Consider the following 55,829-nt stretch of genomic DNA (forward strand, 5'->3'; position numbering starts at 1 on the left):
GGCGATCAGCGCAAAGGTCGGAAACAACGGCACCAGCCCCGCGATGTAGTAGTTGCGGGTCTTGGAAAGGATCGCCAGGAGCACCACGACGGCGGCGCCCAGGCTGGCTTTGAGTATGAGGTCCACGGGCTTCCCTTGGCCTCAGCTGAGGCCGTACTTCTTCACTTTGTCGAACAGCGTGGTCTTGGCCATGCCCAGCTCCTGGCTGGCCTGGCTAAGGTTGCCACCGGTGCGCTGTAGAGCGTCGCTGAGCAGGTTGCGCTCGAAGGCTTCCACGGCCTCGGCAAAGCCCAGGCCTTGACTGGCGCCGCTGGCGTTCTTCTTGAAGGCTGGCAGGCCAAGGGCATAGCGCTCGGCCACGTTGCGCAACTCACGCACATTGCCTGGCCAATCGTGGGCCATCAGCCGTGACAGGGTCTGGCTGTCCAGCTCCGGCACCTCACGGTCGAAGCGCAGCGCCGATTGCTCGAGAAAGTGCTCGAACAATTGCAGGATGTCCTCGCGGCGTTCGCGCAGAGGCGGCAGCTCCAGGGTGACGACGTTCAGGCGGTAGTACAAATCGCTGCGAAACTGCCCGTTCTGGCCCATGGCGTCCAGGTCCGACTTGGTCGCGGCGATCACCCGGCAGTCCACCGGAATGCTCTGGTTCGAGCCCAGGCGCTCCAGCGTGCGCTCCTGCAACACGCGCAGCAGCTTGATCTGCAGATTGATCGGCATGCTCTCGACTTCATCGAGGAACAACGTCCCGCCATTGGCATGTTCGATCTTGCCGATGCGCCGTTTGCCGGCGCCCGTGAAGGCATTGGCCTCGTGACCGAAGATCTCGCTCTCGAACAGGTTCTCCGGCAGGCCGCCGCAGTTGAGCGCCACGAAGGGCTGCCCCAGGCGACGACTGAAATCGTGCAGGCAACGGGCGACCAGTTCCTTGCCGGTGCCGGTCTCGCCTTCGATGAGCACGTTGGCTGAGGTGTCGGCCACGTTGGCGATCAGTTCGCGCAGGTTCTGCATCGCTGGCGAGCGGCCGATGATGCGGCCTTCCAGCGTGCTGTGGCCGGCCAGCTGGCGACGCAGCGCATGGACCTCGCGGGACAGGCCGCGTTGCTCCAGGGCGCGGCGGACCACATCCACCAAGCGCTCGGGGGAGAAGGGTTTCTCCATGAAGTCATAGGCGCCGTTGCGCATGGCGCCGACCGCCATGTCGATGTCGCCGTGGCCGGTGATCAGCACCACCGGCAGGCTACGGTCGCGGGCCTTGAGCCGGCCGAGCAGCTCCAGGCCATCCATGCCGGGCAGGCGGATATCGCTGACGACGATACCGGCGAAATCATCGCCGATGCGTTCCAGCGCTTGCTCGGCGCTGCCCACGCCTTCGCAGGCGATGTCTTCCAGGGCCAGAGCCTGCTGGCAGCCCAGCAGCACATGGGGGTCGTCTTCGACGATCAGGACAGTCAAGGGCACTTGGTTCATACGGTCCCTGCGTTCATAGAGGTTCTACCGAATTGCCGGTGGGCGTGACCAAGGGCAGGGCGAGCACGAAGGCGGTCCCGCCACTGGCAGGATGCTCGACGCTCAGCGAGCCCTTGGCAGCGGCGGCGAGGCTCGCCGAAAGGGTCAGGCCCAGGCCCAGGCCATGCTCGCCCGGTTTGGTGGTGAAGAAAGGTTCGAACAGGTGCTTGCGCGCCTCGGCATCGATGCCGTGACCATTATCGCGCACCCGCAGGCGGTATTTGTCGCCCTGCAGCTCGCCCTCGAGCCAAAGCTGCGGTGTGGGCTGGTGGGTCATGGCGTCCAGGGCGTTGCCGACCAGGTTGACCAGGATCTGCTCCAGGCGTGTCTGGTCGATGGCCAGTTGCTGGTCCTCGAATTGGCTGTGCAGCTGTAGCTTGCAGCCGGCGATGCGGTTGGCCAGCACCTGCAAGGAGGCATCGACGGCCTTGCTCAACGAGGCCTGGCCACTGTCATCGCCACGCCTTGCGAAGGAGCGCAGGCTAGCGGTGATACGGCCCATGCGGTCGATCAAGTCGTTCATGGTGCGCAGATTGGTGCTGGCCGTTTCCAGGGCCCCGCGTTCCAGGAAGCGCACAGTATTGCCAGACAACGTGCGCAGCGCCGCCAGAGGCTGGTTCAACTCGTGGGCGATGCTGGTGGACATTTGCCCGATGGCCGCCAGTTTGCCGGCCTGGACCAGTTCGTCCTGGGCGTGGCGCAGGGTCTGCTCGGCGTGCCGACGTTCGCGGATCTGCCCCTTGAGCCGCTCGTTGCTGGCGCGCAGATCAGCGGTACGCTCGGTGATGCGTCGCTCCAGTTGGCTGTTGGCCTCTTCGAGGGCTTCGCGGGCGGCCAGGCGGGTGGCGATCACCTTGCGGCGCTCGTTCCAGGCGATCGCCAGGATGGTCAGCAGGGCGAAGGCCACACCCACCAGGATGCCCTGGACCATGGACTCACGGTGCAGGTCCTGCAGGGGCGTGAGCAAGGTGAAGTGCCAGGGGGTGTCCACCAGGCGCCGGGTCTGGGCCAGGTAGGCCATTTCACGGGGCTTGCCCTGGCCGATTTCGCTGTTGGCAGGGAAGGTGAGTTTTTCCACGCCCTCGGACAGGGTTTCCCGGGCCAGTGGTTGCAATTCGTTGAGCGGCCACCAGTAGTACTGCAGGCTGCGCGCCAGGCGTTCCTTGATCTGCGGGGTCAGCGGGCGCACCGACTTGAGCCGGCGGGCCGGGTCGCTGGAAAGAATGATGATGCCATTCTCATCGCTGACGAAGGCTTCCAGGCGGGCGCGTTGCCAGCGTTCTTCTAGGGTGTCCAGGCGCACCTTGATCACCGCCACGCCGATGATCTTGCCGTGCTCTTCCAGCCCATGGGCCAGGTAGTAGCCTGCTTCGCCAGTGGTGCTGCCGATGCCGTAGAAGCGGCCAGGCTCGCCGCGCACGGCATCCTGGAAGTAGGCGCGGAACGACAAGTCCTCGCCAAGGAAGGAGTCGGCGTCGCGCCAGTTGCTGGTGGCCTGGACGCGACCGGTGGTGTCCAGGACGAAGATGGCCCGGCTACGGCTGCGCCGGTTCAGGCCTTCGAGGTATTCGTTGACGGTCTGGCGGTAGCCGCCGTCGGGGTCGGTGAGCAGTTTCGAGACGCTGTCTTCGAGTTCCAGCAGGCTCGGCAGGTAGGTGTATTTGCTGATCTCGCTCTCGACGGTGCGTGCGTGGAGCTCGAGCTGGCGTTCGCCGTTCTCGCTCAAGGCGCGGATGCCGTTGCTCTCGCTGATCAGGTAGCCGGCCATCCCCAGGCCGACCATCAGCAAAATGATCAGGGGTGGTAGCAGCAATTGACGGATCAGGCGGGATTTCACGGCAGGCTGGGCAGGGCAAAGGAGCGAGGGGTCGCATTTCATCACAGTGGCCTTGTCACGACCAGCGTCCGCTGCCCGGATCGCCGGGCAGCGGCATGGCCGACTCAGTGCTGCAGGATCTTGCTGAGGAAGTGCTGGGTGCGCTCGTGGCGGCCTTCGGGGTTGCCGAAGAAGTCTTCCTTCTGGCAGTCCTCGATGATGCTGCCCTTGTCCATGAAGATCACCCGGTTGGCCACCTTGCGAGCGAAGCCCATCTCGTGGGTCACGCACATCATGGTCATGCCTTCATGGGCCAGTTCGACCATCACGTCCAGCACCTCGTTGACCATTTCCGGATCCAGCGCCGAGGTCGGTTCGTCGAACAGCATGACGATCGGGTCCATCGACAGCGCACGGGCGATCGCCACACGCTGCTGCTGGCCGCCGGAGAGCTGGCCAGGATGCTTCTTGGCGTGCGCGCCCAGGCCTACGCGGTCGAGCAGGGCCAGACCTTTCTTGGTGGCTTCGGCCTCGCTGCGGCCCAGAACCTTGCGCTGGGCGATGGTCAGGTTCTCGGTGATCGACAGGTGCGGGAACAGCTCGAAGTGCTGGAACACCATGCCGACGCGCGAACGCAGCTTGGGCAGGTTGGTCTTCGGGTCGGCGATGGAGGTGCCGTCGACCACGATGTCACCCTTCTGGAAGGGCTCCAGGGCATTGACGCACTTGATCAGCGTGGACTTGCCCGAGCCGGATGGCCCGCAGACCACCACCACTTCACCTTTCTTGACCTCGGTGCTGCAGTCGGTCAGCACCTGGAAGTCCCCGTACCACTTGTTGACGTTCTTGATGGAAATCATACGGTGATCCTTTTTTGCAGGCGCTTGACCAGCCACGAAGCGGAGAAGCTGATGAGGAAGTACACGACCCCGGCGAAGATCAGGAACTCATGGGAGCGCCCGATGATGTCGCCGTTGGAGCGTGCCGAGTTGAGGAAATCCACCAGGCCCACGGTGTAGACCAGCGAGGTGTCCTGGAACAGGATGATGCTCTGCTGCAGCAGCAGGGGGGTCATCTTGCGAAACGCCTGGGGCAGGATGATCAGGCGCATGGTCTGGCCGTAGGTCATGCCCAGTGCCTGCGCGGCGCCCATCTGGCCCTTGGAGATCGACTGCACGCCGGCCCGCACGATCTCGCAGAAGTAGGCGGCCTCGAACATCATGAACGCCACCACACAGGAGGTGAAGGCGCCGACCGGGGTGTCCTCGCCGGTGATCCAGCGCAGCACGAACGGGACTGCCAGGTAGAACCAGGTGATCACCAGCAGCAGCGGGATGGAGCGGAAGTAGTTGACGTAGGCGCCGGCCAGATTCGACAGCAGCTTGCTCGATGACAGGCGCATCAGCGCCAGGATCGTACCCAGTACGATACCGCCGACCACGCCCATGACCATCAGTTGCAGGGTCATCACCATGCCTTCCCAGAGGGCCGGCAGGGCGGGGATGATTTCGCTGAAATCCATGTCCATTTACTTGCCCCCCACGGAGATCAGGCCAGGTACCGAGACTTTCTTCTCGATGAAACGCATGAACAGCATCAGCCCCATGTTCAGGGTGAAGTAGATCAAGGTGGCCAGCGTGAATGCTTCGAACAGGTTCGCGGAGAACTCGGCGGTCTGCTTGGTCTGGGCCAGCAGTTCCATCAGGCCGATCAGCGACGCCACGGAGGAGTTCTTGAACACGTTCAAAAATTCCGAGGTGAGCGGCGGGATGATGATCCGGTAGGCCTGGGGCAGCAGCACGTTCATGTAGATCTGCGGCAGGCTGAAGCCCAGCGCCCGGCCAGCCGATTCCTGACCGCGAGGCAGGGCCTGGATGCCGGTGCGTACCTGCTCGCAGACCCGCGCGGCGGTGAACAGGCCCAGGCAGATGACCACGCTGATGAGGGCGGAGGTGGTCGGGTTGAGGTCTTGCTTGAACCACTCCTGCAGCCCTTCAGGCAGCAGGTCCGGTACCAGGAAGTACCAGATGAACAGTTGCACCAACAGCGGCACGTTGCGGAACAGTTCCACATAGGCGGTGGCGATCCCCGATACCACACGGTTCGGCACGGTGCGCATCACGCCGAGCAGCGAGCCCAGCAGCAAGGCGATGATCCAGGCGGTCACGGCAATGGCGATGGTCCAGCCCAGACCGGTGATATACCAGTCCAGGTAGGTTTCGCTGCCCACGCCGGTGGACTTGAAGAATACGCCCCAGTCCCAGTTGTAATTCATCGGGATTTCCCCTCAGACGGTTGTTTCACGGGCACCTTCGAGCAACCGAGGGCGGCGAGCGCCCTCGGTTGAAAGGTTAGACACTAATGAGTGGCCTGTCGGGTTGATGCTGCTCGGGTCGAGCAGTAGGCCACTGGCTGGGGATCAGGACTTCTTCTCGTCCGCCGCCTTGTCGGTCGGCTCGGCGATCAGCTTTTTCAGCTCTTCGCTCATCGGGAAGTTCAGGTTAAGGCCTTTTGGCGGAATCGGCTGCTGGAACCACTTCTCGTAGCTCTTGTTGACCGCGCCAGACTTGAAGTACGCCACGATGGCGTCATCGACCGCTTTCTTGAAGGCGTCGTCACCCTTGCGCACCATGCAGCCGTAGATCTCGTAGGACTGCGGGGTGCCGGTGATGACCCAGTCGGCAGGCTTGCGCGCCTTGGCCATTTCGCCGGCGAGCAGGGCGTCGTCCATCATGAAGGCCACGGCGCGGCCGCTTTCGAGCATGTTGAAGGCTTCGCCGTGGTCTTTTGCGGAGATCACGTTCATCTTCATCTGCTTGTCGGCGTTCATCGCCTTGAGGATGCGTTCGGAGGTGGTACCGGCGGTGGTCACCACGTTCTTGCCGGCCAGGTCCGGGAAGTCCTTGTAGGCTGGCTGACCGTCCTTGACCTTGGTCAGCAGGCGGGTGCCGACTTCGAAGATGCCGACCGAGAAGCCGACCTGCTGCTGGCGCTCGACGTTGTTGGTGGTGGAGCCGCACTCAAGGTCCACGGTGCCGTTCTGCACCAGCGGGATGCGGGTCTGGGAGGTGACCAGGTTGTAGCGGACCTTGATGTCCGTACCCAGTTGCTTTTTCAGCGCGTCGACGACGGCCAGCTGGATGTCGTGGGAATAGCCCACAGGCTCTGGCTTGCCGGCCAGGTAGGAAAATGGAATGGAGGAGTCGCGGTGGCCCAGGGTGATGGTGCCCGAATCCTTGATCTTCTTCAGGGTGCCGGTCAGTTCTTCGGCCATGACAGGCGATGCGATGACAGCGGCCGCGATGGCGGCGCCCAGCAATTGACGAACGATGCGCATCAAATTTTCCTCGACGTGTTTGTTTTTTTTATGGAGCCGTTGGCGGACTCTTCGTTCCACGAATACAGCAGCAAACGTGGTGCATTCGGCTACCAAGTGTAGAGCATGAGTCGTGCCAAGCCCTGCTGTCGATCATATCGCCGCGAAATTACTGGTTTTGAGGCTTTTTTTTACCGTTTTTTGCCAGAGCAGATGTGCGGATTTCCGAATGAATACCCTCTGCGTGTTCGGAAACCCGAATGAGGGGCCTGGGTAGTACCCCGGTACTGCGCCACCGGGGCAAGCAATTGATGAGATCGAGCTTTTCAACTGCTCGAGATTGCACATGCCTGATTCCGCTCCATCTGACGACTCCATCGACACCTTGTTCGCGCAACAGATGCCAAGCTGGTTGCGCCGTGAGGACGGCCACCTGCACTGTATCGATCGCCTGCGTGCGTTTCACAAGGCATTGCTCAGGCAAGAGCGTGCGGTAGCCGCCTTGCGCCCGGTGCTGGCGCAGATTCCTTCGATCGAGGCGTTCGCCGAGCCGCTTTTACGTGAAAAGCTGGTGCAACTGGGTGAAGCGGCTCCTGACGTCAGGCACAGCCAGGTGTGTATCTGGCGGCGTCCGGTCATGCCGTCCTTTGCTTTAATACTTTCGACGCGCCAGTTCGTTCCATCATCGACACAAAGCCTATTGGCCGCTGCGCTGCACAACTTTCATCTGGTCGAGACCCGGCCTTCCGACACTCGCAAAGGGTATCTGCGCACGCGTTCGGGTAAGCGGATGGCCTTGGGGTTTCATGCCTTTGCCGGGCGCTGCCGAGAGCTGGACATCGGCGCGAAGTACCAGGAAAAACTCAAGGCGGTTCTCAAACCCAAAGACGGCGCTGAGGCCGTGTATCGCCTGTTCCAGGAGAACCAGCAGGCGCACCTTGAGGTCGCCGTGCGCTCGGCGCAGCTCAAGGGCGAGCTGGATGAGGACAGCTTCCAGTGCATGCTGGCCTTGATGGCGTTTCCGTCAATCGTGCCGGCAACCTCGTCCAACGTGGAGCTTCGGCACCTGTATTTATTGGGCGTACCCGTTCATGGCGTGGTCTGCGCAGCGGCCAGTGCGGCTGATGGTGGGGCGTTGCAAGGTGTGATCGTCTGGGTGCCCAATGATCCGGATTGTCCGGTGAAGCGTTTTGATTCCTGGCAGGCGGTCTACGACGGGCTGGCCAGGCGTTTGGTCAGCCGTCGTTATCGGCAGTTTTTTGCCCGATTCGTGAGCGAGGCCGACCGCGTCAAGTTCTTCACCCGTCTGGCCGAGCAGTCCAAGGGCTGGACGCACGAACGGTTGGCGACATTGACCGGCGGACATAAGCCGATCATTGCAAAAAAGGACAAATCGATAGGAGAGCGGTTGAGAGTCTTTCTGGCTGACTCGCAGATAGACAAGATTTTCGACGATGCACGTGTGCTCGCTGTGCCGACAGGTCAGGAAGACGAAAACGATCGTAACGAACGGCTAAGCGGTTACGAGTCCTTGGGCCTGAATGTACTCAATATCGCTTCGCTGTTCGTTCCGGTATTGGGGGAGGCATTGCTGCCTGTGGCCCTGGTGCAGATCGCCAGCGAGTTCTATGAAGGTTACGAGGATTGGAACCTGGGCGATCGTCAGGGAGCTATCGCCCATGTGTTTGGGGTGGCCGAGAGCATGGTCGCTGGAGCGCTGCTGGCTAAAGGGGTATCGGTGGCGGTAAAGGCGCTCAAGCCAGTGGCATTCATCGATAAGCTCAGCCTGGTTCGCACCCGTCAGGGCAAGGTGAAGCTGTTCGACGGCTCGCTCGAGGGTTACCGGCTAGACCCCGCCAGCCACAATGCTCAAACCCCGCAAGAACAATGGTTGCTGCATGACGACAATCAGCTCTACCGGCTGCAGACCGAGCGTGGCGGGCGCCTGCGTCATCCCACGCGTGCTGATATGTACACGCCGCGTATAGAAGACAACGGAGCAGGGGGCTGGCGCCACGAATTCGAGCAGCCGCGGACCTGGAGCGGTGCCGGTACCTTGGTTCGGCGGCTGAGCGGGCGCTTGTCTGACCTTTCCGATGAAACGGCAAAGCATTTGTTGCAGGCGACCGGTTACAGCGAGGCGCAGATACGCCGATTGCACCTCGAAAACCAGGGGGCGCCTGCGCGATTGCTCGATGCGCTGGAGCGTCATCAACTGCATCAGCAGCATGCTCATCTGGGGGGCGCTGAGCTCGAGGCGCTGTTCAAGGAGCGCGAACCCATGGCCGGTCCAGCGCAAAGCAAATTGCTGCGGGATTTTCCGGGGTTGTCGCTTCGTTGTGCGCGGGAAATCTGTGCCCAGGCCACTGGCGCCGAAATCACCCGCCTGGAGAGCAGCGAGCGAGTGCCGTTGGCATTGGCCGAACGTGCTCGATGGTATCTGCGCGAGAGCCGTCTCGACCGCGCCTGCGCCGGGCTGCGCCTGTTCAGGGCGACCAATGCCGACACCCAGCGTCTGGCGCTTGAGTTGATCGAGTTGCTGGCGCCCTGGCCTGCGGATTTGCGGATCGAGATTCGCGAAGGCTCGATCGAGGGACCGCTGCTGGCCAAACAGGGCAAGGCGCAGGCTGCCAGGCGGAGGTCGATCATCCGTTCAGGTAATCGATACGCGCTCCAGGGGCACAAAGGCGAGCAGGATTTGATGTCGTTGTTGTTCGGCCTGTTGAGCGACGGGCAAAAACGTACGTTGGGTATTGCGGGAAAGCAGGTCGACGCCCTGGAAAATCGCTTGGCAGCGTATGCCAGCGAGTCGCGTGATCGGGTTGCCAAGTGCCTTGGTATGGGCGATGCGAAGGCCCTACGTGCCCCGCTGCGCTTCGGCGATGGGCAGGCGGGGTATGCACTCAGCGGAAGAGGGGCTGTCGATGGATCGGCCATCGTGCGAGGCATCCATCGGATTTTCCCGACGTTGAGCGCCCTGCAGCTCGATGCCTACATTCGTGAGCTGCGCACCCGTCATTTGGGGTTGTACGAGCACTTTTCGATGTTGTCGCTGCATCTGGAGCAGTTGCGCACGGGGCTGGAGGCTTGGCGCAACGAGGCCAGCGGGCTGTTCACTCGTCTGCGTCGTCGTCGGGTCGCCGACCAGATCAGGCGTAGCTGGCGACGCAAGATCGTCAATGAAAGTGGCTCCTACGTCCTGGTGATCGACGGAGAGCGGGTTGGCGGGCTACCGACCTTGCCTGAAGGGGTGAGGTTCGATCACGTCGAGCGGCTGGTTCTGCGCAACATGGAACTGTCCGACATCGAGGCGGATTTTCTGCACCGCTTCGCCAATGTGCGTGAGCTCGATCTGAGGGGCAACCGCCTTGGCCGCGTGCCTCAGGGCCTGGAATACCTTGGGCAGCTCAGGTGGCTCGATCTGTCGCGTAATCACATCGTCATGGATGAAGCCGGGGAACACTGTCTGCGCGGCCTGGTGCGCCTTCAGCATCTCAACCTCAGCCATAATGGCGAACTCGGCCGCGCGCCGGACCTGAGCCACCTGCGCCACCTGCGCGAGATGCGCTTGCGGGCGACGGGGTTGATGGCGTTGCCGGAGCGACTCCCACTGGCTGCACTGGTGGATTTGCGCAGCAATCGTATTCAGTTGCTGCAGCGTGACAACCACAGGCTTCGCCACCGACTCGAGCGGGTGCTGCTGCACGATAATCCGCCCTCGCACAGCGGCAGCGAAGGGTCCTCCAGCTCGGGCGATGTGTCGTTGGCGCCGGTGAGGGCGATCGCGGGCGAGGATGTCCAGGAGAATCCCGGTTACCAGCATGCTGTCGTCGACGCTTCGCTGCGCGCGCGGTGGCTGGATGAGGGAGCGGATGAACAGAGCCTGCGCAGGCAGGCACTCTGGGAGACGTTGCAGGAGGAGCCTGGTTCGGCATCGTTGTTCCAGTTTCTGGCTGACTTTGCCAGCTCGCGGGATTTCACGAGGAATCCGCAGCGCTTTCGCGCCCGCATCTGGTCATTGCTGCAAGCGTGTGCCGAGCGTGAGCCCTTGCGCCAGCGGCTGTTCATGATGATGGATGGCCCCCGCGGCTGTGATGACAGATTGTTGCTGACGCTGCGTCACGCCGAAGAGGCCGTGCTTGCCGAACAGGCCATTCTCGGCGTTGCGAAGGATCAGGTGGAAAGCACCTTGCTTGGCCTGGCACGTCCATTGTTCCGACTGGATGAGATCGACCGGATCGCCAAGGAGCACGTCGCCCGGCTGGAGTCTGAACGGGAAATGCAACTTGCCCTGGGGCAAGAGACGGGGGTGGTGGATCCGGTTGAGACGGAGCTGGCTTACCGGGTCGCGCTCTATGAATGGATCGGTCTGCCGCTGCAGAAGGACTGGATGCATTTCGGGCGTTTTTCCAGGCTTACCAAGCACGACGTGGAAATCGCTCAAGCGCGGGTGCTCTCGCTGGAAAATGATGACGCCTTAATCGACTCGCTCGCTCAACGCCCGTTCTGGGCGCACTACGTCAGGGAACACTACGCGCAGCGCTTCGAGGCGGTGCATCAGGCGTCTTGGGGAGAGCTGGATTCGCTCGACGATAAGCTGGCTGCGGACCAGATCACAGAAGGGGAATACGCAAGACGGCTGAAGGAGATGGCTGATGAGTTCAACCGGGCCGAACGTGAGCTGGTGAAGGCGCTGGCCCGGGAGGTCTACATGCGCGCCAAGCCATAGGCTGGCTGTCAGCCCCCTGGCTGCGCGGGCGCCATGCCAGGGGGCTTGATTGAGGGTCAGGCTGCCTGCTCGGCGGCTCGGTTGGAGTGGGCGCGGTGCAGGTAATCGGCCAGTGCCTGCTTTTCAGCCGGGCTGGTGAACAGCCCCAGCTTGGTCCGGCGCCAGAGGATGTCACCGGCTTGCACCGCCCATTCCTGGGCGATCAAATAGTCCACTTCACGGCTGAACAAGCCGCCACCGATTGGTTGGCCCAGGTCCTCGGGCCCACTCACGCCTTCGATCAGGCGCCATACCCGGCTGCCATAGGTCACTGCCCAACGCTTGGCGATATCCACCGGCAGCCAGCCGTGGCGGGCCAATACCGCATCGACCAGCGCCTGAACCGTCGTCATGTTTTCACCGCCTGGGAGTGGGGCGGTGGCCGTCCAGCTATCACGCATCTGGGTGAAGAATGGCTTGAGTTCGCCCATGGCCGATTCGGCCAGCTTACGGTACGTGGTGAGCTTGCCGCCAAAGACCGACAGCAGAGGTGCCTGGCCGTCGCTGGCCGACAGCGCCAAGGTGTAGTCGCGGGTGACGGCCGACGGATTGTCGGATTCGTCGTTGCACAGCGGGCGTACCCCGGAATAGGTGTGCAGGATATCGGCGCGGCTGAGCTGATGGTTGAAGTGCTCGTTGACGATCTTGAGCAAGTAGTCGGTTTCCATCTCGGTGATGGCTACCTTGGCTGGGTCGGCGCTGTACTCACGGTCGGTGGTGCCGATCAGGGTGAAGCGCTCCAAGTACGGGATGGCGAAGACGATGCGTTGGTCTTCGTTCTGCAGGATGTAGGCGTGTTCGCCTTCGTACAGACGCGGAACGATGATGTGGCTGCCCTGGATCAGGCGGATGCCGTAAGGCGCGTCGAGCTTGAGATCGTCCTTGATGAAGCTGGCTACCCAAGGCCCGGCGGCGTTGACCAAGGCGCGGGCGCGGATGGTGCGCTGGCTGCCGTCGGCCTGTTGCAGTGCCACCTCCCACACCCCATCGACGCGCTCTGCGCGCAGGCAGCGGGTATGGGTATGAATGTGCGCGCCTTTTTCACGGGCAGCCATGGCATTGAGCACCACCAGACGGGCGTCGTCCACGGCGCAATCGGCGTACTCGAAACCTCGGGTAATGACGGGCTTGAGCGGATTGCCAGCGCCGAAGCGCAGGCTGCGAGAGGCCCCCAGGCGCTTGCGCTTGCCCAGGTGATCGTAGAGGAACAGGCCCGCGCGGATCATCCAGGCTGGGCGCAGGTGTGGGCGGTGGGGCAGGACGAAACGCATGGGTTTGACGATATGCGGTGCCTTGGCCAGCAACACCTCGCGCTCTGCCAGGGCCTCACGGACCAGACGGAACTCATAGTGCTCCAAGTAGCGCAGGCCGCCATGAATCAACTTGCTACTGGCCGAGGACGTATGGCTGGCCAGGTCGTCTTTTTCGCAAAGGAACACCTTCAGGCCGCGTCCCGCTGCGTCGGCGGCGATGCCCACGCCATTGATGCCTCCCCCGATCACAGCGAGGTCGTAACAATCGGCGAGGGGCGGCTGGGACGAAGCGGGCTGGGACACGGCAAGGCCTCCTGGGGGCGCAGTTCACATCGAAAGTGAACATTGATGTTCATTTTCGAAAATACTAGCGCAACGAATAGCCGTTATCCAGTCAGTCTCTATAGAAAAAACTGATCAGAGAACAAGAAAATGAACGATAGCGAACATAGAACGCGCCGTATTCGGCGCATGCGAGCACTGGGGTGGGCCGGTGAGGACCTGACCTGTAATGGGCTGCAAGGCAGCCCAGGATCTGCTGGATTCCGACGCCCGGATCAGACGACTTCTAGGCGAATCTTGTGCTGGTTGAGCAATTGGGTGAGGGCGGGGGTTGGGGGCTGGTCGGTCACCAGGCAGTCGACCAGGCTGATCGAACCCAGGCGAACCATGGCATTGCGGCCGAACTTGCTCGAGTCGGCAGCCAGGATGACCTGACGGGCATTGTTGATGATCGCCTGGGAAACCCGTACTTCCTGATAGTCGAAATCGAGCAGGCTGCCATCTTCGTCGATGCCACTGATGCCGACCAGGGCGAAGTCGACCTTGAACTGGTTGATGAAGTCGACGCTTGCCTGGCCCACGACCCCGCCGTCGCGGCGCACGGTGCCGCCAGCCACCAGGACTTCGAAATCGTCCTTGGCGCCGAGTATCGCGGCCACATGCAGGTTGTTGGTGATGACCTTGAGATGGTTGTGATTGAGCAGGGCGCGGGCGATCGACTCGGTGGTCGTGCCGATATTGATGAACAGTGAGGCATGATCGGGAATCTGCCGGGCCACGGCTTCGGCGATGCGTTGCTTTTCATCGCGCATCTGGTCTGCACGCATGGCGTAGGCGGTGTTCTCGATGCTCGAATCGTAGGCTGCGCCGCCGTGGTAGCGTCGCAGCAGGTTGCCCTCGGCGAGCTGGTTGATGTCACGGCGGATGGTTTGTGGGGTGACGACGAACAGCTGCGCCATTTCTTCGATGCTGACGTAACCGCGCTCGCGCACCAGTTCGAGGATTTGTTGTTGGCGGGGAGGCAGATTCATGGGCGGTCCTTTTGGGCTGCCGGACAAATTCTGCAATGAAACCAAAGGCGGCTATAAGCTACAAGCTACAAGTTACAAGCCATAAGAAAAAGCAGCGTTCGGTTGGCCGACGTGCCTATGCTTGGCTTGCAGCTTGCAGCTTGCAGCTTGCAGCTTGCAGCTTGCAGCTTGCAGCTTGCAGCTTGCAGCCTACTCTTCCCAGTCGCGGGTGCGCTCCACAGCCTTTTGCCAGCCTTTGTAGAGCTTTTCTTTCTGCGCTTCTTCCAGTTGTGGGCTGAACTCGCGCTCGATGATGGCCTTGTCCCGCAGTTCGTCCAGTCCGCTCCAGAAACCACAGGCCAGGCCTGCCAGGTAGGCTGCGCCCAGGGCTGTGGTTTCGCGCATTTTCGGTCGTTCGACGCAGGTGCCGAGGATATCGGCCTGGAACTGCATGAGGAAGTTATTAGCCACTGCGCCCCCATCGACGCGCAGTTCGCTCAGGCGCTGGCCGCAATCTTGCTGCATGGCATCGAGCACGTCGCGGGTCTGGAAGGCGATCGATTCCAGGGCTGCCCGGATGATGTGATCGACCTTGACACCGCGGGTCAGCCCGAACAGCGCGCCACGGGCATAGGGGTCCCAATAGGGGGCGCCGAGGCCGGTGAAGGCGGGTACCAGATAGACGCCATTGCTGTCCTTGACCTTGCTGGCGAAGTATTCGGTGTCATAGGCATCGTTGACGATCTTCAGCTCGTCGCGCAGCCACTGCACGGTGGAGCCGCCGTTGAATACCGCGCCTTCCAGGGCATAGGCCACTTCCCCCCGCGGGCCGCAGGCGATGGTGGTGAGTAGGCCGTGGGACGACTTCACCGCCTGCTTGCCGGTATTCATCAGCAGGAAGCAGCCCGTGCCGTAGGTGTTCTTGGCCTGACCGGGCTCGACGCACATCTGGCCGAACAGCGCCGATTGCTGGTCGCCGGCGATACCGGCAATGGCGATGCCGCTTTTGGTGTGACCATAGACCTCGGACGATGGGCGTACCTGGGGCAGCATCTGGCGAGGAATACCCAGGATCTGCAGCAGTTGGTCGTCCCATTGCAGGGTATGGATGTTGAACATCAGGGTGCGCGAGGCGTTGGTGTAATCGGTGACATGGACCTTGCCGCCCGAGAATTTCCAGATCAGCCAGGTATCGATGGTGCCGAACAGCAGTTCGCCCCGTTCGGCACGCTCACGGACACCTTCGACGTTGTCGAGGATCCATTTGAGCTTGGTGCCGGAGAAATAGGGGTCGGTGACCAGCCCGGTGGTTTCGCGGATGTACGCCTCATGGCCTTCGCGTTTGAGCTGCTCGCAGATCTCGGTGCTGCGCCGGCACTGCCAGACGATGGCGTTGTACACGGGGCGGCCGGTTTCCTTGTCCCAGACCACAGTGGTTTCACGCTGGTTGGTGATGCCCAGCGCGGCCACCTGGGCATGGCTGATGCCAGCCTGGGCCAGCGCCTCGACCATGGTCGCGCTCTGGGTGGCGAAGATTTCCATCGGGTCGTGCTCGACCCAGCCAGCCTGGGGGTAGTGCTGGGCGAACTCGCGCTGCGAGGTGCCGACCACGTTAGCGTCGCGGTCGAAGATGATGGCCCGCGAACTGGTGGTGCCCTGGTCCAGGGCGATGATGTAGTTCTTGTCCTGGGTATCTGTCATGTCGGTGGCCTTGCACAAAATTGGGGGAAGTCAGGGCTGGTCGGGCAATTGGCCCGGCGGCGGCATCAGGAGACCTGGGTCTTGCCCTGAGGATTATCGTCTGTTTGTAGGTTCGCGGGTTGCACCGTCGGCAAATTGCGGGCGATCAGGCCCCGGTACAGGGCGGCGCCCAGGCAGGCGCCCAGGATCGGTGCGAACACCGGAACCAAAAAGTAGGGGATGTCACGCCCGCCGGTGAAGGCGATTTGGCCCCAGCCAGCCAGGAAGGTCATCAGCTTGGGCCCGAAATCCCGAGCCGGATTCATGGCAAAGCCGGTGAGCGGGCCCATGGCGCTGCCGATCACTGCGATCAGCAAGCCAATCAAGAGCGGTGCCATGGCGCCTCGGGGCAAGCCGTTGTTGTCGTCGGTCAGCGCCATGATCACGGCCATGAGAATGGCGGTAATCACTACTTCGACCACTACGGCCTGGGCAATGGACAGAGACGGGTGTGGATAGGTGGAGAACACCGAGGCCAGCTCCAGACTGGCCTGGCTGCCACGAACCATCGCGTGGGTCTGTTCGAAATCGAAGAACAGGTTGCTGTACAGCGTGTAGACCAGCGCTGCGGCACAGAAGGCGCCACAGACTTGGGCGAGGATGTAGAAGGGCAGTTTGCGCTTGTCGAAATCGGCGAACAGGCTCAAGGCAATGCTCACGGCGGGGTTCAAGTGAGCCCCTGAAATGCCGGCGGTGAGGTAGATCGCCATGCTGACGCCAATGCCCCAGATGATGCTGATCTCCCAGAGGCCGAAACTGGCACCCGCGACCTTGAGAGCGGCGACGCAACCGGTACCGAAGAAGATGAGCAAGGCGGTGCCGAGGAACTCGGCCAGGCATTGGCTTGAAAGGGTGGGTTGTCGTAGAGCAGTCGTCATGTGAAACCTCGTTTCTTGTTGTTGTGAGGCACTGGGCGCTCGACAAAAGGCTCGGTGTCTATCCCCATAAACCCCGGGCGAATGTAGGAAACGCACCTTTAAAGGGCGCCATTTATTCAAAAACGAAAAAATATAGACAAGAAACGCTGATGTCAAAGGTCGAAAGTGAACCGTCATTCACAATCTGACTGCCTGTATCAAGCGTGAATCCGCGAGCCAGACACGGTGGAGCTCGGTTCGCTGGTCGCTCTGTGGGATTTGCCCTAAAGTAGCCGGCGACTTGCCATCGACTGGAGCCGTACATGACCCCCGCCCTCGATCTTTTGAAGAAGGCGCGTGCCGAACACCGCGTGCACAGCTACGAACATGACCCCAAGGCGGCCTCCTACGGCTTGGAGGCCGCAGAGAAGCTAGGGCTCGACCCGCAGCGGGTGTTCAAGACCCTGTTGGCCAGCAGTGAAAAAGGTGAATTGCTGGTGGCAGTGGTGCCCGTGGGAGGTACGCTGGATTTGAAGGCGTTGGCCCATGCGGCAGGGGTGAAGAAGTGTGAGATGGCCGACCCGGTGGCGGCGCAGCGTGTCACGGGCTACCTGGTGGGTGGGATCAGCCCGCTGGGCCAGAAGAAGCGCCTGCGTACTTTCATCGACGATTCTGCGCAGCAGTTCGAGAGCATCCATGTGAGCGCCGGGCGACGCGGGCTTGAGGTGGAGCTGGCGGCGGCGGTGCTGGCCGAGCACACCCAAGGGAAGTTCGCCGGGATCGGGCGAGGCTGAACCCTAGCGGATTGGATGGAGGGAAGCAGGTGCTCCGGACAATCAGGAATGGGCCGCCCAGCGGCCCCTGTCGGGTGGCTCAGGTTGCCGAGCTGTAGCGGCGAACCCCGTTCTCCTGACGTGGCAACTGCGCCGCCACGCTGCCTGGTACCGGGAAAAGTACCAGGTGATCTGCTGCCACGCTGATGCCGACATCCTGACCGACCTGATGGTCGATATGGCTCGGGAAGATCGCCTCGAGCTGGCTACCGGTGGGCAGCTGCAGGCGATACAGCGTCGACGCGCCGAGGAAGCTTTTGCCGATGATGGTTGCCCGCAAATCGCTGTCCGGCGCGTGGATGATGTCATCCGGACGCAACAGCACGTCCACCGAGCTGCCCAGCGCCATGGTGTAGGCACGATTGCCGCGCAACTCACCCAGTTCGGTATTGACCGCATCATGGCTGCTCATCTGGCCACGGATGAAGTAGCCCTGGCCGATGAAGCTGGCGACGAACGGCGTCTGCGGTTCGTGATAGAGGTTGTAAGGGGTATCCCACTGCTCCAGGCGGCCTTCTTTGAACACGCCCACGTGATCGCTCACGGCGAAGGCTTCCTCCTGATCGTGGGTAACCAGGATGGCGCTGGTGCCGCGGCTCTTGAGGATATCGCGCACCTCATGGCTCAGACGCCGGCGCAGCTCCACGTCCAGGTTGGAGAAGGGCTCGTCAAGCAGCAACAACTGGGGTTCCGGCGCCAAAGCCCGGGCCAGGGCGACCCGTTGCTGCTGGCCGCCGGACAGCTCGTGGGGGTAACGACTACCCAGGCCGCTGAGCTTGACCAGCTCCAGCATTTCGTCGACCACCTCGCCCTGACGGGGATGCTTCCCGATACCGAAGGCGATGTTCTGCGCGACGGTCAAATGGGGGAACAGTGCATAGTCCTGAAACACCATGCCAATGCGGCGTTTCTCCGGCGCCAGGGTGAAGCCTGCGCGGGAGATGACCTCGCCGGCCAGCTGGATCTCGCCCTCATGCACCGGCTCGAAACCGGCGATGGCGCGCAGTGTGGTGGTCTTGCCGCAGCCTGAAGACCCCAGCAGGCAACCGATGTCGCCTGCATTGAGGTGCAGATTTAGGTTCTGGACGATGCGCTGGTCGCCATAGCCACAGGCCAGGTTGCGCAGGTTAAGCAGTAGCGGATGACTCATGCGTGGTGGTAAGCCGGTTCTACAAGGAATTCCAGAAGGGCCTTCTGCGCATGCAGGCGGTTTTCAGCCTGGTCCCAGGCGACCGAACGTGGGTCGTCGAGCAGGTCCTGGCTGATTTCCTCGCCACGGTGGGCGGGCAGGCAATGCATGAACAGGGCGTCGGGTGCCGCCAGGTCGAGCAGTTCGCGGGTGACCTGGTAGGGCGCGAAATGCGCCAGGCGCCGTGCAGTTTCCTCCTCCTGGCCCATGGAAGTCCAGACATCGGTGGTCACAAGGTGTGCACCGCGCACGGCTTCTTTGGGGTCGCGGACGATGGTCACGCGATCGCCACCCAGTTGGAGGAAGCGCGGATCGGGCTCATAGCCTTCCGGGCAGGCGATGCGCAGTTGGAAGTCGAATTGGTGGGCGGCTTCGATATAGGAGTTGCACATGTTGAAGCCATCGCCGATCCAGGCCACGGTCTTGCCCTGGATCGAGCCGCGGTGCTCGAGGAAGGTCTGCATGTCGGCCAGCAACTGGCACGGGTGCGACTCGTCGGACAGGGCGTTGATCACCGGGACGCGCGAATAAGCGGCGAATTCGGTCAGGGTGCTGTGGGCGTGGGTGCGGATCATCACCACGTCAAGCATGCTCGACAGGACGATGGCGCTGTCGCTGATCGGCTCGCCACGACCCAGTTGGGTGTCACGCGGCGAAAGGAAGATCGCCTGGCCGCCCAGTTGGATCATGCCAGCCTCGAAGGAGACACGGGTACGGGTCGAGGATTTTTCGAAGATCATCCCCAGTACGCGATTCTTCAGTGGCTCGAACAGCACGCCTCGTTTGCGCAGATCCTTCAGCTCGATGCCTCGGCGGATCACACCGAGCAATTCGTCGGTGGTGAAATCCAGCAGGGAGAGAAAGTGCCTAGCGCTCATGATTGACTACCTTATCTGCAACGGTTTGCAGGTCGACCGTATGGTTTTGTTGACAACGGGAGTGACCTGCGGCGTAAGCCGCACGAGGCGGACGGAATAGGGGAAGGCGCAATACTATAATTAAATGTCGCCTCAAACCAAGAGGGGAAACAGCTGCTCTATTACTGCGGGTGTCATAACCCTTTGTAGGGCTGCTGTTTTTTATTTTCTACAGGGGTTGTACACGGCTTGCCGGCGGTTTGGCAAACCCCTTGTCGCGAATCGCGTGCCACAGGTCGGAGGATGTTCAAAGCATTGCGCGGCGTCGATACCTATGTGAAGGCCGCTGTGGTGCCGGCAAGGCCGAGCATGCTGCTCGGCTTTCCGTTACAATGCGTCACCGTGCCGACGATTGCGTCGGAAAGTTCAGCCGAGGTGCTTCATGGATATCATCGAAACAATCAAAGAGCAGATCGCCAATAACACCATTCTGCTTTACATGAAAGGCTCGCCGAATGCCCCGCAGTGCGGCTTCTCGGCGCGCGCTGCGCAGGCCGTGATGGGTTGTGGCGAGAAGTTTGCCTACGTCGACATCCTGCAGAACCCGGAAATCCGCGCCAACCTGCCCAAGTACGCCAACTGGCCAACCTTCCCGCAACTGTGGGTCGGTGGTGAGCTGGTCGGCGGCAGCGACATCATGCTCGAAATGTTCGAGAAGGGTGAGCTGCAAACCTTGATCAAGGAAGCCGCCGCCAAGGCCAAGGCCTCCGAAGCCTGATCTTGCCGCCAGCCCCGCGATAGAGCAATCCGGCGGGGCTGACAAGGTTTGACAGGTATGAAAAAGCCCCGCATATGGCGGGGCTTTTTCGTTGCTGGCGAAACTTATTCTTCGCCCATCTGCGATTGCAGGTAGTTCTCGATACCAATTTTTTCGATCAGACCCAATTGGGTTTCCAGCCAATCGATGTGTTCTTCCTCGGACTCGAGGATATCCTCGAGCAGGTCGCGAGAGCCGAAGTCGCCTGCGGTCTCGCAGTGGGCGATCGCAGCCTTAAGGTCGGCCAAGCCCTTCTGCTCGATCTTCAGATCGCATTCGAGCATTTCCTTGGTGTGTTCGCCGATCAGCAACTTGCCCAGGTCCTGAACGTTGGGGATGCCTTCGAGGAAGAGAATACGCTTGATCAGTTTATCAGCGTGCTTCATCTCATCGATGGACTCCTTGTACTCGTGCTTGCCGAGTTTGTTCAGGCCCCAGTCTTCATACATACGTGCGTGCAGGAAGTACTGGTTGATTGCGACCAGCTCGTTTCCGAGGATCTTGTTGAGATGCTGGATGACGCTTACGTCGCCTTTCATGTCGGGTTCCTGCCCTTGTTGAAGTGTGTCAATACAAGAAGTCTGATCCCGCCAACGGCCTCTGTCAAACCTAAGTAATTGAATAGTAAGTGAAAATTAATAGAAATAAGAATGTTTGTGAACCGCGTTAGGACGCTAACTTCTTGAATTCTGGGCATAAAAAAACCGGACACTGGGTCCGGTTCTTCTTGATTGGGTGTGTTCAGGCCGCGTTGAATTCAACAGGGTAGGGCAGGGCAGCGTGCTGGGTGGCCTGAAGTTCAGTCAACGTCTCGCGAACGACCTGCTTGGCAAGGCAGGCGCATTTGCCGCACTGGCTGGCCACGTTGGTGGCGGCTCGGACTTCCTTGTAGCTGCAGCATCCTTCATAGATCGCATCGCGGATCTGTCCGTCGGTGACGCCGACACAAAGACACACATACATAGGGGAGACCATCGCTGGTTAGGCTCGATGGGTTGGAGCTTAATGGTAATGAGAATGCGTGTCAAAGAACTTTCGGTAAGCGTCCGTCTAGAGCGACCGGTGGTTGGATTCGGCCTGTCACCAGAAGCCGTGTATGATGGGCGACCTTTGCTGGATGCCGGGCGGCCCGCCCACCCAGGCATCGGTATTTCACCACCCTCAGGAGATCACGAATGAGCGTACTCGTTGGTAAACAAGCCCCTGACTTCACCGTTCCGGCTGTGCTGGGCAACGGCGAGATCGTCGACAGCTTCAACCTGGCTTCGGCCATCAAAGGCAAGTACGGCCTGGTATTCTTCTACCCGCTGGACTTCACCTTTGTCTGCCCGTCCGAGCTGATCGCCCTGGACCACCGCATCCCTGACTTCCAGGCGCGCGGCGTGGAAGTGATCGGCGTGTCGATCGACTCGCACTTCACCCACAACGCCTGGCGTAATACCCCAGTCGACAAAGGCGGCATCGGCCAGGTCAAGTACACCCTGGCAGCTGACATCGCCCACGACATCTGCAAGGCTTACGACGTCGAATCCGAAGGCGGCGTGGCCTTCCGTGGCGCCTTCCTGATCGACAAGAACGGCGTTGTCCGTTCGCAGATCGTCAACGACCTGCCTCTGGGCCGTAACATGGACGAATTGCTGCGCCTGGTCGATGCTCTGCAGTTCCACGAAGAGCACGGCGAAGTGTGCCCGGCCAACTGGAAGAAAGGCGACAAAGGCATGACCGCTTCGCCAGAGGGCGTTGCTGCTTACCTGAGCGAGAACGCTGGCAAGCTGTAATTGCCAAGCGCATAAAAAAACCGGCCTTCGTGGCCGGTTTTTTTATGCGTCGGATTTGAGCTCAATCGTTGAAGTCGCGCCAGCCGCCCATTTCCTTCCAGCGGTTGACGATGCCGCAGAACAGCTCGGCGGTCTTCTCCGTATCGTAGCGGGCCGAGTGGGCCTCGCGGCCGTCGAAGTCGATGTCGGCGCTCTGGCAGGCCCGTGCGAGTACGGTCTGGCCGTAGGCCAGGCCCGCCAGAGTGGCCGTGTCGAAGCTGGAGAACGGGTGGAACGGATTGCGCTTGAGGTCGGTGCGCGCCACCGCGGCATTAAGGAAGTTCAGGTCGAAGCTGCTGTTGTGCCCGACCAGGATAGCCCGTTTGCAGCCATTGGCCTTCAACGCCTTGCGCACGCCGCGGAAGATGTCGGTGAGCGCCGTTTCCTCGCTCACCGCCATGCGCAGCGGATGGTCCAGCTTGATGCCAGTGAATTCCAGGGCTGCCGGCTCGATGTTGGCCCCTTCGAAAGGCTCGACCCGATAGAAGTAGGTGTGCTCCGGGAACAGGAAGCCCTTTTCGTCCATGCCGATGGTGACTGCGGCGATTTCCAGCAAGGCATCGGTCGCACTATTGAAACCGCCGGTTTCAACGTCCACCACGACGGGCAGGTAACCGCGGAAACGCTCGGCCATCGGATGGCGAGCGCCGCTGCCTTGACCTTCCTGGTCTTCTTCATAGAACGCTTCGCTCACGCCTGACCCTCCAGCAGACGCCAGCGCAGCTTCTCGCCTGCGCGCAGGGGGATCACGGTATTGTCGCCCAGTGGCAGGCTGTCCGGGGCAGTCCACTCCTCGCGTACCAGGGTAATGGTGTCGGTGTTCGCCGGCAGGCCATAGAAGGCCGGGCCGTGGAGGCTGGCGAAGCCTTCGAGCTTGTCCAGCGCATTACGTTGCTCGAACGCCTCGGCATACAGCTCGATGGCGGCATAGGCGGTGTAGCAGCCGGCGCAACCGCAGGCGGCTTCCTTGGCATGACGGGCGTGCGGTGCCGAGTCGGTCCCCAGGAAGAACTTGCTGTTGCCGCTGGTGGCCGCATCCAGCAAGGCCACCTGGTGGGTGTTGCGCTTGAGGATCGGCAGGCAATAGAAGTGCGGACGGATACCGCCCACCAGCATGTGGTTGCGGTTGTACAGCAAATGCTGGGCAGTGATGGTCGCGCCGACGTTGGCCGGGGCCTGCAGGACGAACTGCGCGGCATCGGCGGTGGTGATGTGCTCGAACACCACTTTCAGGGTCGGGAAACGCTCGACCAGGCGAACCAGGTGCTCGTCGATGAAGCGCTTCTCACGGTCGAACACATCGACCTCGGGGCGGGTCACCTCTCCGTGCACCAGCAGCGGCATGCCGGTCTCGGCCAGGGCTTCGAGCGCTGGTGTGATGTTGTCCAGGCTGGTCACCCCCGAGTCGGAGTTGGTCGTGGCGCCGGCCGGGTACATTTTGGCGGCATACACGAATCCGCTGGCCTTGGCCGCGCGGATGTCCTCGGCGCTGGTTCGGTCGGTGAGGTACAGCACCATCAAAGGCTCGAATCGGCTGCCGGCCGGACGTGCGGCCAGGATGCGCTCACGATACGCTCCGGCCTCGGTGGCAGTGCGGACCGGTGGGACGAGATTGGGCATGATGATGGCGCGGGCGAAGGTGCGCGCCACGTCGCCAACGGTGTGGGGCAGGACGGCACCATCGCGCAGATGGATGTGCCAGTCGTCGGGGCGCAGGAGGGTCAGGCGATCGGACATTGGGGATTCCAGGCGGGTCGAACTCGTGTGCCAATGCTACCGGAAAACCCTCGTTCGAGCACGGCTATCAAGTTTTCCTGCCAGCGTCCGATAGCTTGCAGGTAAGCCGTCAGAATCAATGGAGCCGCCCGTGCGCCAGCGTTACCTAGCCCTGTTCATCCTGTTTGCCAGCCTGCCGGCCGGGGCATTGACCTTCCAGACTCGCGTGGAGAACGTTACCTGGAACGTCGAAGGGGATCAGTTCGAGTGCCGCCTTGTCCAGCCGATCGACGGTTTCGGTAGTGGCGAGTTCGTGCGTCGGGCCGGTGAGCAGCCGATCTTCCAATTGCGTTCGGACACCAACGCACTGGGAGCCGGCGGTGCGACTTTGCTGGCGGCAGCGGCGCCTTGGCAACCAGGTCGCGGTGATATCAATCTCGGCTCAGTGCGCATGGGCCGCACGGGGGTGTTGTTCACCTCGTCCCAGGGCCAGGCCAGCCGACTGATCAATGGCCTGCTCGATGGTCGCAGCACGGTGGTGCGCAACTACACGGGCGAAGCTGGCAGGCCCATGGAAGTGCGTGTGCTGCCTGTGAGTTTCGCCAAGGCTTACAGCGACTACCAGGTGTGCGCCAGCAAATTGCTGCCGATGAACTTCGACCAGATTCGCCAGACGCAAGTGAGCTTCCCCCGTGGGATCGAGCTGGACAGTGCTGCCAGGGCGCGACTGGATGTGATCCTCGATTACCTCAAGGCCGACCCTTCGGTGAATCACATCGAGCTCGATGGCCATTCCGACAACAGCGGCAATCGGCTGACCAACCGCGACACGTCGAGGCGCCGGGCCCTGGCGGTCGCCGATTACCTCAAGGCCCATGGTGTGCCACAGGAGCAGATCACCGTGCGCTTCCACGGCGAGCGATACCCGCTCGCGCGCAACAACAGTGCCGCCAACCGGGCGCGCAACCGCCGGGTGAGCATCCAGCTGGATCGCGTCGCGCCGGTGGAAAAACCCGTGGAAGCCCCCACCGACAAGCCCGCTGGCCAACCGCCAGCGACGCCTCCCGCCACCGCCCCAGCGACCCCGGCTGCTGCCGTGGCTGGCCCACGCACGGGTAAAGCTGTCTGAATGCGACCGCTGGTCGCGGTCTTGACTGTTCCTGTCGCTTTGTCGTCACAAGCTGTCGCCCCATTGTAAATATTTCAATGGGGCCGGTAGAATCAACCGCTTTCCGTACAACCCCGTGGAGTGATGGCATGGCGGACGTAAAAAAGGTCGTACTGGCGTATTCCGGCGGCCTTGATACTTCGGTGATTCTCAAGTGGCTGCAGGATACCTACAACTGCGAAGTGGTGACTTTCACCGCTGACCTGGGGCAGGGCGAAGAGGTCGAACCGGCCCGCGCCAAGGCTCAGGCGATGGGCGTGAAAGAAATCTACATCGATGACCTGCGCGAAGAATTCGTGCGTGATTTCGTTTTCCCGATGTTCCGCGCCAACACCGTCTACGAAGGCGAGTACCTGCTGGGTACGTCCATCGCCCGTCCGCTGATCGCCAAGCGTCTGATCGAAATCGCCAACGAAACCGGCGCCGATGCCATTTCCCACGGTGCCACCGGCAAGGGTAACGACCAGGTGCGCTTCGAGCTGGGCGCCTATGCGCTCAAACCAGGCGTAAAGGTCATTGCACCCTGGCGTGAGTGGGATCTGCTGTCCCGCGAGAAGCTGATGGACTACGCCGAAAAGCACGGCATTCCGATCGAGCGCCACGGCAAGAAGAAATCGCCGTACTCGATGGACGCCAACCTGCTGCACATCTCCTACGAAGGCGGTGTCCTGGAAGATACCTGGACCGAGCACGAGGAAGACATGTGGCGCTGGAGCGTGTCTCCGGAAAACGCCCCGGATCAGCCCACCTACATCGAGCTGACCTACCGCAATGGTGACATCGTCGCCATCGACGGCGTCGAAATGACCCCCGCCACCGTACTGGCCGAGCTTAACCGTATCGGCGGTGCCAACGGCATCGGTCGCCTGGACATCGTCGAGAACCGCTACGTGGGCATGAAGTCCCGCGGTTGCTACGAAACCCCTGGCGGCACCATCATGCTCAAGGCTCACCGTGCCATCGAGTCGATCACCTTGGACCGCGAAGTCGCTCACCTGAAAGATGAGCTGATGCCGAAGTATGCCAGCCTGATCTACACCGGCTATTGGTGGAGCCCGGAGCGTCTGATGCTGCAGCAGATGATCGACGCTTCCCAGGTCAACGTTAACGGTGTCGTTCGCCTGAAACTGTACAAGGGCAACGTGATTGTCGTAGGGCGCAAGTCGGACGATTCGTTGTTCGATGCCAACATCGCGACCTTCGAGGAAGATGGCGGTGCCTACAACCAGGCCGATGCCGCGGGCTTCATCAAGCTCAACGCCCTGCGTATGCGCATTGCAGCCAACAAGGGCCGTTCGCTGCTCTGATCTTTGCGAGCGCCTCGAAAACCCCGGCCGTGTGCCGGGGTTTTTTTTGCCTGGATTTCAGGGCTGCTCACGTTTTTCGTTTGTGCCCTCGACATTGATCGAGAGATGGATGCGAACACCGGTCTCGAGGTTTTCGAGAACCCAACTGCGAGGGAGCGTATGAGGTTGGTTGAGAGCACGCAGAATGTGGGGTTCGACGATCTTGCGTGTGTCTGGGCCGGAAAGGGTGATGCTCAGGGGCTGTTCTGGCGAGACGTATTCAGGAGGGGATGAAAGGGAGCTCTGAGGGTCGGTCTTTTCTGCCGTCTCCGGCAGGGGAGGTTGATACAAAGATTGATTGTTGAAGTTCAAGGTCAGGAAAAACAGCATAGTCAGGAAGAAGGGAAAGCCTACCAGGAACCACGTGTAGATTTCCTGACTGTTCTCACTGAGAAAAGGCAACGTCGCCAGCGCAGAAGCTTCGATGATGCCTGCAAAGATGGCGATGATAGCCAAGGGGCTGATGGAGTCTGTTTGCATGGTGCTTGCCCACGAATGTTTGCCTATCTCTCGCCTGTTTTGGGCCTGATGAAAAGATAGAGCTGTTTCCCGTGGAAGCGACATGACGCTTCATGTCATCTGCATTTTTCTAAAGTTACCCCGCCTGAATCGAGAATTCCTTCAAGTTAGAAGCGTTATGGAAGTGGGGTTTTATATTGCTTATTGTTAGTTTTATAGGCGGCGCCTGGGTGCAAAAGTTTTAAGTAACTAGGCTTGTAGGAAAATTCTTTAATTTATGTAGGGGCTCTCTCTGCTTGGTGATGAGCGGCAATTCGCTGCGCCATAAGGCAGTCAGCTCGGTTATCGTAATGCTTTGGAGTTGTAATAGTGAACCAATGGATGCCGCATGAATAAAGTGCTTATCGTGGATGATCATCCGGTAATTCGTCTGGCCGTACGCATGCTGATGGAACGGCACGGGTACGACGTGGTGGCGGAAACCGACAATGGTGTGGATGCCTTGCAATTGATCCGGGAGCACCTTCCGGACATCGTGATACTCGATATAGGTATTCCGAAGCTGGATGGGCTGGAAGTCATCGGCCGTATGGCATGCATCAGTCCAGGCAGCAAAGTGTTAGTACTGACTTCGCAGGCGGCGGGACATTTTTCGATGCGTTGCATGCAGGCCGGTGCTGCCGGGTATGTGTGCAAGCAGCAAGACCTGACGGAGTTGCTCAGTGCGATCAAGGCCGTGTTGTCTGGATACAGCTATTTCCCCAATCAGGCGCTGCACAAAGCTCGTGGATGCGTGAAGGGCGGCAGCGAGGAGGAAATGGTCCAGCGCCTCTCCGGCAGAGAGGTGATGGTGTTGAAGGAGCTGGCCAGCGGCAAGAGCAACAAAGAAATCGCCGACAGCATGTTCCTCAGCAACAAGACGGTGAGCACTTACAAGACGCGTCTATTACTCAAGCTCAATGCCCATTCGCTGGTCGACCTCATCGAGCTCGCCCAGCGCCATGGCTTATCCCGTCCCTGAAACACGAAGCCTCCGCAAGGGAGGCTATCTAGGATATCCGACCCGTCATAGGTCGTAATCAAAATCGGCGAGTTGCTTTTGCAAACGCCGCTCCTCGAGAAGGTTGTCGATGGTGCGGCGCTTGCTCAAATTGGTCTTTGCAGGTTCCACCTGAGGCTCTGCGTCGTCTTCCGAGGTGGAAAATTCATCGTCGATTGACAGCTCGTCTTTATCGGTACTCATGAGTCACTCCAAGCCAAGGGGCCGTTGGCCGTCCTTATAGCGAGAAACCCGATTCCGGTAAAAAAGATTTTTTCAATCGTGTAGAACCCTTTCTTTCTATTGCATCAATCGTCAGAAGTCTTGTGTTTGTACTCGCACAAGTCTTCGATTCGACAGCTGCCACAGCGAGGCTTGCGCGCCTGGCATACATAGCGACCATGAAGGATCAACCAGTGATGAGCGTCGAGCAGGTAGTCTCGGGGCACGAACTTCATGAGTTTCTTTTCTACCTCCAGCACCGTCTTGCCAGGGGCGATGCCGGTGCGGTTGCTGACCCGGAAAATATGCGTATCAACCGCCATGGCGGGCTGACGGAAAGCGGTATTGAGCACTACGTTCGCGGTTTTGCGACCCACGCCCGGCAGTGCTTCCAAAGCTTCACGAGTTTGTGGCACTTCGCTGCCGTGGTGCTCAATCAGTAAACGACAGGTTTCGATGACATTCTTGGCTTTGCTGTTGTAGAGGCCGATGGTCTTGATGTATTCGCTAAGCCCTTCGACACCCAGTGCGTAGATCGCCTCGGGGGTATTGGCCACCGGATACAGGCGAGCGGTGGCCTTGTTGACGCTGACGTCCGTTGCCTGGGCGGACAGGATTACGGCGATCAGCAATTCGAAGGGCGTAGTGTAGGCCAGTTCGGTTTTCGGATCGGGATTGTCTTCGTGCAGCCTGCGAAAAATCTCCAGGCGTTTGGCAGCATTCATGGGCTCAACGGCTTCCTTGACAACGTGAGGGGGCAGCCCCCGGATGCAGGCGATTGTACAGGGCCAGCAGCAGGCCAAGCAGCATCAACCCCCCAGGCACAAGGCCCGCCAAATGAAGACCTGGCCCTGTTGCCAGCCATTGACGACAGGCGCCAAGCAGTACGCATAGCATTGACAGAGCGCTCACGTGAACCGCGAGATAGCGCCACCGCCCCGTGGTGGGGAGCAGGTAATCTACCGCGAGGCTCTGCACGCTCAGCAAGACCGGGTAATGGCCGAGCGCCAGGGCCAGGGGTAGCGCCCAAGCGTTCAAACTTAATTGCAGGCAACTGGCCAAACCGGCGAGCAGCAGCAGGCTGGCCAGCAAACGGGGGAGGCCAGCCAGAGTTTTGCGCAGAGGGATCATCAAGACCTGATGAGTGATGATCATCCCGGCCGCGCAAAGGCCGATCATTATCCCTTGCGCCAGGGTCGAGGTCGCACCGACCAACGTCACCACGCTCACCCCCAGCAATCCGAACCTATTCATGTGCACTTTCCTCCAGCAATGCGGTTCGATGGGTGTCGAAATAGCGCAATGCGTCCTGCAGGGCGTCGATTACCGCGCGTGAGGTTACGGTAGCGCCTGCCAGCTGGTCGAAGTCCCCTTGATCACGTTTCAATGCCCATCGGCTGGTCTGGGCGTGGCCTGAAAATTGCTCCAACCAATGCACCGCAGGGTCGATCAGCCGCGCCCCCAGTCCAGGGCTTTCCTGTTGTTCCAGTACTCGGATGCCCAGCAGACGCCCATCGGGAGCGATCGCGATTGCCAAGATTATCGGGCCGGCATAACCCTGGACCTGACTGCGCAGCAAGATGGCGCTTGGGCTTGCGCCCAATGTGGCACGGTAGCCGGCGAGTAACTCGCTATGGGGCAGACGGGTATCGCGCAGGGCGAGGGGCGCTTGCAGGGGCTGGTTGTCATAGCTGCTGTCAGGAAGCACCGAAAGCCATTGACGGCTTTGCAGCTGTTGCTCGGCTTGCTGGATGGCCGAGAGCGTCCAATGCCTCCAGATCAATGTCATGCCCAGTGACAAGGCGCCGACCACGACAACCAACAGGACACCACGCGCTGTACGGTTCATGGGGCGGCCTGCGTGAGACGTGCGGCGTATCGTTCCAGAGCCGGCACGGCAAGGTTCATCAGCAAGATGGCGAACGCGGTACCGTCGGGGTAGCTACCCCAGGTTCGGATCAAGTAGATGAGCAGCCCAGTGCCGAAACCGAACAGTAGCCGCGCCGGAGGACTCTTGGGGCCAGACACAGGCTCAGTGGCGATGAAGAATGCGGCCAGCATGGTCGAGCCGGAAAACCAGTGCAGCAGCGGCGAGCCATTGGAGTCGGAACCTGATCCGTTCCAGCACAGCAGGCTGAACAGGAACAATCCGCCGAGCAAGCCTGCCGGCGTGTGCCAGCTGATGACTTTGCGCTGAAGCAGAAACAGCCCGCCCACCAAAAAACCGACATTCACCCATTCGCTGCTTCGACCTCCAATCGCGCCGAATCCAGGGTGCTGGGCGAACAGTTCATCGATGGTCAGGCTGCGATTGTGGCGCAGGCCATCGAGCACTGTCGGGGTAGCCCAGGCGTCGATGTGTCCGGTGCTGGCCCAAAGGCTGTGCAGGCTTTCCATGAGCCCGGGCGAGTGGCCCGGCCATTGGTTCATCTGTAGGGGGAAGCTCAGGAGCACGAAGGCATAACCGACCATCGCGGGGTTGAAGGGGTTGCGGCCGACCCCGCCAAAAGCGTGCTTGCCAACGCCGATGGCGACGCTTGTGGCGATGACCGGCAACCACCAAGGCGCATGAGGGGGGAGTGAGGCGGCCAGCAGTACGGCGGTTACCAATGCGCTTGCATCGGCCAACGCCGGTTGCGCAGGTTGGCTGCGCAGGGCCAGGAGTAACGCTTCGCAGGCCAGCGCAGTGCTTGCGCAAAACAGCAAGTTGAACAGTACGCCCCAGCCGTGCAGCCAAAGCAGCCCTAGCAAGCCTGGCACACAGGCCAGCAGCACTTGGCCCATGGCGCTGCGCAAGCGCGGATCAGGTGCGGGCATGATCCGCCCCGGCCTGAAGGGCGTCGAGGTGCTGTTGTGCGTCTTTGGCGGCTTTTTCCAGGAGGTTTAACTGGGCGTGCTGCGCCTCGTTCGGTGCGGCGCCGAATGCGCTGCGGGCTTTGTTCAGTTGCGCGCGGCTCATGGCCGCTGCGATCTTGGCTTGCTTGAGGGCGGCATCGTTGTGGGCGGCCTTTTGTGCCTTGACCCGTTCGATAGCGGCTTTGATCGGGTCGGATGCGTCGCCACTGGCGGTCGGATTGCTCGCAGCACGCTGGCTGCGTGCCATACGTTCGGCCTGGCGACGTGCTTCCTCGCGCTGCAGTCGGGCATTGCGTTGTTCGTGGCGATGACGGGCGTGGTCACGACGTTTGGCGCGGGCATCGAGTTGTTCGGCAGTGTGAGCCAGGCCGCCGACGATAGGTACGATCTTGTCGGGCAGGGGCAGCAGGTCGATACAATCGACCGGGCAAGGCGCCAGGCAGAGGTCACAGCCGGTGCACTCGCTGGCGATGACCGTGTGCATCAGCTTGGCAGCGCCGACGATGGCATCCACTGGGCACGCCTGGATGCATTTGGTGCAACCGATACATTCGGCCTCGCGAATAAAGGCGACTTGGGGCGGTGCGTTACCACGCCCGGTGTCCAGTGCAATGACCGGCACCTTGAGCAGGTTGGCAAGGGCGGCGATGGTTTCGTCGCCGCCGGGTGGGCATTTGTTGATCGCTTCGCCCGCGGCCAGCCCTTCGGCATAGGGCCGGCAACCGGCATGGCCGCACTTGCCGCATTGGGTTTGCGGCAGCAGGGCATCGATGCGTTGAATCAGACTCATTGTGTAAATAATCCGTTGAAACCGGAAAATGCCATGGTCATCACTCCGGCGCCGATCAGGTCGATGGGAAGGCCACGCAAAGCACTGGGGAGGTCTGAATGATCGCTGCGCTGGCGCAGGTCATCGAACAATGCCAGGGCAAGCCAGAAGCCCAATCCACCGAATACGCCCCATCCCCACACCGCCAACCATCGATCATTCGCATGGATGACCTGTAGCAGCAAGCCTAGCACCAGGGCGTTGCAGAGCAGCCAGGGCAGCAGGTCCTGCAATGGCCAGGTCGGCTGTATCCGCTGGAGCGCATTGGCGATGCCCCAGCCCAGTAACAGCAACAGCGGTAGGAACAGGAACAATTGCAGGTCTTGCAGGCCCAACGCATTCAACACTTGATCATGCAAAAGCTTTCCAAGCGGCAGGCCCAAAAGCATGAGTAAGGCTATGGATGCGCCGAGCAAGTGAATCCGCAGGCGAGAGACCGGCGTCCTATGCAAGATCAGGTGATTGACCAGCGCAGCGCTGACCAGAACCAAGACGTAGTCGTTCATGGGGATGCCGATGGCCGGGCCTGCCGTCATTATCCGGTAGGTGGCCGGGGATGGAAATGCCCCGGCACTGGGCCGGGGCAGAAACGCGGACGCTTACTTGATGCGCTGGCCAGGCTTGGCGCCGCTGTCAGGGCTGAGCAGGTAGATCTCTTCGCCACCCGGGCCGGCCGCCATGACCATGCCTTCGGACACGCCAAAGCGCATTTTCCGTGGCTTGAGGTTGGCGATCATCATGGTCAGACGGCCTTCGAGCTTGGCTGGGTCAGGATAGGCCGATTTGATACCGGAGAACACGTTGCGACGCTCGTCGCCAATGTCCAGGGTCAGGCGCAGGAGCTTGTCGGCCCCTTCCACGGCCTCAGCTTTGACGATCAGCGCCACGCGCAGATCGACCGCGGCAAAAGTGTCGAACTCGATTTCTGGCGACAGCGGGTCTTTGGTCAGCTCACCGTTGCCTGCCGGGACCGGGGATTGGGTGGCAGCCAGGTCTTCCTTGCTGGCGGCGACCATGGCTTCGACCTTAGCAGGCTCGATGCGGCTCATCAGCGCCTTGAATGGGTTGAGCTTGTGGTTTTCCAGGCGCGACAGGTGGTCATTCCAGGTCAGCGGCGCGACGTTGAGGAAGGCCTCGGCATCGGCAGCCAGCAGCGGCAGCACAGGCTTGAGGAAGATCACCAGTTGGCGGAACAGGTTGATCCCCTGTGCGCAGATGGCCTGGACCTCGTCCTGCTTGCCTTCCTGCTTGGCCAGGGACCAGGGGGCCTTGTCGGCAATCCAAGCGTTGGCGCGGTCGGCCAGTGCCATGATTTCACGCATGGCGCGGGAGAAATCACGGTTCTCGTAAGCTTCGGCGATCGACGGCGCAGCCGAGAGGAAGGCCTCGCTCAGTTCGGGTGCGGCATCGCCGGCGACCAGGACGCCCTCGTTGCCCTTGTGCACGAAGCCTGCGCAGCGGCTGGCGATGTTGACCACTTTGCCGACCAGGTCGGAGTTGACCTTCTGCACGAAGTCGTCGAGGTTCAAGTCCAGGTCGTCGACGCCACGGCCCAGCTTGGAGGCGTAGTAGTAGCGCAGGTACTCGGGGGCCAGGTGGTCCAGGTAGGTACGCGCCTTGATGAAGGTGCCGCGCGACTTGGACATCTTCGCGCCGTTGACGGTCAGGTAACCGTGCACGTTGATGCCGGTCGGCTTGCGGAAGCCCGCGCCTTCGAGCATGGCCGGCCAGAACAGGGCGTGGAAGTTGACGATGTCCTTGCCGATGAAGTGGTACAGCTCGGCCTTGGAGTCTTCTTTCCAGAACGCGTCGAAGTCCAGTTCCGGACGACGCGCGCAGAGGTTCTTGAAACTGGCCATGTAGCCGATCGGCGCGTCCAGCCAGACGTAGAAGTACTTGCCGGGTTCGCCTGGAATCTCGAAGCCGAAGTACGGCGCATCACGGGAGATGTCCCACTCCTGAAGGCCCGAATCCAACCACTCGGCGAGTTTGTTCGAGACCGCTTCCTGCAGGGTGCCGCTGCGGGTCCACTGCTGCAGCATGGCCTGGAAATCCGGGAGCTTGAAGAAGAAGTGCTGGGAGTCGCGCAGCTCCGGCGTGGCGCCGGAGATTGCCGATTTTGGGTTCTTCAGCTCGGTGGGTGCGTAGGTGGCGCCGCATTTTTCGCAGTTGTCGCCGTACTGGTCTTCGGCCGCGCACTTGGGGCAGGTGCCCTTGATGAAGCGGTCGGCCAGGAACATGCCTTTCTCGGGGTCGTAATACTGGGTGACCGAACGGGTGGCGATATGGCCGGCGTCGCGCAGGCGGGTGTAGATCAGGCTCGACAGCTCGCGGTTTTCTTCGCAGTGGGTCGAGTGGAAGTTGTCGAAGTCGACCAGGAAGTCGGCGAAGTCGCTGCTGTGCTCGGCCTGGACATTGGCGATCAGTTGTTCGGGTGTGATGCCTTCCTTTTCGGCGCGCAGCATGATGGCCGAGCCGTGGGCGTCGTCGGCGCAGACATAGATGCACTGGTTGCCGCGCAGCTTCTGGAAGCGCACCCACATGTCCGTCTGGATGTACTCGAGCATATGGCCAAGGTGGATTGAACCGTTGGCATAGGGCAGGGCGCTGGTGACGAGAATCTGGCGTGGCTCGGACATGGTGGCTCGGCTACTTAATCTGGCGACAGGATGGAAAAATAAAGATGATCGGCAACTATAAAGGGCTGACGAATATATTTCACCCCAAGGACGCATCTGCTGACGATTGACGGGTTAGCATAGGCACCTGTTCGATCTAAAGCCTGCCAATGGGAGCCTCCATGAGTGCCGTCACACGTGCCGCCGTCGAAGGCGTGCTTCGCCAGTACACCGACCCCTATCTGAACCAGGATCCGGTCAGCGCCGGTTGCGTGCGCGCTATCGATATCCAGGGCGGCCAGGTCAATGTGCAGTTGCAGTTGGGCTATGCGGCCGGGCTGTTCAAGAATGGCTGGGCGCAGGTGCTGGGCACGGCCATCGAGAACCTGGACGGCGTCACGGCCGCACAAGTGTCCGTCGAGTGCGTGGTCGTGGCGCACAAGGCCCAGGCTCAGGTCCCGGCCATGGCCAACGTCAAAAACATCATCGCCGTGGCCTCGGGCAAGGGCGGGGTGGGCAAGTCCACCACCGCTGCCAACTTGGCCCTGGCCCTGGCCCGCGAAGGCGCCCGGGTCGGCATCCTGGACGCCGATATCTATGGCCCGAGCCAAGGTGTCATGTTCGGTATCGCGGAGGGCACCCGCCCTCAGATCCGCGAGCAGAAGTGGTTCGTGCCGATCAAGGCGCACGGCGTGGAAGTCATGTCGATGGCCTTCCTCACTGATGACAATACCCCAATGGTCTGGCGCGGCCCGATGGTCTCCGGCGCGCTGCTGCAACTGGTGACCCAGACTGCCTGGGATAACCTGGACTATCTGGTGATCGACATGCCGCCTGGCACCGGCGACATCCAGTTGACTCTGGCGCAGAAAGTGCCGGTGGCAGGTTCCGTGATCGTCACCACCCCGCAGGATCTGGCGCTGCTGGATGCGAAGAAAGGCGTGGAGATGTTCCGCAAGGTGAACATTCCGGTGCTGGGTGTGGTGGAAAACATGGCCGTGCACATCTGCTCGAATTGCGGTCATGCCGAGCATTTGTTCGGCGAGGGGGGCGGGGAGAAGCTCGCCGCTCAGTATGGCGTCGACCTGCTGGCCTCGCTGCCCCTGTCGATGTTGATCCGCGAGCAGGCCGACAACGGCAAGCCGACCGCCATTGCCGAGCCGGAAAGCCAGATCGCCATGGTCTACCAGGAGCTGGCCCGCCAGGTAGGGGCGCGGATCGTGCTGCAGGAAGCTGCGGCGCCTGCGATGCCGAACATCACCATCAGCGAGGACTGATCCGCAGGACCGACAGGGTTGCTTCACGGGTAAACCCGCTCCCGCCGCTGTGGTAGCGGGTTCAATCCGCGAAGAAGCCTGCAAATTTCTGCGCCAGGCATAAAAAAACCCGCCATATGGCGGGTTTTTTTGAAGCGCGAAAGAAGGATTAACCTTCGATGCGAACTTCTTCAGCCTGCATACCTTTCTGGCCGCGGGTAGCGACGAAAGTAACAGCCTGGCCTTCTTTCAGGGTTTTGAAGCCGTCAGCCTGGATGGCCTTGAAGTGTACGAACAGATCGTCACCCGACTGAGGGGTGATGAAGCCGTAGCCCTTCTCATCGTTGAACCACTTGACGGTACCGGATTGGCGGTTGGACATGGTATGTCTCCTTGGACAAAGTAGATTTCGGCACAGGAACACCCTGGCCGGGACTGAGTGCAAAGAGAGCGGAAAATTCAGCGATGGGCCGATAGGAATCGTGCATCAAACAGAGATTCTCGGTGTCACGTGCAGCACAGTGGCGCCACCTTAACCCACTTTCCCCGACCTGCCAATGGTCAATGACGGCTTTGTCGAAAATCGGATCGGCGGCGGCTGCAGCTCCCGTCCGGCGCGGGATTGCGGGATGGAACTTTGCCGTAGCCGCCGGGACCGGTAAGATGCGCGTCTCGTTTTTCACCTAGCACTTTCAGGACACTCCCGCCATGAGCATCAAATCGGACAAGTGGATTCGCCGCATGGCGCAGGAACACGGCATGATCGAACCGTTCGTCGAGCGCCAGGTGCGCGGCGGCGAGGACAGCCGAGTCATTTCCTTCGGCGTGTCCAGCTACGGCTACGACGTGCGCTGCGCCGATGAATTCAAGGTCTTCACCAACATCAATTCGGCCACTGTCGACCCGAAAAACTTCGACGCCGGCAGCTTCGTCGACGTCAAGAGCGACGTGTGCATCATTCCTCCGAACTCCTTCGCCCTGGCCCGCACCGTCGAGTACTTCCGCATTCCACGCAATGTGCTGACCATCTGCCTGGGCAAGAGCACCTACGCGCGTTGCGGCATCATCGTCAACGTCACGCCGCTGGAACCGGAGTGGGAGGGTCACGTGACCCTGGAGTTCTCCAATACCACCACCTTGCCGGCGAAGATCTATGCCAATGAAGGCGTGGCGCAGATGCTCTTCCTCGAATCCGATGAGGAGTGCGAAGTGTCCTACAAGGATCGCGGTGGTAAATACCAAGGGCAGCGCGGCGTCACCCTGCCACGCACCTGAGGCGACGAGCGCGGGGAATTCCTCGTCCGCCAGGCACTCCAATGGCTAGAACGATCCGGTGCGCATGACGCGCATCGGGCATCGCCGGGAGCCGCCAATGAAACTTCACCCCGCAATCAGTGCGAAGCTCGCCGTCCTGCAGCCCAACCAGATAGGGCTGCTGGCTTGGTCATTGCTGGCGCACCCTTCAACGCCCGTACAAGCCGGTGGCGTACCCCATCAGCCCGACCCCGACACACCTCAGCCCCCGGATCCTGGCGAGTCGCCACCCATGGAGCCGGGAGAGCCGACCTTGCCTGACGAACCACCTCCTTCGCCGGTGGCCTGAGGGCCAGCCAGCACGACGGGCTCAGTTGGCCAGCAGGTAACCGCTGCGACAGACCTGCTCGCCCGCCACGTGGGCGACGACCATGCCCGCTGTGGCCATGCGCCTGACGCTGCGTGCATAAAGGAGGCCAGGCTGGGTATTGCGCACCGCGGTCACCCGGTCGTTCAGCGGATCGATGACTTCCGCGATCAGCTCGCCCGCCTCCAGGTATTGGCCGGGTGTCGCGTGGAAGACCAACAGCCCGCCCAACGGCGCCACCACAGGCTCCACGGCGGCCAGCGGCGTTGCCGGGTACGCCAATGGCGGCAGGGCGGGCGCTTCTCCCGAAATCACCCCAGCATGGGTCAGGAAATTGAGTATCCCTTGGCAATCCTGAGTGGCCAGGTCGTGGCTGACATCTGCCTGCCCGCGTAGCTCGACAGTCACAGAGAAACTGCCCAGAGGGATGGGGAACTGCTTGCCAAAACGTTGCTGTAACTGCCACCACACCAGGCTGAAGCATTCATCGAAAGACTGGCCGCCGGAGTCCGTGGCCAGCAGGCTGGCCTGCACGCCCAGATAGCGGGCCAGCGGCTCTACCTGATCCCAGGCCTCCGGTGTGGTGTACAGATGCTCCACGGCCTCGAAGTCGCAATGCAGGTCCAAAACCATATCGGCATCGCACGCCAGGCGTTGCAGGGTCAGGCGCTGGGATTGCAGTGGGGTGCGCGCGGGATGCGCATCCAGGCCCCGGCGCAGGTACTCGCGGATCAGGGCCAGGTTGTGCGAAGGATCATGGGTCAGATGGCCCTCGATCTGATCGCCGATACTGTCGGACAAATCAACGAAGTTGCGGTTGAAGTTTTCGCCACTTTGCAGCTCGAAGCGCCCCAAGGGCGCGTCCAGGAGCACCTGTTCCAGGCCCACGGGGTTGGCCACCGGAACGAGGATGATCTCGCGTTGCAGCCGCCCGTCCTGTTCCAGCTCCAGCAAACGGCGCTTCAGGTGCCAGGCCACCAGCATGCCGGGTAGCTCGTCGGCATGCAGTGACGCCTGGATGTACACCTTGCCACCGCCGCGAGGGCCGAAGTGGAAGCTATGAAGCTGGCGGGCAATGCCCGGGACAGGGGACAGCAGGTCGTGGGTCGAATGATGCATGGTGGTCCTGGCTGAAGTGGCGAATACGGTCTGCGATGACAGTCGGCAGAAAGATAGAAGCATAACTTCTGCCATTGCGCAGCCTCCTTGCGCGGGTTTGCCCGCACTCAGGCAAGTAAGGCCTGCAAGGTGGCCAGGTCGTCGGCTTCTTGCACAGTTTTGTCATGGCGCCAGCGCAGCATGCGCGGAAAGCGCACCGCGATGCCGCTCTTGTGGCGTTTGGACAAGGCAATACCCTCGAAGCCCAGCTCGAACACCAGTGTCGGGGTCACACTGCGCACCGGGCCGAAGGTTTCCACCGTAGTCTTGCGGATGATGGCGTCGACTTGGCGCATTTCTGCATCGCTCAGTCCGGAATACGCCTTGGCGAAAGGCACCAGGGTGCGTCCGGGAGTCCCCGGTGGCCCGTCCCAGACGGCAAAGGTGTAATCGCTGTACAGGCTGGCACGACGGCCATGACCGCGCTGGGCGTAGATCAACACGGCATCGACGCTGAAAGGATCGATCTTCCACTTCCACCATAGGCCCATGTCTTTGGTACGGCCCACGCCATAGAGGGCATCGCGCTGCTTGAGCATCAGACCTTCGACGCCCAGACTGCGTGACTGCTCGCGCTGGCGGGCGAGGTCATGCCAGTCGCTGCCCTGTAGCAACGGTGACAGCAGCACCGGGGCCAGTGGGTACTGCTGCGTCAGGTGTTGCAGTTGGGCCCGACGTTCATGTTGAGGCCGGTTGCGCCAATCTTCACCCTGCCATTCGAGCAGGTCATAGGCTTGCAGCACCACCGGCGCCTCGGTGAGCAACTTCTTGCCCAGCGTCTTGCGGCCCAAGCGCTGTTGCAGCAGGGCGAAAGGTTGCACGGCGACATCGCCGGCTTGGCTGCCCGGTTTCCACACCAGGATTTCACCATCGAGCACTACACCGTCAGGCAAAGTGGTGGCCAGGCTGTGCAGTTCCGGAAAGCGCTCGGTGACCAGTTCCTCTCCCCGCGACCATATCCACAGCTGGCCATCGCGCTTGACCACCTGTGCGCGAATGCCATCCCACTTCCACTCCGCCTGCCAGGCAGACACCGGGCCGAGCAACGTCTCGAACTGCTCGACGGGAGCCTGCAGCGCGTGGGCGAGGAAGAACGGGTAGGGCTGGCCGCCGCGTTGGCGATGTTCGTCGGCAGATTCGGCGGCGATCAGCTGCAGGTAGTCTTGCGCCGTCGGGCGGTGGCTGAGATCGGTATAGCCCACCAGACGCTGCGCCACGCGTTTGGCATCCAGACCGGCGAGCTGGGCCAGGGCGCGGGTCACCAGCAGTTTGGACACCCCGACGCGGAAGCTGCCGGTGATAAGTTTCAGGCATAGCATCAAACCGGGCCGATCCAGCTGCGACCACAAGCCTGGCAGGCGTTGACGGATGGTTTCCGGCGGTAGGCCGCGCAGGGACAGCAGGTGCTCCTCGACCCAAAAGGCCAGTCCCTCGTCATTGCCATGCGGGTTGTCCGGGAGCACCAGGGAAATAGTCTCTGCCAGATCGCCCACAGCCTGGTAGCTTTCTTCGAACAGCCAGTCGGGCAAGTGCGAAAGTTCAAGGGTGAGCTCGCGCAGCAGACGGGTAGGGACCATTTGCCGCGGACGGCCGCCGGCCAGGAAGTACACGGCCCAGGCTGCATCCTCGGCAGGTGCGTCTGCGAAGTAGTCGCGCAGGGCCTCGAGCTTGGCATTGCTGGATGTGGTCGCGTCCAGGCGCAGATAGAGCTCGGCGAAGGTCTTCATGTGCCAGCCTCGGTGTCGGTCTCGTCCTCGTCGCCGTATTCGGTAGCGAAGGCGCGGGCATCGAGGCCCTGTTCGTTGAGGTAGCGCACCAACACATCGACCGAGCCGTGAGTGACCATCACCCGCTCGGCGCCGGTCTGCTCGATCGCCCATAGCAGCCCCGGCCAATCGGCATGATCGGAGAGCACGAACCCGCGGTCCACGCCGCGGCGTCGTCGGGTGCCGCGCAGGCGCATCCAACCGCTGGCCAAGGCGTCACTGTAATCGCCGAAGCGCTTCATCCAACTGCTACCGGCCGCCGAAGGCGGAGCCAGCACCAGGGCCTGGCGCAGCATCGGATCGTTGCGGGGGATGTCGCCTGCATAGTGCGTCGGGGCCAGGTGCACGCCCGCTTCCCGATAGACGCGGTTCAGAGGTTCCATCGCGCCATGGACCAGAATTGGGCCGGCGTGCGGGTCCAAGCCGTGGAGGATCCGCTGGGCCTTTCCGAAGGCATAGCAGAACAGCACGCTGGTTTTGCCCTGTTCACGGTTGGCCCGCCACCAGGCATCGATCTGCGCCATCACCTCGGCCTGAGGTTGCCAGCGGTAGATCGGCAGGCCGAAAGTCGACTCACTGATGAAGGTATGGCAGCGCACCGGCTCGAACGCAGCGCAGGTGCCGTCCGGCTCGATCTTGTAATCTCCCGAGGCGACCCAGACCTCGCCTCGGTATTCCAGGCGCACCTGGCCCGAGCCGAGCACGTGGCCAGCGGGGTGAAAACTCAAGGTCACGCCCCGGTGTTCGAGGCGTTCGCCATAGGCAAGCGTCTGCAGCTGGATGTCCGGCCCCAATCGGCTGCGCAGGATGCCTGCACCGGGGGCGGCAGTCAGGTAATGGTGATTGCCGGGCCGGGCGTGATCGCCGTGGCCGTGGGTAATCACTGCGCGGTCCACCGGGCGCCACGGGTCGATGTAGAAATCACCGGGCGGGCAATAGAGGCCTTCGGGGCGGGCGATGACGAGATCCATAGGCGTGCCGGTTGGCTAAGGGCTTGTAACCTCAGAGCACGACAGGGTCACGGAAGTTCTTGGTGAAGGAACCGCGAGCGTCCAACGGCGGACGTCGCGGTTCAAAGGGGGCTTGCGATCAGCGGCCAGGGACCAGGGTGAGTCGCTGCGAGCCATAGGCGCGGGAGAAGTTCTGCTGTTGCAGCGGCAGGTTCATGAAACGGCCCTGGAACCAGGCGTCCAGGCCATCGCTGTAATGCCGGCTCGCCGGGTTGCCGGACTGGCCATTGCTCGTCAGCACCTGCAGCGGTTCGGCCTGCCCGAAATCGACGATCATGCGCGCCGATGCCGGCAGGTAGGTATCGAAGCTGCCGCCCCAGGCATAAGGCGTCAGCGCCAGGGTGCTGAAATCGCCGCCTGCGGCCATGGGGTTGCGGCTGATGGCATCACCCAGGCCATGGTAGGTCGGTGCTGGCCAGCGATACTGGTGCAGCTTGCCCCATTGCCAGGCGCGACGGTCGCTGCCCAGCTGGGCGACGCCAGCATCCACGGCCCCTGCCAGGCTACGGGCGAGAATGGCAGGCTTGTCTTCTTTTTGCGGCGTGTTGCGGTCATCCCAGAACGGGCTGTCCTCGCGGCCCAGCAAGTGGTCGGCCTGGGCCGAGTAGGAAAGCTGCGCATTGCCGATGAACGCTTGCCAGGCCGGGCTGGACTCCGGGCCCAGATCGTCGAGGAAGGTCTGGCGAGCGACCTCCTGCAGGAACAATGCATACAGCGCGGCATCGGCCGATACCGGGCTCAGGCGGCCATCGAAAGCCTTTAGCCGGGTCAGTGCTTCACGCGCTTTGTCCCGCTGGGCGGCCGGTAATGCGTCGATCGCTTGAGTGAGCGACTGGGCCATGCCGGGGGCGTCGAACATCTGCTTGAGTTTGTCTGCCAGCAGAGCGACCTGGTCGTTCTGCAGGGCCATCAGGCTACGGCTGTCGTGGCGGCCGTTGCCGGCCAGCTGGGCCAGGCGCTCGGCGCGCTCGGGGTAGTACCAAGTGTTGGACAGCTGCATCCCGTAGCCACGTGGCAGGCTGCGTTGGTTGGCATGGCCGACCCAGCCGGCGACCGGGTCCTGGTCGTAAGGGTGCAGCATTGGATCGGCGTAGCCATCCCAGTCGTAACGGCTATCCCAGCCGGGCGAGGGCAGCAGGCCCTGGCCTTCGCGGCGATTGGGGTAGCGGCCGCTGACCTGCCAGCCGATGTGCTGCGGTTCGGCGAAGACGAAGTTCAGGGCAGCGGCGCCGACTTCACGGGTATTGTCGAAGGCCCGCTCCACCGACGATGCGCGGGTCAGGTCGAACAGCGCGTCAAGGCTGCGATCGCCTTTGAGTTGTGGCAGGTTCAGGGCCAGGCCGAGGCTGGCATTGGCCGGTTGGCTGAGCAGAGTGCCGTGGCGGGTGTCGTACATGACTTCACGCAGGGGACGTTGACCGCGGACGAAGAAGGTTTCGCTGCGTGCGCGGGCAGGTTGCCACTTGCCATCGGCCAAGTAGCTCACCTGGCTGCCCTGGTGACGCAATTGCTCCAGATACAGGTCCTGGTTGTCGGCCATCACCGCGCTGCTGCTCCAGGCCAGCTTGCCGTTGTAGCCGGCGAGGATGATGGGCAGGCCCGGCAGTGCCAGGCCTGCGACTTGATACTTGCCGGTGTGGATCTGTACCGGGGCGAGGGCCCACGTGGCGCGGCTATCGCTGGCCAACAGGCTCTTGCCGCTGCGGCTGCGTTGCGGCGACAGTGCCAGGTTGGCCGAGCCGGGGCTGCCCAGCAGGCCCAGGTCGGCGAGCTTCTGCCCTGCAGCGCCCAAGCGCTCCAGGCCTGGCAGTTGGCTCTTGAGGTTCAAACCCCTGAGCTTGTCCAGTTCGGCTTCGGCCAGTGGCTCGTCGGGAGCACCTGGCAGCAGCCAGGCGAGCTTGTCGCTGCCGACTTTCTGCGCCAGGGTCAGGGCGGTCAGTTCTTCCTGCAGGTTCACCGACTGGCTGAAGGCATACAGGCTGAAGATCAGCGCCGAGTCCTCAGGCTTCCAATATTCCGGGCGATAGCCGCTGCGGGCCAGGTCCGCAGGCAACTTGTCGCGGTAACGGAACAGATAGGCGTTGACGCCGCGGGCATAGACCTCGAAGAACCGCTTCAGGCGTGGCGAGGCGTCGGCGTAAAGCTGTCCAGCGCTTTGCTTGAGGTTGGCAGCGCGCATCAGACGATCGATGTCCAAGGCGTCAGGGCCGGCCAGTTCAGCCAGGCGCCCTTGGGCCAGCAGGCGCATGGCGACCATCTGCTCGATGCGATCGCCGGCCTGCACGTAGCCCAGGCTGAACAGGGCATCATGGAAACTGCTGCTTTCGATCAGCGGTGCGCCCATTGCGTTGCGGCGTACCGAGACATTCTGTGCCAGGCCTTTGAGCGGTTGCACACCAGTGGTCGGAGGCACGCTGTCCTGGTAGCCGCCCACCTGACAGCCGGCAAGGCCGAACATGCCGAGCACGACGGCAGCGGGGCCGAACCGAAGGCGGAAGGGGGGAAGGACGGGGGCTGCCATGACAAGGCTCCTGCAGGGCGTGGCGGGATTCGGAAAGGCGCTACGTTAGTGAGCGCGCGGTCGCCATGCAAGGTGCCTGTAGGCTTTATTTTCAGGGGGCTGCCCAGTGGTTGGCCGGACCTGAAGTTTCAAGCTTCAAGTCAAAGCAGGTCGAGGGCGAGTCTGCTTTTTCTTGTCGCTTGAAACGTGCCGCTGCCGCGGGGTCAGGCCCCGTGGCACTTCTTGAATTTCTTCTGGCTACCGCACGGGCACGGGTCGTTGCGGCCAACGTCTTTCAGAGCGTTGCGCACCGGCTCCTGATGGCCATGGTTGCAGTGCGGGCCGTGCACGTGGCCGTGGTCGTGATCATGGTGATGGTCGTGACCGTGGTTGCAGTCCGGGCCATGAACATGGGGTTGCTGGGTCATTGCAGGGTTACTCCGGTTGAAGATCGCCGGGGATTATCTCACCACTGCGCGACAAGTGCAGGTCCCGATGGATGATCAGTCCCGTGTGCAGTTCGGCTTGCAGGCGGTAGTGCAGAGGCTGCTCGCGCTTGAGCATCTTGGCCAAGGGCTTGAGCTTTTGCCACAGGTTGGTTCGGGCCGTGATCTTGAACGTGCGCTGGGCGTGGCCGCCGACGCTTCGCCACAGGCTGGCTTCATCCTGCACCAGCAACAGGTCGTTCAGGCGTACCGAGTAGTCCAGGCTGCGGATGAACAAGCGGCTGTCGTTGGGGTTTTCGACCCGCACGTGGAGAATGAACTCCTGTTGCAGCAACCGGGCCTTGACCGTCTCGACCCGGACCAGGTGCACCTGCGGTTCGCGCCATTCGTCGTCACCCCAGCTCGCACAGCCCGCCAGGAGCGTCATCAGCAATGACAGGGCAAGCAGGCGGGCCAGGGTGCTCATGGTCAGCTACCAATGTAACTGGCGCAGCATTTCTTGAACTTCTGTCCGCTGGCGCAGGGGCAAGGGTCGTTGCGTCCGGCCTTGAGTGAAACTGTCGGGTCGATGAAGTACCAACGACCACTGTTCTGAACGAAGGCAGAGCGCTCGCGGTGCTGGTGATCGCCGTGCTGGTCATGCCAGCGTGCGGTGAAGCTGACGAAGGCGTGCTCAGGCTGTCCGCCCAATACCTCGGCGTTCTCGACCTCTAGGCCAAGCCAGGTGCTCTGGGCGCTCCAGGCAGCGATCGCGGCGCGGTCCAGGCCGGCCTGCTGGGCCGGCAGGGTGGTGTCCACCAGATAGTCGACCAAGCCCAGCACATAGGCGCTGTAGCGCGAGCGCATCAGGGCCTGGGCGTCGGGCGCCGGGGTGCCGGCATGGTATCGCCCGCAACAGGCATCGAGCAGGTTGCCACTGCCGCATGGACAGACCGAGACACTCATTGAATCACCACCAGTACTTGCCGAAGTTTTCAGGGTTTGCCCAGAACTTGGCGTTGAGCCAGTCCGGGACCTGCTTGTAGTCATGTAGATCATAGGTGAACAGGCTCAATACCTGCTCGTCTCGCCGGAACTTCTCGCTGGCCGACAGCGCCAGGGCGAAGAAGTCCGTGTCCTGCCAGCCGCAGGCTTGCAGGTCGGCGAGCACTGCAACCCGGCTGGCATTGAGGTTGCGGATGCCGCCGAGCAACTGAAGGCCGGTGCGCTTGGGCAGGTGCTCCAGACAATCCACCAGTACCGCAAGGTCGAAGCGCTGGGCGGCGGCCGGTGCGGGCAGCGGGCCTGGCGGGACCACTTCGATATGCACTTGCGGATGCGCCTGGGCGAAGGCTTCCAAGGCCGGGAAGCGCGTGCCCACCAGCAGCAGACGCTGGGGTGTGAAGCGCTCGAGCAAGGCTGCCAGGGCCTGCTGTGGGGTGCGCTGAGAGAAACTGTCGGTCATTGCCAATCCTCGTTCAGGTCGTCCTAGCCTATCGGGCCGGGCGCGCTCGGCAAAGAGGCGTGGTGCCCTGTGTGGCTTATTGCTGGCAGAGAGGAAGCGGGCGGTCTTTACTCCGAAGGATCGGTCTTATGCCGATTCCCCCTAGGAGATGCGACAAAATGAGCATAGTACGCACAGCGATACCCCTGGTCCTGCTCACCAGCGTGTTGACTGGTTGTGCAGGTTTGCAAAAAACCGACTGGCCGAAGTGTGCTGCCGTCGGGGGTGTAAGTGGCGCAGCCCTCGGCGCCATCGAGAGTTCCACTTGGGCGGGTTGGGGCGCGCTGCTTGGCGGTGGCCTGGCGGCGGGCTACTGCTGGGCCCACGGCGATGGCGACGAAGATGGCGATGGCGTACCGGACAGCCGGGACAAGTGCCCTGGCACGCCACGCGGTGTACAGGTCGATGCCAACGGCTGCCCACCGGCACCGGCGCCGGTCGAGGAGGTGGTGGTACAGAAGGAAGAGGTCATCGTCATCCGCGACGTGCACTTCGAATTCGATTCCGCCCGCCTGACTGCCACCGACAAGGAGCGACTGAACACCATTGCCACCCGACTGAAGCAGGAAGCGCCCAGCGCCCGCCTGACCGTCACCGGACATACCGACAGTGTGGGTTCTGATACCTACAACCAGAAACTGTCCGAGCGCCGTGCGCATTCGGTCACCGACTATCTGGTCGAAAGCGGTGTGCCACGTAGCAGCTTCGTTTCGGTGGTAGGGGCCGGGGAGTCCCAGCCGGTTGCCGACAACGCGACGGCTGATGGCCGTGCCATGAACCGCCGCACCGAGATCAAGATCCAGCGCTGACGGCATGCGCCCATGCCTTGAGCAGTGGCATGGGCGCGTCTTTACTCGGGTGACCGGTAGAGACCGGTGACACAGGAGCATTGATCATGGGTGTTATGTCGAAGGCGGCGTTGCCGCTGGTGCTGGTTACAGGCCTGCTCGCCGGTTGTGCCACCCACAGCGATGGCAGCGCGCCCCTCAATCAAAGGACCTGGCCCCTGTGCAGCCTGCTAGGCGGGCTGGTCGGCGGCGGCCTGGGTGCCATCGAGAATTCCAGTTGGGCTGCCGGTGCCGGAGCGCTCGGCGCCATCGCCGGTGGCTTGATCTGCTACGCCCAGGACGGTGACGGGGATGGTGATGGCGTGTTCGACCGTCGCGACCGCTGCCCTGATACCCCGGCCGGGACGTCGGTCAATCACATGGGCTGCCCGTTGCCGCAGTATCCGACAACGCCACCGGCAGGCGAAGCGCCGGTGCCTGAGGTCATTACCCTGGATGACCAGGGGCAGGTGCTGTTCGCCTTCGACTCGGCACAGTTGACCGTCGAGGCCCAGCAACGCCTGCGCGCCTTGCTCCCTCAGCTGAGCGATCCGCAGGTGACCCGTATCAAGGTCATTGGCTTTACCGACAGCGTCGGCACCGATGCCTACAACCAGGGCCTGTCTGAGCAGCGTGCCGGCAGTGTCGCGGAGTTCCTGATCGCTCAGGGTCTGGCCGCGGACAAGGTGACCAGCCAAGGCCGCGGCGAAAGTGAGCCTGTGGCCGACAACGACACAGAAGAAGGTCGGGCTCGTAATCGACGGGTAGAACTGCACCTGAATTGACACCTCTAGCGCCTACCCTGGCATAGGTTTACTGTTGGCTGCACGGCCTGCTCGCTCGGGCCTTGCAGCCATAACAACAAATTCAGGGGGCGGGTATGAAATTCATCCTGGGCCTGGGCAAGGCCCTGACGGTGGTGTTCTGGTGGGTGGTGCTGGTGAACCTGTTCATGCCGCAACCGCTGCCGTTCAATCTGTTACTCAATGCCGTGGGGATTTTCCTGCTGAGCCTGCACTGCCTGGAAGTGCTGTTCTTCAATGCCAGCTTGCGCGGGCGTAGCCACCGTTGGTTCGATCGGCTGCAGATCCTGCTGACGGGCATTTTTCATGTCATGTCCATTCCCAAGCCCTTGGAGACGCCACGCCATGCGTAAGGTGATGTTGATGCTGGCGTTGACCAGTCCCATGGTCCAGGCCGAAAGCCTGGACGTTGCGGCCCATTCGGTGCTGCGCCTACCGAACAAAGCGAGCAGCGTGCACCTTGAGCAATTGCAGATCGCCGATTCGGCGACACTGTTGCTGCCCGCGACGCTGACGGAACTGAAGGTGGATCGTCTGGTGCTGGGGCGCGATGCGCGCATAGCCATTACCCCCGCCGAGGCCCCTTTGCGTATCGAGACCGGTGTTGCCGAGCTGGGTGACGGCAGCGAAATCAGTGCCACCGGCGCTGCCGGCACTTATGAACGCGCCGCTCGGCCTGGGCGGGATCTGGAACTCAGGCTGAACGGGTTGCAGGCGCAGCGGCTGTCGATCGATGCCCGAGGCGGCGCCGGTGCGCCAGGCTATGTCGGGCTCGATGGTGCCAACGGCAAAGCCGGCGGTTGTACCTGGGGCCAGGCTAGCCGCGGCGCCAATGGAGACGACGGTGGAAACGGGCATGATGGCGCTTCCGGTGGGCGCATTCGCCTGGCTGTGCCGGAGGGGTTCCCGCCGGAGCGTATCCAGGTTCGGCTCGATGGCGGTGCGCCGGGCAAGCCGGGTGCGGCGGGCAAGGCCGGCTTGGGCGGCGCCAGCAAGGGATGCCTTGTTTATCGAACCGACGCCGGTGCGGATGGGCGGCCAGGCGTGGAGGGGCAGCCCGGGTTGGCAGGAGCGGCTGGGGAGTTGGTCCTGGAGCGCTTATGAGTTGATTCTTGGGGCGAAGCTGGTTCAGTTCGTCCCAAGCACCTCCACTCGGCATGCTGATGGGGCCCGTTTGGGACGGTGGAGCGACCGTCAACCATTCAAGCTGGTGCCGCTGCGCGGCCCATCGCAGGCTTCGCCAGCGCCAGGTTCTGTGCTGTTTCGCCTTTGATGCGCGATAGTCCAGGCGCTACCAATGGCGACCTCAAGGCCGCGTGGAGGTTTATGTAGAGCTGGCGCGCAGTGCCCTTCGGCGTGAGCCGAAGTCGCGAGATGGAGGCTTGCACCGCTAGCCGGAGAAGCCCAAGCACAACCTCAAACCAAAACCCGCGAACTGGCCACCACCACAACCAAAATCCCCAACAGCAAATTAACCCCGACCATTCGACGAATCTGCCCAAGCACGCCAGCCCCCGTCGCCCAGTCCTCAGCCGTCACTGCCGCCCGCAGCTGTGGCAGCAACAGCGCCTGAACCCGCATGAACAACGCAAACATGGCAATCCCACCCCCAATCATCACCTGGATGTAACGCGGTGCGGTCTCGAAGCCATTGAAGCGCAGGTGCAACATCCCGATACCGCTTATCGCAAGAATGACCACTGCCAGCCAGACCCATCGGAAGAACCGTCGGAAAACTTCCACCCACAACTTCAGTCGTGCAGGCCCTTCGAGGGCTGAAACCGCCGCTGGCCGCAGTACCAGCCAGGCGAAAAACATACCGCCGACCCAAACCAGGGCCGCGAGGACATGCAATGTGTAGGGCAGGGCAAAGGCAAGCATCCGGATCTCCATGCGGCATAAAGGGCAATAGCGGGGTATGATAGCCGGCCCATGCGAAACACTGAAAATTTATCCAGCCCTCCGGGCGCCTGCAGACCATGATCAGCAACGAACTCAAAGCCACCATCCAGGGCGCCTACTCGCGTTTTCTCGAAGCCAAGAGCCTAAAGCCCCGCTACGGCCAGCGCCTGATGATCGCCGAAGTGGCCAAGGTGCTCGGCGACATCGCCTGTGACGATGAAGGACGCCGTGCAGGCGAGCCCGCCGTGGTCGCGGTCGAGGCCGGTACCGGTACCGGCAAGACGGTCGCCTACAGCCTGGCCGCCATTCCCGCCGCCAAGGCTGCCGGCAAGCGGTTGGTGATCGCCACAGCAACCGTCGCCCTGCAAGAGCAGATCGTCTTCAAGGATCTGCCCGACCTGATGCGCAGCAGCGGGCTCAACTTCAGTTTCGCCCTGGCCAAGGGCCGTGGCCGCTATCTGTGCCTGTCCAAGCTCGACATCCTGTTGCAGGAGGGGCATGCCCAATCGGCCACCGCGCAGCTGTTCGAGGAAGAGGGCTTCCGCATCGAGGTCGATGAAAAGAGCCAGAAGCTGTTCAACAGCATGATCGAGCGGCTCGCCGGCAACCGCTGGGACGGCGACCGCGACAGCTGGCCCGAGGCACTCGAGGACCAGGACTGGGCCCGTCTGACCACCGACCACAGCCAATGCACGGGGCGCCACTGCCCGAACTTCCAGCAGTGCGTGTTCTACAAGGCCCGTGAGGGTATGGGCAAGGTCGATGTGATCGTCACCAACCATGACATGGTCCTGGCCGATCTGGCCCTGGGCGGCGGTGCCGTATTGCCCGATCCGCGCGATACCATTTACGTCTTTGACGAAGGCCATCACCTGCCGGACAAGGCCATTGGCCACTTCGCCCATTACTCGCGGCTGCGCTCGACCGCGGATTGGCTGGAGCAGACCGCCAAGAACCTCACCAAGCTCTTGGCTCAGCATCCTTTGCCGGGTGACCTGGGCAAGCTGATCGAACAAGTGCCGGAACTGGCGCGGGAAGTGCGTACCCAGCAACAGTTCATGTTCACCCTGTGCGAGCAGGTCGCGGATTTCCGTCCCGGTGAAGACATGGAAGGCCGGGAGCGTCCACGCTACCGCTTCGAGGGCGGTGTGGTGCCGGAGCAGATTCGCGAGGTTGGGATCGAGCTGAAGAAAGGCTTCGCCCGTCTCAATGATGTGTTCACCCGGCTGGCCGACCTGCTCAAGGAAGGCATGGACGGTGAGGTCAACATCGGTATCGCCAGTCATCAGGCCGAGGAATGGTACCCGCTGTTCGGCAGCCTGGTGACCCGTGCCCAGGGCAACTGGGAGCTATGGACCGCCTTTACCGCCGAGGACCCCGAAGACAGCCCGCCCATGGCGCGTTGGCTCACACTTGCCGAAAGTGGTGCGCTGTTCGACATCGAGGTCAATGCCAGCCCCATTCTGGCTGCTGAAATGCTGCGTCGCAGCCTGTGGAACGTCGCTCATGGCGCCTTGGTGACCTCCGCGACCCTCACTGCCTTGGGTAAATTCGATCGATTCCGCATGCGCTCGGGCCTGCCACGCGATGCGATCACCTGTGTCGTACCCAGTCCGTTCGTGCACGGCGATGCAGGCCTGTTGCGGGTCCCTGACCTGGGAGCCGACCCGCGCGACGTGCCGGGACACACTGCAGCCATCATCCGCGAACTGCCGGGCATGCTCGAGGAGGCCCGTGGCGCGTTGGTGCTGTTCTCGTCGCGCAAGCAAATGCAAGACGTGTTCGATGGCCTGGATCGAGACTGGCGCAAGCTGGTGCTCATCCAGGGCAACCTGTCCAAGCAGGAAACCCTGAACAAGCACAAGGCGCGCGTAGATGACGGCCAGCACAGTGTGCTTTTCGGCCTGGCGAGCTTTGCCGAGGGTGTCGACCTGCCCGGCGCTTACTGCGAACACGTGGTCATCGCCAAGATCCCCTTCGCCGTACCGGACGATCCGGTCGAAGCGGCCCTGGCCGAGTGGATCGAAGCCCGTGGCGGCAACCCGTTCATGGAGATCGCCGTCCCCGACGCCTCGTTGCGCTTGATCCAGGCCTGCGGTCGCCTGCTGCGTACCGAGCAGGACCGCGGGGTGATCACGTTGCTCGATCGTCGCCTGGTCACCCAGCGCTATGGCAAGGCTATCCTCAATGCGCTGCCGCCGTTCCGGCGGGAAATTTCCTGACGGTCGCGGCTCGGCTGCGACCTGCTGTTCATTACCTGTCACGGACCCATGGTCCTGAAGGAGAGCTTCAACCCTATGATCCGCCGCACCCTGCCTGCCGTTCTCGCCCTGTTGTTCAGCTCGCCCTTGCTGGCCGGGCAGCAGACGTTGTTCAGTTTCGTGCGTCCGGCAGCGGTGGTCAATGTGACTACAACCGATGCCCATATGCCGCAATACAACGCCGAGCAGACCACTGAAGGCGAGGTGCTGCGGCGCGTGGTGTTCAACCCAGTGCAGCAGCCGACCTTGCGCCTGAGCCCGCAGAATGGCGCCTGGGATTGGTCAGCCGGCCAGGCCCTGACCCTACGATTGCAAAGCGCCATGGACTGGGCATTGACTGTGGACGTAACGGTGCAGAGTAGCGACGGTCGCACCCTGAGCAGCCGTATCGACCTACCTGCGGGCCCTGCTCAGACGGTGCTGGTGCCTTTGCGGGCCCGTTCACCATCGAGCCAGGGCATGCGCGCCGGGCCGCCAATGCCCTGGATGTATGAGGGGCAGCGCGTATTGCTCGCCAGCAGTGCAGGGGAGGTGGATCTTGCGCAGGTGGTTGGCGTCAGCCTGAGCATCCCCAATCCGAAGGTGGCCCAGAGTCTGCTGATCGAGAGGGTCGGTATCCAGGACGATGACCAGGTCTTCACGGCCGCCTACGAAGGGCTGCTCGATGCCTACGGCCAGTCTACGCGCGGGCGATGGCCTGAAAAAATCACCAGTGATGAGCAGTTGAAAGCCGCCCGAGGACGTGAGCAGCAGCAGCTCAAGGGCTGGCTTGATGCCCGCGGCAAACAGCAGCTCGATGCCTACGGGGGGCTGCTGGCCGGGCCTGCATTCGAAGCCAAAGGGTTCTTTCGAACCGAGAAGCGCGACGGACGCTGGTACCTGGTGACGCCGGATGGGCACGCGTTCTATTCCCTGGGCGTCAATGCAGTGGCCGCCGATGGCGGGCGCACATATGTGGCGGGCCGCGAAAGCATGTTCAAGGCTTTGCCTGGCGAGGGTGAACCGCTGGCAGCCTTCTATGGGCAGGGTAACAACGACGATGGCAATGCCTCATCCCTGGGGCGCAATTTCAAGCAAGGTCGCTGGTTCGACTTCTATGCAGCCAATCTATACCGCACCTATGGCGAGCCTTGTCCGGCAAGCCCAGCGGTGCCGTGCCCACCAGCCTCCCTGGATGCTGCACGCTGGCAGGCCCATACCTTGGACCGGCTGCAGGCCTGGGGCTTCAACACCCTGGGCAACTGGAGCGATCCGGCGCTGGGGCAGGCTCGGCGGATGCCCTATACCCTGCCGTTGTCAATCGTCGGCGACTACACCAGCATCAGCACCGGCATGGATTGGTGGGGCCGCATGCCCGATCCGTTCGACCCGCGCTTTGCCATGGCGACCGAGCGTGCGGTCGCCATCGCGGCTCGGGATCACCGTGATGACCCATGGCTGATCGGCTACTTCGCTGACAACGAACTGGCCTGGGCGGCCCCTGGCGAAGACCCCAAGGCCCGCTATGGCCTGGCTTACGGCACCTTGCGCCTGACGACCGATGTGCCGGCCAAGCGCGCCTTCCTCAAACAGTTGCGCGACAAGTACCGCAACCAGCAAGGTTTGTCCAAGGCTTGGGGCATCGACCTGCAGGCCTGGGAGCTGATGGAAGACCCTGGTTTCGAAGCGCCTTTGCCGAACCCCGAGCATCCCGAGATTGAGCGCGATTACCAGTACTTCCAGCAGGTATTTGCCGAGACGTATTTCAAGACCATCTCCGACGCGCTCAAATGGCATGCACCCAACCACCTGTTGCTGGGCGGTCGATATGCAGTGAGCACCCCGGAAGCGGTCAAGGCCTGCGCCGAGTTCTGCGACGTGCTCAGCTTCAATTTCTATACCCTCAAGCCTGAGGACGGCTATGACTTCGCTCGCTTGGCTGAACTGGACAAGCCCGTACTGGTCTCGGAGTTCCAGTTCGGCTCGCGCGATCGTGGACCGTTCTGGCCGGGGCCGGTGGAGGTCGCAAGGGAGGAGGACCGTGGGCCGGCCTATGGCAACTTCCTCAAGGCGGCTCTGGGCCAGCCGATGATCGTCGGTGCGCACTGGTTCCAGTACCTTGATCAGCCAGCCAGCGGGCGCCTGCTCGATGGGGAAAACGGCCACCTTGGTCTGGTCGCCATCACCGACGTGCCGTATCCGGAGTTTGTGGAGGCGGTGCGCAAGAGCAACCAGCAGGCGCTCGAGCACCTACGCAAAGGCCTGGAGCAGCCTGTGCAATGAGGGCAGGGCCGCTAGGCGGCTATATGGGAGTACCAACAGAGCGTAGCGGCCCCGTGCCACGTATGACCATCCGGCCACATTCAGTTTGCAAATTGGCCAACTACTGGAACAATGCACGACTTTCGTTGAGATGAGTCGTACGGAGAGCTGTCGGGTGCAGATCCAGGGTCACTATGAGCTGAAGTTCGAGGCGGTGCGAGAAGCCTTCGCCGCGTTGTTCGACGATCCCCAGGAGCGTGGTGCGGGACTGTGCATCCAGGTTGGCGGCGAAACCGTGGTGGATCTGTGGGCCGGCAGTGCCGACAAGGACGGCCGCGAGGCCTGGCACAGCGACACCATCGCCAACTTGTTCTCGTGCACCAAGACCTTCACTGCCGTCACCGCGCTGCAACTGGTCGGGGAGGGCAAGCTCAGCCTGGATGCTCCTGTGGTGCGCTACTGGCCCGAGTTCGGCCAGGCCGGCAAAGCGTCCGTGACCTTACGCCAATTGCTCAGCCACCGGGCTGGCCTACCGGCCATTCGCGAACTGCTGCCGGCCGAGGCGCTTTACGACTGGCAAGCCATGGTCGACGCCTTGGCAGCCGAAGCCCCCTGGTGGACGCCGGGCACCGAGCACGGTTATGCCGCTATCACCTATGGCTGGCTGATCGGTGAGCTCATCCGGCGTGTCGATGGGCGTGGCCCAGGCGAGTCGATCGTCGCCCGTACTGCTCGTCCCCTGGGGCTGGATTTCCATGTCGGTCTGGCCGACGAAGAGTTCCATCGCGTGGCGCACATCGCCCGCGGCAAGGGTAACCCCGGCGACGCGGCGGCCCAGCGCCTGCTACAGGTGACCCTGCGTGAGCCCGAGGCCTTGTCCACTCGTGCCTTCACCAATCCCCCGGCCATTCTCACCAGCACCAACAAACCTGAGTGGCGACGCATGCAGCAGCCAGCGGCCAATGGCCATGGCAATGCCCGTAGCCTCGCGGGGTTTTACGCCGGCCTGCTCGACGGCAGCTTGCTGGAGTCGGAACTGCTCGATGAGCTGACCCGTGAGCACAGCCTTGGCCAGGACCGAACCTTGTTGACCCAGACACGCTTCGGCCTGGGTTGCATGCTCGACCAGCCTGATGTGGCCAACGCGACGTTCGGATTGGGCGCCCGGGCCTTCGGTCACCCAGGGGCCGGCGGTTCGGTCGGATTTGCCGATCCGGAGTACGACGTAGCCTTTGGTTTCGTGACCAATACGCTGGGCCCCTATGTGCTGATGGACCCTCGTGCCCAGAAGCTGGTACGCGTTCTTGGCACTTGCCTTTGATCGGGTAGTGCGGGTAATGCCCAGGCCCTTTGACTATCCTCAATGCCAACGCCTGATGTGTGTTGGCAAAATTTCTTTCTATTTCATGGTGTATCGCTGATGTCTTCACATAAAACCTTAGCACTCGCTCTGTGCCTGGCCGTTACCGGCTGTGCCCAGCATTCGCAAAATGCGTCGAGCGACGCAGGCCACAGCTGGTGGCCGTTCGGCTCGGACAAAGTGGCCGAGCAGGAAGTGAAGGAAGCCGTGACTGAAAAGGTGGCCAAGGCCGATGCCAAGTCCGAGAGCGGCAGCCGCTGGTGGTGGCCGTTTGGCGGGGACGACAAGCAGGCCAAGGGCCCGGTTGCACCCAAGATCGACCAGAAGGCCACCCAGGCCTGGCTCGATGAATACGAGCCAAAGCTGCGTGAAGCCATCAAAGACAGCAAGTTCGAGTTGGAACGCCGTGACAACGTGCTCGCGGTGACCATCCCCGTGGACGGCTCCTACAACCCGGATCGCCCTAACATGCTGCTACCGATGACCCTGGGCCCGATCACTCGCGTGGCCAAGACCGTCGAAACCGACCCCAAGACCGCCGTGCTGATTCTCGGTCACGCCGACACCAGCGGCGCCGCCGCAGCCAATCAGAAGCTCAGCCTGGAGCGCGCAGCTTCGGTATCGGCGATTTTCCGCCTCAGCGGCCTGCAGCGTGACCGCTTGACCCTCAAGGGCATGGGCTCGGTAATGCCACGTGCTGCTAACGACAGCGCCGAAGGCCGCGCTCTGAACCGCCGCGTTGAAATGCTGCTGACCCCGCAGAACACCATGGTTGCGCTGCTGGCCAAGTACCAACAGGCAGCGCCTGCACCTGCGCCTGCGTCGATGGTTGCCACCCAGGACGCTCCGGCTCCCGCAGCCAAGGCAGCCGCCGGCAAGCC

The 55,829-nt window shown here is 62.0% G+C and carries 53 protein-coding genes and 1 pseudogene (2 of these 54 running past the window's edge); 18 read left to right on the forward strand and 36 right to left on the reverse strand.

Features of this window, described 5'->3' with window-relative positions; translation table 11 throughout:
* The 7 genes from R6G97_RS08780 to R6G97_RS08810 all read right to left on the reverse strand — a co-directional run.
* A protein-coding gene (locus tag R6G97_RS08780) for a GlpM family protein (RefSeq protein WP_167358097.1) crosses the window boundary here: on the reverse strand, positions 1 to 117 show its beginning. Its footprint begins 210 nt before the window's first position; only the first 117 of its 327 coding nucleotides appear in the window; it begins with the start codon at positions 115 to 117; its stop codon lies beyond the left edge, outside the window.
* Positions 118 to 141: 24 nt separating this feature from the next.
* Complete coding sequence (locus R6G97_RS08785) at positions 142 to 1,467, reverse strand: sigma-54-dependent transcriptional regulator (RefSeq protein ID WP_317847999.1); 1,326 nt, start codon at positions 1,465 to 1,467, stop codon at positions 142 to 144.
* A gap of 13 nt (positions 1,468 to 1,480) precedes the next feature.
* Positions 1,481 to 3,385, reverse strand: coding sequence for a sensor histidine kinase (locus tag R6G97_RS08790; RefSeq protein ID WP_317848000.1), 1,905 nt, complete (start codon positions 3,383 to 3,385; stop codon positions 1,481 to 1,483).
* 62 nt (positions 3,386 to 3,447) lie between these two features.
* Complete coding sequence (locus R6G97_RS08795; protein WP_043206506.1) at positions 3,448 to 4,182, reverse strand: amino acid ABC transporter ATP-binding protein; 735 nt, start codon at positions 4,180 to 4,182, stop codon at positions 3,448 to 3,450.
* Positions 4,179 to 4,850, reverse strand: coding sequence for an amino acid ABC transporter permease (locus tag R6G97_RS08800; protein ID WP_043206507.1), 672 nt, complete (start codon positions 4,848 to 4,850; stop codon positions 4,179 to 4,181). The genes R6G97_RS08795 and R6G97_RS08800 overlap by 4 nt, the downstream gene beginning before the upstream one ends.
* Positions 4,851 to 5,597 (reverse strand): amino acid ABC transporter permease, encoded by a 747-nt coding sequence (locus R6G97_RS08805; protein WP_043206508.1) that lies wholly within the window; start codon positions 5,595 to 5,597, stop codon positions 4,851 to 4,853.
* A 144-nt stretch (positions 5,598 to 5,741) separates the two neighbouring features.
* Complete coding sequence (locus R6G97_RS08810; RefSeq protein ID WP_043206509.1) at positions 5,742 to 6,659, reverse strand: glutamate/aspartate ABC transporter substrate-binding protein; 918 nt, start codon at positions 6,657 to 6,659, stop codon at positions 5,742 to 5,744.
* A 325-nt stretch (positions 6,660 to 6,984) separates the two neighbouring features.
* Between R6G97_RS08810 and R6G97_RS08815 the strand changes: the two genes are divergently transcribed.
* On the forward strand, positions 6,985 to 11,367 hold the full coding sequence (locus R6G97_RS08815; RefSeq protein ID WP_317848001.1) for an NEL-type E3 ubiquitin ligase domain-containing protein: 4,383 nt from the start codon (positions 6,985 to 6,987) through the stop codon (positions 11,365 to 11,367).
* 56 nt (positions 11,368 to 11,423) lie between these two features.
* Here R6G97_RS08815 and glpD read toward each other — a convergent pair whose 3' ends face one another.
* The 4 genes from glpD to R6G97_RS08835 form a co-directional block, all read right to left on the reverse strand.
* Positions 11,424 to 12,962 carry a glycerol-3-phosphate dehydrogenase gene (gene glpD / locus R6G97_RS08820; RefSeq protein WP_317848002.1) on the reverse strand — a complete coding sequence of 513 codons (1,539 nt, stop codon included), beginning with the start codon at positions 12,960 to 12,962 and terminating at the stop codon, positions 11,424 to 11,426.
* 254 nt (positions 12,963 to 13,216) lie between these two features.
* The gene (glpR, locus tag R6G97_RS08825) at positions 13,217 to 13,972 is read right to left on the reverse strand and encodes a DNA-binding transcriptional repressor GlpR (RefSeq protein WP_043206512.1); all 756 of its coding nucleotides are present in this window, start codon (positions 13,970 to 13,972) and stop codon (positions 13,217 to 13,219) included.
* 189 nt (positions 13,973 to 14,161) lie between these two features.
* On the reverse strand, positions 14,162 to 15,652 hold the full coding sequence (gene glpK / locus R6G97_RS08830) for a glycerol kinase GlpK (protein ID WP_043206513.1): 1,491 nt from the start codon (positions 15,650 to 15,652) through the stop codon (positions 14,162 to 14,164).
* A 65-nt stretch (positions 15,653 to 15,717) separates the two neighbouring features.
* Positions 15,718 to 16,569 carry an MIP/aquaporin family protein gene (locus tag R6G97_RS08835; protein WP_182942390.1) on the reverse strand — a complete coding sequence of 284 codons (852 nt, stop codon included), beginning with the start codon at positions 16,567 to 16,569 and terminating at the stop codon, positions 15,718 to 15,720.
* A gap of 302 nt (positions 16,570 to 16,871) precedes the next feature.
* Between R6G97_RS08835 and ybaK the strand changes: the two genes are divergently transcribed.
* Entirely contained in the window at positions 16,872 to 17,342 is a 471-nt protein-coding gene (gene ybaK / locus R6G97_RS08840; RefSeq protein WP_043206515.1) for a Cys-tRNA(Pro) deacylase, read from the forward strand.
* A 79-nt stretch (positions 17,343 to 17,421) separates the two neighbouring features.
* Here the strand turns inward: ybaK and R6G97_RS08845 are convergent, their stop codons facing one another.
* Complete coding sequence (locus R6G97_RS08845; RefSeq protein ID WP_043206516.1) at positions 17,422 to 18,531, reverse strand: ABC transporter ATP-binding protein; 1,110 nt, start codon at positions 18,529 to 18,531, stop codon at positions 17,422 to 17,424.
* Positions 18,528 to 19,448, reverse strand: a complete 921-nt coding sequence (gene argF / locus R6G97_RS08850) for an ornithine carbamoyltransferase (RefSeq protein WP_043206517.1) — start codon at positions 19,446 to 19,448, stop codon at positions 18,528 to 18,530. Before argF ends, R6G97_RS08845 begins: the two co-directional genes overlap by 4 nt.
* A 421-nt stretch (positions 19,449 to 19,869) precedes the next feature.
* Between argF and grxD the strand changes: the two genes are divergently transcribed.
* The gene (grxD, locus tag R6G97_RS08855) at positions 19,870 to 20,205 is read left to right on the forward strand and encodes a Grx4 family monothiol glutaredoxin (RefSeq protein WP_043206518.1); all 336 of its coding nucleotides are present in this window, start codon (positions 19,870 to 19,872) and stop codon (positions 20,203 to 20,205) included.
* Between the two features lie 104 nt (positions 20,206 to 20,309).
* Here grxD and bfr read toward each other — a convergent pair whose 3' ends face one another.
* Positions 20,310 to 20,783 (reverse strand): bacterioferritin, encoded by a 474-nt coding sequence (bfr, locus tag R6G97_RS08860; RefSeq protein ID WP_043206520.1) that lies wholly within the window; start codon positions 20,781 to 20,783, stop codon positions 20,310 to 20,312.
* A gap of 202 nt (positions 20,784 to 20,985) precedes the next feature.
* Entirely contained in the window at positions 20,986 to 21,207 is a 222-nt protein-coding gene (locus R6G97_RS08865; RefSeq protein ID WP_043206521.1) for a bacterioferritin-associated ferredoxin, read from the reverse strand.
* 212 nt (positions 21,208 to 21,419) lie between these two features.
* Between R6G97_RS08865 and R6G97_RS08870 the strand changes: the two genes are divergently transcribed.
* Entirely contained in the window at positions 21,420 to 22,022 is a 603-nt protein-coding gene (locus tag R6G97_RS08870; RefSeq protein ID WP_043206522.1) for a peroxiredoxin, read from the forward strand.
* Positions 22,023 to 22,083: 61 nt separating this feature from the next.
* Here the strand turns inward: R6G97_RS08870 and rnt are convergent, their stop codons facing one another.
* On the reverse strand, positions 22,084 to 22,695 hold the full coding sequence (rnt, locus tag R6G97_RS08875) for a ribonuclease T (RefSeq protein ID WP_230387848.1): 612 nt from the start codon (positions 22,693 to 22,695) through the stop codon (positions 22,084 to 22,086).
* A gap of 56 nt (positions 22,696 to 22,751) precedes the next feature.
* The gene (gene pyrC, locus R6G97_RS08880) at positions 22,752 to 23,798 is read right to left on the reverse strand and encodes a dihydroorotase (RefSeq protein ID WP_043213044.1); all 1,047 of its coding nucleotides are present in this window, start codon (positions 23,796 to 23,798) and stop codon (positions 22,752 to 22,754) included.
* A gap of 130 nt (positions 23,799 to 23,928) precedes the next feature.
* Between pyrC and R6G97_RS08885 the strand changes: the two genes are divergently transcribed.
* Positions 23,929 to 24,906 carry a flagellar protein MotY gene (locus R6G97_RS08885; RefSeq protein WP_043213047.1) on the forward strand — a complete coding sequence of 326 codons (978 nt, stop codon included), beginning with the start codon at positions 23,929 to 23,931 and terminating at the stop codon, positions 24,904 to 24,906.
* A gap of 128 nt (positions 24,907 to 25,034) precedes the next feature.
* A complete protein-coding gene (locus R6G97_RS08890; protein WP_043213048.1) occupies positions 25,035 to 26,252 on the forward strand; it encodes an argininosuccinate synthase in 1,218 nt (405 codons plus the stop codon).
* Between the two features lie 57 nt (positions 26,253 to 26,309).
* Here R6G97_RS08890 and R6G97_RS08895 read toward each other — a convergent pair whose 3' ends face one another.
* Positions 26,310 to 26,771, reverse strand: coding sequence for a hypothetical protein (locus R6G97_RS08895; RefSeq protein ID WP_102081831.1), 462 nt, complete (start codon positions 26,769 to 26,771; stop codon positions 26,310 to 26,312).
* Between the two features lie 367 nt (positions 26,772 to 27,138).
* Between R6G97_RS08895 and R6G97_RS08900 the strand changes: the two genes are divergently transcribed.
* The gene (locus tag R6G97_RS08900) at positions 27,139 to 27,771 is read left to right on the forward strand and encodes a response regulator transcription factor (RefSeq protein WP_043213052.1); all 633 of its coding nucleotides are present in this window, start codon (positions 27,139 to 27,141) and stop codon (positions 27,769 to 27,771) included.
* A 45-nt stretch (positions 27,772 to 27,816) separates the two neighbouring features.
* Here R6G97_RS08900 and R6G97_RS08905 read toward each other — a convergent pair whose 3' ends face one another.
* From R6G97_RS08905 to metG, 8 genes and pseudogenes are all read right to left on the reverse strand, one after another.
* Positions 27,817 to 27,993, reverse strand: coding sequence for a PA3496 family putative envelope integrity protein (locus R6G97_RS08905; RefSeq protein WP_043213055.1), 177 nt, complete (start codon positions 27,991 to 27,993; stop codon positions 27,817 to 27,819).
* Positions 27,994 to 28,097: 104 nt separating this feature from the next.
* Entirely contained in the window at positions 28,098 to 28,736 is a 639-nt protein-coding gene (gene nth, locus R6G97_RS08910) for an endonuclease III (protein ID WP_043213057.1), read from the reverse strand.
* 4 nt (positions 28,737 to 28,740) lie between these two features.
* Complete coding sequence (locus R6G97_RS08915; protein ID WP_317848003.1) at positions 28,741 to 29,265, reverse strand: NADH:quinone oxidoreductase; 525 nt, start codon at positions 29,263 to 29,265, stop codon at positions 28,741 to 28,743.
* On the reverse strand, positions 29,258 to 29,860 hold the full coding sequence (locus R6G97_RS08920; protein WP_090345041.1) for an RnfABCDGE type electron transport complex subunit G: 603 nt from the start codon (positions 29,858 to 29,860) through the stop codon (positions 29,258 to 29,260). The genes R6G97_RS08915 and R6G97_RS08920 overlap by 8 nt, the downstream gene beginning before the upstream one ends.
* A complete protein-coding gene (locus R6G97_RS08925) occupies positions 29,857 to 30,828 on the reverse strand; it encodes an RnfABCDGE type electron transport complex subunit D (RefSeq protein WP_182816240.1) in 972 nt (323 codons plus the stop codon). Before R6G97_RS08925 ends, R6G97_RS08920 begins: the two co-directional genes overlap by 4 nt.
* Before the next feature lie 4 nt (positions 30,829 to 30,832).
* Positions 30,833 to 31,657 (reverse strand): annotated as a pseudogene (gene rsxB, locus R6G97_RS08930) (electron transport complex subunit RsxB); the annotation flags it as partial.
* Entirely contained in the window at positions 31,654 to 32,202 is a 549-nt protein-coding gene (locus R6G97_RS08935; protein ID WP_070575136.1) for an Rnf-Nqr domain containing protein, read from the reverse strand. The pseudogene rsxB and the gene R6G97_RS08935, both read right to left, overlap by 4 nt.
* Before the next feature lie 93 nt (positions 32,203 to 32,295).
* The gene (metG, locus tag R6G97_RS08940; RefSeq protein ID WP_317848004.1) at positions 32,296 to 34,335 is read right to left on the reverse strand and encodes a methionine--tRNA ligase; all 2,040 of its coding nucleotides are present in this window, start codon (positions 34,333 to 34,335) and stop codon (positions 32,296 to 32,298) included.
* Between the two features lie 161 nt (positions 34,336 to 34,496).
* Here metG and apbC point away from each other — a divergent pair, with 161 nt between their 5' ends.
* The gene (gene apbC / locus R6G97_RS08945) at positions 34,497 to 35,591 is read left to right on the forward strand and encodes an iron-sulfur cluster carrier protein ApbC (RefSeq protein ID WP_043213071.1); all 1,095 of its coding nucleotides are present in this window, start codon (positions 34,497 to 34,499) and stop codon (positions 35,589 to 35,591) included.
* Positions 35,592 to 35,739: 148 nt separating this feature from the next.
* On the opposite strand, the gene R6G97_RS08950 is transcribed toward apbC, so the two are convergent.
* Positions 35,740 to 35,952, reverse strand: a complete 213-nt coding sequence (locus R6G97_RS08950) for a cold-shock protein (RefSeq protein ID WP_043213073.1) — start codon at positions 35,950 to 35,952, stop codon at positions 35,740 to 35,742.
* Positions 35,953 to 36,278: 326 nt separating this feature from the next.
* Between R6G97_RS08950 and dcd the strand changes: the two genes are divergently transcribed.
* Positions 36,279 to 36,845, forward strand: coding sequence for a dCTP deaminase (gene dcd / locus R6G97_RS08955; RefSeq protein ID WP_043213075.1), 567 nt, complete (start codon positions 36,279 to 36,281; stop codon positions 36,843 to 36,845).
* A 97-nt stretch (positions 36,846 to 36,942) separates the two neighbouring features.
* A complete protein-coding gene (locus tag R6G97_RS08960) occupies positions 36,943 to 37,173 on the forward strand; it encodes a hypothetical protein (RefSeq protein WP_080642124.1) in 231 nt (76 codons plus the stop codon).
* A 21-nt stretch (positions 37,174 to 37,194) separates the two neighbouring features.
* On the opposite strand, the gene R6G97_RS08965 is transcribed toward R6G97_RS08960, so the two are convergent.
* The 8 genes from R6G97_RS08965 to R6G97_RS09000 all read right to left on the reverse strand — a co-directional run bounded on the left by R6G97_RS08965 (position 37,195) and on the right by R6G97_RS09000 (position 45,515).
* Positions 37,195 to 38,310, reverse strand: a complete 1,116-nt coding sequence (locus tag R6G97_RS08965; RefSeq protein WP_102081837.1) for a succinylglutamate desuccinylase/aspartoacylase family protein — start codon at positions 38,308 to 38,310, stop codon at positions 37,195 to 37,197.
* Between the two features lie 107 nt (positions 38,311 to 38,417).
* The gene (locus tag R6G97_RS08970; RefSeq protein ID WP_317848005.1) at positions 38,418 to 40,076 is read right to left on the reverse strand and encodes an ATP-dependent DNA ligase; all 1,659 of its coding nucleotides are present in this window, start codon (positions 40,074 to 40,076) and stop codon (positions 38,418 to 38,420) included.
* Positions 40,073 to 41,086 carry a ligase-associated DNA damage response exonuclease gene (locus R6G97_RS08975; RefSeq protein WP_043213082.1) on the reverse strand — a complete coding sequence of 338 codons (1,014 nt, stop codon included), beginning with the start codon at positions 41,084 to 41,086 and terminating at the stop codon, positions 40,073 to 40,075. Before R6G97_RS08975 ends, R6G97_RS08970 begins: the two co-directional genes overlap by 4 nt.
* Before the next feature lie 118 nt (positions 41,087 to 41,204).
* The gene (locus R6G97_RS08980) at positions 41,205 to 43,646 is read right to left on the reverse strand and encodes a penicillin acylase family protein (RefSeq protein WP_317848006.1); all 2,442 of its coding nucleotides are present in this window, start codon (positions 43,644 to 43,646) and stop codon (positions 41,205 to 41,207) included.
* A gap of 203 nt (positions 43,647 to 43,849) precedes the next feature.
* On the reverse strand, positions 43,850 to 44,053 hold the full coding sequence (locus R6G97_RS08985) for an SEC-C metal-binding domain-containing protein (RefSeq protein WP_011532538.1): 204 nt from the start codon (positions 44,051 to 44,053) through the stop codon (positions 43,850 to 43,852).
* A 7-nt stretch (positions 44,054 to 44,060) separates the two neighbouring features.
* A complete protein-coding gene (locus R6G97_RS08990; protein WP_043213087.1) occupies positions 44,061 to 44,537 on the reverse strand; it encodes an LEA type 2 family protein in 477 nt (158 codons plus the stop codon).
* A 2-nt stretch (positions 44,538 to 44,539) separates the two neighbouring features.
* The gene (locus tag R6G97_RS08995; protein ID WP_043213090.1) at positions 44,540 to 45,016 is read right to left on the reverse strand and encodes a YchJ family protein; all 477 of its coding nucleotides are present in this window, start codon (positions 45,014 to 45,016) and stop codon (positions 44,540 to 44,542) included.
* Between the two features lie 4 nt (positions 45,017 to 45,020).
* Positions 45,021 to 45,515: a DUF6231 family protein gene (locus R6G97_RS09000; protein WP_043213092.1), complete on the reverse strand. Its 495-nt coding sequence runs from the start codon at positions 45,513 to 45,515 to the stop codon at positions 45,021 to 45,023.
* 158 nt (positions 45,516 to 45,673) lie between these two features.
* Here R6G97_RS09000 and R6G97_RS09005 point away from each other — a divergent pair, with 158 nt between their 5' ends.
* From R6G97_RS09005 to R6G97_RS09020, 4 genes are all read left to right on the forward strand, one after another.
* The gene (locus R6G97_RS09005; protein WP_090345059.1) at positions 45,674 to 46,363 is read left to right on the forward strand and encodes an OmpA family protein; all 690 of its coding nucleotides are present in this window, start codon (positions 45,674 to 45,676) and stop codon (positions 46,361 to 46,363) included.
* Between the two features lie 86 nt (positions 46,364 to 46,449).
* The gene (locus tag R6G97_RS09010) at positions 46,450 to 47,166 is read left to right on the forward strand and encodes an OmpA family protein (RefSeq protein ID WP_043213096.1); all 717 of its coding nucleotides are present in this window, start codon (positions 46,450 to 46,452) and stop codon (positions 47,164 to 47,166) included.
* 95 nt (positions 47,167 to 47,261) lie between these two features.
* A complete protein-coding gene (locus R6G97_RS09015; protein WP_090345063.1) occupies positions 47,262 to 47,537 on the forward strand; it encodes a DUF1145 domain-containing protein in 276 nt (91 codons plus the stop codon).
* Positions 47,530 to 48,288 (forward strand): hypothetical protein, encoded by a 759-nt coding sequence (locus R6G97_RS09020; protein WP_102081840.1) that lies wholly within the window; start codon positions 47,530 to 47,532, stop codon positions 48,286 to 48,288. Before R6G97_RS09015 ends, R6G97_RS09020 begins: the two co-directional genes overlap by 8 nt.
* A gap of 312 nt (positions 48,289 to 48,600) precedes the next feature.
* Here R6G97_RS09020 and R6G97_RS09025 read toward each other — a convergent pair whose 3' ends face one another.
* The gene (locus R6G97_RS09025; protein WP_043213103.1) at positions 48,601 to 49,065 is read right to left on the reverse strand and encodes a CopD family protein; all 465 of its coding nucleotides are present in this window, start codon (positions 49,063 to 49,065) and stop codon (positions 48,601 to 48,603) included.
* A 98-nt stretch (positions 49,066 to 49,163) separates the two neighbouring features.
* Between R6G97_RS09025 and dinG the strand changes: the two genes are divergently transcribed.
* The 4 genes from dinG to R6G97_RS09045 all read left to right on the forward strand — a co-directional run.
* The gene (dinG, locus tag R6G97_RS09030; protein ID WP_182816232.1) at positions 49,164 to 51,308 is read left to right on the forward strand and encodes an ATP-dependent DNA helicase DinG; all 2,145 of its coding nucleotides are present in this window, start codon (positions 49,164 to 49,166) and stop codon (positions 51,306 to 51,308) included.
* 75 nt (positions 51,309 to 51,383) lie between these two features.
* Entirely contained in the window at positions 51,384 to 53,609 is a 2,226-nt protein-coding gene (locus tag R6G97_RS09035; protein WP_317848007.1) for a beta-galactosidase, read from the forward strand.
* A 154-nt stretch (positions 53,610 to 53,763) separates the two neighbouring features.
* Positions 53,764 to 54,909 (forward strand): EstA family serine hydrolase, encoded by a 1,146-nt coding sequence (locus R6G97_RS09040; RefSeq protein WP_043213107.1) that lies wholly within the window; start codon positions 53,764 to 53,766, stop codon positions 54,907 to 54,909.
* 99 nt (positions 54,910 to 55,008) lie between these two features.
* Positions 55,009 to 55,829, forward strand: partial view of an OmpA family protein gene (locus R6G97_RS09045; RefSeq protein WP_090345071.1) — the 5' portion only. The gene runs 157 nt beyond the window's last position; only the first 821 of its 978 coding nucleotides appear in the window; its start codon is at positions 55,009 to 55,011; its stop codon lies beyond the right edge, outside the window.

It is taken from the genome of Pseudomonas sp. HTZ2, assembly GCF_033173945.1.
GTDB classification, from domain to species: domain Bacteria; phylum Pseudomonadota; class Gammaproteobacteria; order Pseudomonadales; family Pseudomonadaceae; genus Aquipseudomonas; species Aquipseudomonas guariconensis.

Coding starts and splice junctions, on each gene's coding strand:
- R6G97_RS08785 (WP_317847999.1), bottom strand. CDS start 1,467: ATGAACCAAGTGCCCTTGACTGTCCTGATCGTCGAAGACGACCCCCAT.
- R6G97_RS08790 (WP_317848000.1), bottom strand. CDS start 3,385: ATGAAATGCGACCCCTCGCTCCTTTGCCCTGCCCAGCCTGCCGTGAAA.
- R6G97_RS08795 (WP_043206506.1), bottom strand. CDS start 4,182: ATGATTTCCATCAAGAACGTCAACAAGTGGTACGGGGACTTCCAGGTG.
- R6G97_RS08800 (WP_043206507.1), bottom strand. CDS start 4,850: ATGGACATGGATTTCAGCGAAATCATCCCCGCCCTGCCGGCCCTCTGG.
- R6G97_RS08805 (WP_043206508.1), bottom strand. CDS start 5,597: ATGAATTACAACTGGGACTGGGGCGTATTCTTCAAGTCCACCGGCGTG.
- R6G97_RS08810 (WP_043206509.1), bottom strand. CDS start 6,659: ATGCGCATCGTTCGTCAATTGCTGGGCGCCGCCATCGCGGCCGCTGTC.
- R6G97_RS08815 (WP_317848001.1), top strand. CDS start 6,985: ATGCCTGATTCCGCTCCATCTGACGACTCCATCGACACCTTGTTCGCG.
- glpR (WP_043206512.1), bottom strand. CDS start 13,972: ATGAATCTGCCTCCCCGCCAACAACAAATCCTCGAACTGGTGCGCGAG.
- glpK (WP_043206513.1), bottom strand. CDS start 15,652: ATGACAGATACCCAGGACAAGAACTACATCATCGCCCTGGACCAGGGC.
- R6G97_RS08835 (WP_182942390.1), bottom strand. CDS start 16,569: ATGACGACTGCTCTACGACAACCCACCCTTTCAAGCCAATGCCTGGCC.
- ybaK (WP_043206515.1), top strand. CDS start 16,872: ATGACCCCCGCCCTCGATCTTTTGAAGAAGGCGCGTGCCGAACACCGC.
- R6G97_RS08845 (WP_043206516.1), bottom strand. CDS start 18,531: ATGAGTCATCCGCTACTGCTTAACCTGCGCAACCTGGCCTGTGGCTAT.
- argF (WP_043206517.1), bottom strand. CDS start 19,448: ATGAGCGCTAGGCACTTTCTCTCCCTGCTGGATTTCACCACCGACGAA.
- grxD (WP_043206518.1), top strand. CDS start 19,870: ATGGATATCATCGAAACAATCAAAGAGCAGATCGCCAATAACACCATT.
- bfr (WP_043206520.1), bottom strand. CDS start 20,783: ATGAAAGGCGACGTAAGCGTCATCCAGCATCTCAACAAGATCCTCGGA.
- R6G97_RS08865 (WP_043206521.1), bottom strand. CDS start 21,207: ATGTATGTGTGTCTTTGTGTCGGCGTCACCGACGGACAGATCCGCGAT.
- R6G97_RS08870 (WP_043206522.1), top strand. CDS start 21,420: ATGAGCGTACTCGTTGGTAAACAAGCCCCTGACTTCACCGTTCCGGCT.
- rnt (WP_230387848.1), bottom strand. CDS start 22,695: ATGGCCGAGCGTTTCCGCGGTTACCTGCCCGTCGTGGTGGACGTTGAA.
- pyrC (WP_043213044.1), bottom strand. CDS start 23,798: ATGTCCGATCGCCTGACCCTCCTGCGCCCCGACGACTGGCACATCCAT.
- R6G97_RS08890 (WP_043213048.1), top strand. CDS start 25,035: ATGGCGGACGTAAAAAAGGTCGTACTGGCGTATTCCGGCGGCCTTGAT.
- R6G97_RS08895 (WP_102081831.1), bottom strand. CDS start 26,771: ATGCAAACAGACTCCATCAGCCCCTTGGCTATCATCGCCATCTTTGCA.
- R6G97_RS08900 (WP_043213052.1), top strand. CDS start 27,139: ATGAATAAAGTGCTTATCGTGGATGATCATCCGGTAATTCGTCTGGCC.
- R6G97_RS08905 (WP_043213055.1), bottom strand. CDS start 27,993: ATGAGTACCGATAAAGACGAGCTGTCAATCGACGATGAATTTTCCACC.
- nth (WP_043213057.1), bottom strand. CDS start 28,736: ATGAATGCTGCCAAACGCCTGGAGATTTTTCGCAGGCTGCACGAAGAC.
- R6G97_RS08915 (WP_317848003.1), bottom strand. CDS start 29,265: ATGAATAGGTTCGGATTGCTGGGGGTGAGCGTGGTGACGTTGGTCGGT.
- R6G97_RS08920 (WP_090345041.1), bottom strand. CDS start 29,860: ATGAACCGTACAGCGCGTGGTGTCCTGTTGGTTGTCGTGGTCGGCGCC.
- R6G97_RS08925 (WP_182816240.1), bottom strand. CDS start 30,828: ATGCCCGCACCTGATCCGCGCTTGCGCAGCGCCATGGGCCAAGTGCTG.
- R6G97_RS08935 (WP_070575136.1), bottom strand. CDS start 32,202: ATGAACGACTACGTCTTGGTTCTGGTCAGCGCTGCGCTGGTCAATCAC.
- metG (WP_317848004.1), bottom strand. CDS start 34,335: ATGTCCGAGCCACGCCAGATTCTCGTCACCAGCGCCCTGCCCTATGCC.
- apbC (WP_043213071.1), top strand. CDS start 34,497: ATGAGTGCCGTCACACGTGCCGCCGTCGAAGGCGTGCTTCGCCAGTAC.
- R6G97_RS08950 (WP_043213073.1), bottom strand. CDS start 35,952: ATGTCCAACCGCCAATCCGGTACCGTCAAGTGGTTCAACGATGAGAAG.
- dcd (WP_043213075.1), top strand. CDS start 36,279: ATGAGCATCAAATCGGACAAGTGGATTCGCCGCATGGCGCAGGAACAC.
- R6G97_RS08960 (WP_080642124.1), top strand. CDS start 36,943: ATGAAACTTCACCCCGCAATCAGTGCGAAGCTCGCCGTCCTGCAGCCC.
- R6G97_RS08965 (WP_102081837.1), bottom strand. CDS start 38,310: ATGCATCATTCGACCCACGACCTGCTGTCCCCTGTCCCGGGCATTGCC.
- R6G97_RS08970 (WP_317848005.1), bottom strand. CDS start 40,076: ATGAAGACCTTCGCCGAGCTCTATCTGCGCCTGGACGCGACCACATCC.
- R6G97_RS08975 (WP_043213082.1), bottom strand. CDS start 41,086: ATGGATCTCGTCATCGCCCGCCCCGAAGGCCTCTATTGCCCGCCCGGT.
- R6G97_RS08980 (WP_317848006.1), bottom strand. CDS start 43,646: ATGGCAGCCCCCGTCCTTCCCCCCTTCCGCCTTCGGTTCGGCCCCGCT.
- R6G97_RS08985 (WP_011532538.1), bottom strand. CDS start 44,053: ATGACCCAGCAACCCCATGTTCATGGCCCGGACTGCAACCACGGTCAC.
- R6G97_RS08990 (WP_043213087.1), bottom strand. CDS start 44,537: ATGAGCACCCTGGCCCGCCTGCTTGCCCTGTCATTGCTGATGACGCTC.
- R6G97_RS08995 (WP_043213090.1), bottom strand. CDS start 45,016: ATGAGTGTCTCGGTCTGTCCATGCGGCAGTGGCAACCTGCTCGATGCC.
- R6G97_RS09000 (WP_043213092.1), bottom strand. CDS start 45,515: ATGACCGACAGTTTCTCTCAGCGCACCCCACAGCAGGCCCTGGCAGCC.
- R6G97_RS09005 (WP_090345059.1), top strand. CDS start 45,674: ATGAGCATAGTACGCACAGCGATACCCCTGGTCCTGCTCACCAGCGTG.
- R6G97_RS09010 (WP_043213096.1), top strand. CDS start 46,450: ATGGGTGTTATGTCGAAGGCGGCGTTGCCGCTGGTGCTGGTTACAGGC.
- R6G97_RS09015 (WP_090345063.1), top strand. CDS start 47,262: ATGAAATTCATCCTGGGCCTGGGCAAGGCCCTGACGGTGGTGTTCTGG.
- R6G97_RS09020 (WP_102081840.1), top strand. CDS start 47,530: ATGCGTAAGGTGATGTTGATGCTGGCGTTGACCAGTCCCATGGTCCAG.
- R6G97_RS09025 (WP_043213103.1), bottom strand. CDS start 49,065: ATGCTTGCCTTTGCCCTGCCCTACACATTGCATGTCCTCGCGGCCCTG.
- dinG (WP_182816232.1), top strand. CDS start 49,164: ATGATCAGCAACGAACTCAAAGCCACCATCCAGGGCGCCTACTCGCGT.
- R6G97_RS09035 (WP_317848007.1), top strand. CDS start 51,384: ATGATCCGCCGCACCCTGCCTGCCGTTCTCGCCCTGTTGTTCAGCTCG.